The following is a 57,671-nucleotide window of genomic DNA, read 5'->3' as shown; positions in this document are numbered from 1 at the left end:
GATTAGCATCCCGTAGTTTTCTGCCAACAGTTGCATTTCTCCTCAAAATGTAACTAACAATATTTGTATCTAATAAATAAGTCACTTAATCTATTTTCGTTTTACTGCTTCATCGTACATTTTGATTTGCTCTGGGGTCAAATCATTGAACGTACCAGAAACAGCCTCTAACACAAGAATCTTATCAATTCTGCGTGTCAATTCATGCTCGGTAATAACTCTTATTTCTTTTTGTGACAACTGCCCAAAGAGTTCTACCAACATTTCTATCATTTCCTGTTGGTTTAACTTAACTTGATATAAGCTATTACCTTTAATGAGCTTTTCAACGATTGGTGATATGCGGTTACTCAGTTCTTGATGATAATTAGCAACTTCTGCCATAATTCCCTCCATTAATCAAATAATTCCCGTATCCCGTAATTATAAACAATCTCCCTCAACGCTCCTCTATGTAAAAAAAGGCGGGCCTTTCAGCCCACCTCACACTATTTTGAGAATATTCTGTTGCTATTAACCCAACAATTGTTTAGCCTTAGCTAATACATTATCAACGCTAAAACCAAACTTCTCTAAACAAACACCACCTGGAGCCGAAGCACCAAAGCGATCGATACTAACAGTATCGCCTTCAGTACCCACGTATTTGTGCCAACCGAAACTAGCGGCAGCTTCTACAGACAAACGCTTGGTAACAGCTTTTGGCAGAATGGACTCTTTATAAGCCGCATCTTGTGCTTCAAACAGTTCCCATGAAGGTAGCGAAACAACACGAACTTTCTTGCCTTCAGCCTTAAGTTTTTCGGCTGCGCCAACGGCGAGGCTCAATTCTGAACCAGTACCAATCAGGATGATATCGGGTGTACCTTCGCTATCCACCACGGTGTATCCACCCTTTGCTACGCCCTCAACCGATGTACCAGCCAAGTTGGGAACGTTTTGACGGGTGAACGCCAATAGAGATGGAGCGTTTTGCTTCGCTTTTTCAATCGCTATTTTATAAGCGCCAGAGGTTTCGTTACCGTCTGCGGGACGAAACACTAATAAATTAGGAATGGCACGCAAGGAAGCGAGAGTTTCAATGGGTTGGTGTGTCGGGCCATCTTCACCTTGTCCAATGGAATCGTGAGTCATCACCCAAATCGAGCCAGCTTGGGAAAGGGCGGATAAGCGGATAGCAGCACGCATATAATCTGTGAAGATCAAGAAGGTAGCACCGTAGGGAATTAATCCTGAACTGTGCAGCGCTATACCATTACAGATTGCGCCCATAGCATGTTCCCGCACACCAAAGTGGATGTTGGGGTTTTGGTATTCTCCTTTTTGGAAGTCGCCCTTGCCCTTGATTTCGGTCAAGTTGGAGTGGGTTAAGTCAGCCGAACCACCAATCAATTCAGGTAATACCGCCGCCAGTTTGTTGAGGCAGGTTTCTGAGTGTTTACGGGTGGGTAGTCCTTTGTCTTCGGGGGTGTAGGTGGGTAGTACCTTATCCCAACCGTCGGGTAGCTTGCCGCTTAGGTAACGTTCAAATTCAGCCGCTTCTTGGGCATACTTAGCTTTGTAGTCCGCAAAGGTTTTGTTCCATTCGGTTTCGTAGCTTGCGCCGCGCTCAACTGCTTTGCGTGTGTGGTTGAGGGCTTCTTCGGGTATTACGAAAGGCTCGTATTCCCAACCCAAATTTTTCCGAGTCAATGCTATTTCATCTCCACCAAGGGCAGCGCCGTGAACGCCAGCAGTGTTTGCTTTATTGGGGGAACCGTAACCAATAATGGTTGTTACTTTGATGAAAGAAGGCTTATCGGTGACAGCTTTGGCTGCTTCAATTGCTTTGGCGATCGCTTCTAAATCGGTATTGCCATCTTCGACGTGTTGGACGTGCCAACCGTAAGCTTCAAACCGCTTGGAAACATCTTCGGTGAAGGCCACATCTGTGGAACCGTCGATGGAAATGTGGTTGTCGTCGTACAGAGCGATGAGTTTGCCTAATCCCAAGTGTCCTGCAAAAGAACAAGCTTCACCAGAAATTCCTTCCATGTTGCAACCGTCACCTACAATTACGTAGGTGTAATGGTCAACAATCTTGGTATCGGGTTTGTTAAATTTTGCGGCAAGGTGCGCTTCAGCGATCGCTAAACCGACTCCATTGGCAATTCCTTGACCCAAGGGGCCAGTTGTGACTTCCACACCTGGGGTCATGAAGTTTTCGGGGTGTCCAGGGGTTTTGGATTCCCATTGACGGAATTGTTTGATATCTTCAATGGTGACGCTATCGTAGCCTGTGAGGTACAGTAGGGCGTACTGCAACATCGAGCCATGACCGGCAGATAAGACAAAGCGATCGCGGTTAAACCATTTGGGATTCTTGGGGTTAAACTTCAAAAAGCGATCCCAGAGGACAAAAGCCATCGGAGCCGCGCCCATTGGCAGTCCTGGGTGTCCCGATTTTGCTTTTTCTACGGCATCAACAGCCAAGAAGCGGATCGAGTTAATAGCCAGTTCTTCGACGGACAATTCTTTGGCGGATTGGGTTGCAACAGTCATAATCTCTTGTTTTTAACGACGGGTTAGCACTCTTCGTAGCTTCTCTTGTTGGGGTTATTTTAGATTCCCCACAGTATCCTCATCATCCCACTCCCGCTTGTCGATGGACAAGCGGGATCTCCTGAGTTTATGGTGATAAATCAAGCTGATAATTGGGTCATGCTGAACGCTTAAGTTATATCGGAATGATATTTCTGATACTTTGGGCATTGGGCATTGGGCATGGGGCATTGGGCATTGGGCAAACGAGCAGAGTTGGATTAAACTACTGAATTCTGATTCCTGACTCCTGCCTTCTGCCTCCTGCCTTCTTTTAAACGTATTTCTTAAAGGCCAGTGTGACATTATGACCGCCAAACCCAAAGGAATTGGATATTGCCACCTCGACTTTTTGAGCGCGGCTATAGTTAGGCACGTAATCTAAATCACACTCTGGATCGGGATTTTCCAGATTGATTGTCGGTGGAATTTGGTCATTAGCGATCGCTAGTACTGTTGCGACTGCTTCAATACCTCCAGAACCGCCCAATAAATGACCTGTCATCGATTTGGTGGAGCTAATTGCCACCTTATAAGCATGTTCTCCTAAGGCTTTTTTGATTGCTGAGGTTTCAGTTGAATCATTAGCTGGGGTACTAGTGCCGTGGGCATTAATATAGCTAATTTGTTCGGGAGTTATGCCAGCATCTTTAAGAGCCAGTTCGATCGCTCTAGCCGCTCCAAGTCCACCGGGTACGGGGGAGGTGATGTGGTAGGCATCACAGGTCATGCCATAACCGATCATTTCGGCATAAATGTGAGCGCCCCGACTTAGGGCGTGTTGCAGTTCTTCGAGAATTAAAATTCCTGCACCTTCACCCAAGACAAATCCGTTGCGATCGCGGTCAAAGGGACGGCAAGCGTGAGCCGGGTCATCATTGTTAAAAGAGAGTGCTTTGCAGGCGGCGAACCCAGCTATCGACAATGGTGTGACAGCTGCCTCCGTTCCCCCGCAAATCATTGCCTGGGCATATCCCCCTTGAATTAAGCGAAAAGCATCTCCAATGGCGTTGGAACCAGCGGCACAGGCAGTTACAGGACAAGAGTTTGGCCCTTTCGCACCCGTGTGAATTGCCGTTAATCCTGCGGCCATATTGGCGATCATCATCGGAATCATGAATGGACTACAGCGATCGGGGCCACGGTTGAGGTAGATAGTTTGCTGGTCTTCTAATACCTTAATCCCACCAACGCCAGAACCGATCATCACACCTACCTGTTCTGCATTCAGGTCATTGATCGCTAACTCCGAGTTAGCTAGAGCCTGTTTTGCTGCCGCAACCCCAAATTGGGAAAATCGATCCATGCGCTTGGCCTCTTTACGCTCCAAGTAATCATGCGGATCGAAGTTTTTCACCTCACCAGCAATCCGGCAATCATGGCGAGACGCATCAAATAATGTGATGTAGTCAATGCCATTGCGTCCACTCAATAATCCATTCCAATATTCTGTTGCTGTGTTACCTATAGGTGTAATCGCGCCAACACCAGTTACAACAACGCGTTTACGTGTATGATCTGTCATGATTCAGTTAAAAATGGCGAAAAAGCAGCAGGCAAAAAATTTGAGGTTAGCGACTAGGTACTGGTGAGCCAGCGCGGTCTTAAAGGTTTCCTTTACGAGCGACTGGCATCGGATTTGCTGACTTCAAGTGACTGTCGTTAACGTCAGCATTAGTGACATTAGCAGCGTCAAGCGAAGAGTGGCTAGATATTAGAGAAAAATCTCCCCAATCCCAATCCCCAATTCCAATCCTCAGTTAAGCTGAGGCGGTAACTTTGTTATTGATGTAATCTACTGCGTCTTGAACGGATGTAATCTGCTCGGCAGCTTCGTCGGGAATTTCGATATCAAATTCTTCTTCCAAAGCCATCACCAACTCAACGGTATCGAGAGAATCTGCTCCCAGGTCTTCCATAAACTTGGCTTGTGGTGTGACTTTATCTGGGGGATCAACACTCAGTTGTTCGATAACGATTTTCTTGACCTTTTCAAAAAGTTCCGCTTGGCTCATAAATAAAAGTCCTTAACCACTTGCTACGATCTGCTCTTTAGAGGAGACATTGTTTTGAGCATATACATCTTATCGTCAAGCGCGATCGCCCGCATACTTCCAAGGGTTTTTCTGCTAGAAAACCTCTGCCATTTTTAAAATAAATGGGGTAACTTTTCTAGAAACACTTGAGCAGTAGAGCGTGCTACGCCATCGCCAATGCCGTGTAAATGCTTTGGTTTTCCAATTATTGCTAAAATTTTTTACAATGTCTCGATCGGTATTTACAGCCTTGCTAGCAGTTAAGAATATGTAGATGCCGCGACCCTTTAACCTAGACGCTTAAAGGGTAGCTAAACGTCAAACATCAGAACTTTAGTGCTAACAAGGGAATGATAAAACAGTTATTGTTTAGAGCGATCGCTCTAACCCAAACATACTTCTATGCTACCTCAGACACTGAAATACGCTTACTTCCCCGGTTGTGTTGCTCAAGGGGCCTGTCGAGAACTTTACCAGTCAACTCAAGCGCTTACCCAAGCATTGGGCATTGAACTAGTTGAACTTAAAAAAGCTGCTTGCTGCGGTTCTGGCACATTTAAAGAAGATTCGCAACTGCTAGAAGATACAGTCAACGCCAGAAATATTGCCCTAGCAGAAGAATTAAATCTGCCCTTACTTACCCATTGCAGCACTTGTCAAGGTGTTATCGGTCATGTAAACGAACACCTGAAGGAATGCCAAACAACTAACCCTGTTTACATGGAACAGGTTAATGGCTTGCTAAATAAAGAAGGTTGTTCGCCTTATCGCGGTAGTACTGACGTTAAACATCTTCTTTACGCCTTGGTGACAGATTACGGTTTAGAGGAAATTACCAAACGTGTCACCCGAAAGTTAACTGGATTAAAATGTGCGGCTTTTTATGGCTGTTATCTCCTCCGCGCCCAAAAATCTATGCCTTATGACGACCCTTTCCAACCGGAAGCGATGGAAAATATGTTTCGGGCGGTGGGTGCAACACCAATTTATTACCGAGGTAGGACACAATGTTGTGGTTGGCCGCTTTCTAGTTATGCCACTACCCAATCTTTTAAGATGGCGGGGATGCATATTCAGGACGCTTTAGCATCTGGTGCTGACTGTATAGTTACACCTTGTCCTCTGTGCCACTTAAATTTAGATTCGCGTCAGCCAGAGGTAGAAAAGGTGATTGAACAAAAGCTAGGTTTACCAGTATTACATTTACCCCAATTGATTGCTTTGGCACTTGGTGTTAGTCCAAAAGAACTGGGTTTAGACCGTCACATTGTTTCTACAAAGCCAGTGTTGGAAAAATTAGGATTTTAGTTTTAGGACTAGCCCTTTTAATCTGACTGGTAAAATCTCTTTTTTTCTCTCTGCGCCCTCCGCGTCTCTGCGGTTCAAAAGTCTTTTATTTAACCACAGAGGCGCAGAGAACACAGAGTTAAGAGGTTAAAGAGAGTTTATTGAGCAAAATTTTACCCACCTTGAAAGGCTAGTTCTAATACCAATTTGAAAAAAGAATGCGACAAATAGACCATTTGTAGAGACGCGATTGATTCATCGCGTCTTTACCCAAGAATGTGTTGCAATCATTAATTGAATTGGTATAAGTTTATGGAGTACAAGGGGCTTAGAGGTTGTTTGAAAAGTGTTTGCTATGATTTTAATTACCTCCCTTAATCCCCTAGCTGAGGATGTCAGTTTGAGTGTGCTCACTCCTGGAATTATATTTACTATCTAAGGCTTTTAATAGAGACTTTCAAAAATTGCCGAAGAATTCAGGAGCAAAGCAACAATAGCTGCGCCAAGGCGTTAGTCGTACAGAATAACCTTTTTTTATTCTGACAACTGACGCCTTTATTCTGTTTTGATAAAAAATTTCCAAAATTAACCAACTTACAATATATAAGATTGGTAATTTTGGATAACTTTAATTAAACTCTAATTTTGAGAATCGCTTTGGTATTAGCTTTGTAAAGTCAATGCTTCTTTTTCGATGTTTTCATCCATCCAAGAAAACATATCGCCAATTGATTTAACCATATCTTCAACTCCTTCACGGAAGAGTTCAACATCTTTCTCAGACTTGGTATAAATTTGAGCCACTTGAATCAATTCGTCTGTATGTTCTGGATCTAAGTGGCAGTGGAGATGAAAATATTCGATGGTATGGTCATCAATACCTTTAAATATCTTACGAAGTCCTTCGATATATTTGATGAAAATTCCAGGTAATACTTGCTCAATTGCTGCAAATCTTCCTAGAGAGCGTACTATAGGTTCATCATCACAAAATTCAAATTTCTTAAAGCGTAATGCCGGAATTAAAAACGCTCCATCATCGGCATTAATATCAATTTTAGGACAATCAATACCTTTCATAAAACGCATAAATAATGCTACATGAGCAAGGTCTGAGTTGAGTTCTCCATGCTCTGTAAATGCATTTTCTAGCATAATCGTTCTAGCATGGTAACTATCCATTTTGGACGCAACTTTCAGAAAAGCCATATTAAATCTGTTTGAGCCAGGTAGCATTTTCATTGCAAACTGGCGGATTGCATCTTGTGAAAATTCTCCTTTGGCAAAGCGTTGAACAAAGGGATGTAGAGACAAATCCTGTGCTGTTGTGAGTTCTAACAAAACTTGCTGTAATTGGTTAGATATCTTAGTATCTAAAGAAATAATTGCAGTCATTATTTTAGGGGATAAGTGGATTTTTATCGATCTTAATTGTCTAACTTGACGTGAATATCTAGACAATTATTCACACAGCTTGCATAGCAAAGAATGCATACTCTTTGCAACTATGTTTCAGAGTATGTTTGCAAATGCTTATTAAAAAAAGTGAACTCACTTCAGTTAATTGATTGACTGATTGGATGCGAATAATGGACAATTACTGAGGCAGTTTACATAGTAAAATGGGCAGACCCTTTGTAACCATACTTCACAAGTTATTTGCAAATCCTTATTTCGGTTAGGATAAGCTTGAAAATTGACATTATCTTCAACAATTGAGGCTAAACTTTAACTAGAATGCGTTCCAAAAATTTTTGTTTTTGGTTAACTGAACTGTATGCATAGTTGTTACGAATAATTTGTTACCCTCTTTTGCAAAATAATTCAGTACAAGCTCGTAATTTGTCCTAATAAAAATTCTAGTGTTTTATTTTTTTGTAAGCAAATAAAAAAACATCATTAACTAAATCTTTATTTTTTTCTACAAATTTCTAAAGTTGGTATAAAATTATTCAGCAACTTTTCTTTGTCATCTGTCAATAGGAATAAAAACAAAATCTTCTTAAACAAGAATACAGAATGGGACGTGCAAGATTCACGCCCCACAAGAGTTATTTTGAATTTGGTTATGTAGTTTAGATAACTTTCAGCTTATTCATTGCTATTTTTGAATTTACGTTGCAATTGTTTTAGCGATTGATACATATCTGGCAGGCGGCCATAAACAGCAGATACCTTGAGATATAGTTTGTAAGGAAGGGCTGGGGTTCCGCAGACAATTTCTCCTGGTGCAACATCGTTGTGAATTCCAGTTTGAGCAGATGTCATCGACCCATCTCCCATCTTCACTTGATTGACTATTCCTGTTTGTCCAGCTAAAATGACGCGATTTCCCAGTTTAACACCTCCGGCCATACCAACCTGACCTGCGATCGCACAACCAGAACCGATTTGGCAACCGTGACCTATTTGCACTAAGCTATCAATTACTGTATTGCGACCTACCCGTGTTTCTCCGACTGCTGGGCGGTCAATGCCAGTGTTGCAGCCAACTTCCACGCCATCTTCTAAGACTGTATAGCCTGATTGTTCCATTTTGAACCAACCAGTACGGATAGGAACAAAACCAAAGCCTTCTGCACCAATGACAGCACCACTGTGAATGACGCAATCTGCACCGATACGTGTGCGTTCGTGGATGGTACAGTTGGCGTGTAAGGTGGTGCGATCGCCTATTTTGGCATCTGGATAAATCACTACATTGGGATGAATGATTGCACCATCACCAATTTCTACTCCTTGTTGAATCACAGCATGGGGGCCAATATAAACATCATTACCAACTTTTGCGGTGGAGTGAATCACAGCGGTGGGATGAATTTCTGGCGTAGGGCGGTATGGTTGATAAAAAAGGGCGATCGCTTTGGCAAACAATAATCGCGGATCTGGGGTTGCTAGCCAGACAATACCCCTCTCTTGTGCAAGCGCCTGCAATTTTTCGTCCTGGGGCAAAATTAAAGCACTAGCATTGGTATTGCCGACAAAAGATTTAAATTTTGCACTTTCTACGTAACCGATCGTACCGTTGGTAGCTTCATCAATGGCTGCTACCCCTGTAATTTCTGGGTCTTGGTCTGGGTTAATAGTCAGGCTATGATTGGTGGCCGCGTCACCAAATTGACGGAGGATTTCGCTGAATTTCATTGTTGGGTGTGTTCAAAATTGATCTACAATTGCAAGATAATTTTCCCTCTTTATGCTCCAATAGAATAATTTTGTAGATGCGTAGTGATAAAACAATCAGACTGTTCCTAGCTTCGCTTCCGGTTGGATTACTTTACTGACATTCTTCTGTTGATGGCTCTCGTGAGCTTACTTTCACTGAATCTTGTCTCAGTAGCGTCTTGAGGCGTTGATTATCTTCGGCAGCGATCGTTTCACCATAGTGATGAAGTTGAAAAAGCTGGCAATAACGGTTTTGTTTGGCGCAAATCAAGCAGCCATAGGCATGATTGCCATTTGTACCACATAGCCGATGTCCCATCACCGGGCCGAGAGAAATATTTTGCTCGCTAGCTACAGTGCTGAGGATTGAGTGCAGTTTTGACTCAAACTCTAATGACAAGTATTGCTTACGTCCTGGTTGTGTACGATCCCATTCTGGAACGATTAATTCTTGTTTTAATAGACTCGCTTCAATCTCTTCAGACATCACAAGCCCGGACAGAATAACGTGACGAGAAACATGAGGCAATAATGTACGTGCTAATTGCCACATTAAGACTTCATCAAACCATTCTTCAACCAGTGGACGCAGATACCAACAACAGGGAATGCCAAGGTTTACTAAATCTTGCAGTAACTGTACCCGGCTCTGAATTGAGGCTTGCTCATAGCCTGGTTTCAAGGGTGGTAGACTAACAAAGACGGTGACTCGAAGGGAATGAGGTCGCTCTAGAGTTGTTTTGAGGCGTTCTAGAAAAGATTGACCAGGATGGACTTTGGTGGTGATGTAAACTAGGTTGGTAGCTTTGCGGTCAATCAGTGCATCCAGAATTGATAGTACGCGTTCTCGGTGGGCTGGAATAAAAGGGTCAGAGTAATCGCATAGTGAAATTGGAAAGCCCTTTTGTCCCTCCTGGGTAGCAAAGATGTAGTCTAGCAGAAGATCGAGCAGGTCAACTGGAGATGAGACATCCTGAAAGTTTTGTGGATAATGATGCCAGTCACGGTCTTGATGGCAGACACAATAGGCACATTCAATCGGGCAACGGTTCTGGACATTTGGTAGAAATGGATTCAGGCTGAAGTATTTTACAGCCCGCTCCTCATCAGGAATACCAAGCACTGGAAAGCCATGTAGCATATACTGGCTTTCCTGCAACGTAATTGCAGACGCAGCATTTTTATCAGTACTCATATATTTTTAATGAAAAAATAATACACCCGAAAAAATTTGTCTTCTCTAGGGTGGCTGGTGTGAATATAGAGTGGCAAGGTGGGAAATGCTGGAGGATTAGTAAGAATTTTGATAAGTAAATATAGTTAAGTAGCGATCGCTTCTTCCTAAAGAACTGGTAAATGGGTTCGGGTTAACACGGAGAAAAAATCTCCGCGTCTTTGTGTCACTCCAAATCCATCAATTTTGGATCGGCAGACTATTCATGGCTAGTCGCCATTGCCACGCCTGCTAAATACCCGGTTGTCCAAGCACTCTGGAAGTTAAACCCACCGGTAACGCCATCAATATCTAAGATTTCTCCAGCAAAATAAAGACCAGGAACTAACCTACTTTCCATTGTCTTGAAGTTGACTTCTTTGAGCTTGACACCGCCACAGGTAACAAATTCTTCTTTGAAGGCTCCTTTGCCGTTGATTAAGTATTGTCCTTGAGTAAGTTCTTGCACCAGTTGATTTAAGGTTTTACTAGATATTTCTGCCCAACGGTCTTCTGTAGTAATACCTGCACGGGCAATGATATATTGCCAGAGACGATGGGGTAGATCGACGCCGCGATGCAATGCGATCGCTTTCTTTCCCCATTCATCTTTAACTGCTAAAACTTTTTCTCGCACTTGTTCTTGGTGCAAATCAGGCAGCCAATTAATCAATAATGTGGCTTGATAGCGGCTTTCGTGCAGAACTCTCGCACCCCAAGCAGAAAGCTTCAAAACAGCCGGGCCACTCAAACCCCAGTGGGTAATTAGTAATGGCCCAGTTTGTTGTAATTGGGATTTTCCGCCCGCAGATAACCGCAATTGAGCAGGGTTAACGCTAACTCCAGCCAATTCCCGCAACTTTTGATCGAGAATGTTGAAGGTAAATAACGAGGGTACTGGCGGTTCAATTTGATGACCTAACTCTCGGACAATTTTATAACCCGCAAGGCTGCTACCGGTCGCCAGAAGTAGGCGATCGCATTTAATTGTCTCTCCCGACTTCAGAAGAATATCAAACCCCCCATTTGCTGCGGTTCGTTTCACCGAAGTTACATGCGTACCGATGCGGAGTTTTACCCCAGATTTCGCCACCGCTTTAATTAGACATTCCACAATGGTTTCTGAAGTGTTGGTGACAGGAAACATCCGGCCATCAGTTTCTGTTTTGAGATAGACTCCACCAGCAGCAAACCAAGCTACTGTATCTTGAGGCCCAAACCGAGTCAAAGCACCCCGCAAAGCTTTTGCACCTCTGGGGTAATTTTGCACTAACTCCTCCGGCTCAAAGCAAGCGTGAGTCACGTTGCAGCGTCCGCCACCAGAAATTAGCACTTTCGCTAGGGGTTGACGACTAGCTTCGAGTAAAGTAACTTGGGCATCAGGATTGGCTTTAGCACAAGCGATCGCGCCAAAAAATCCTGCTGCCCCACCCCCAATAACTACAATTTGTAACGGTAACAATTTCAAAAATGTCTCTTTTACAGCACCTACTTTCTAGGCTAGCTGTTATTTTCACTCTTCATCAGGTTCAAAGTCGGCTTTTGTCGCACCGCAAGTTGGACATGACCAATCTTCTGGTATATCTTCAAAGGCTGTTCCCGGTGCTATGTCGCTATCTGGATCGCCTTCTGCTGGGTCATATATATAGCCACAAACAGTACATTTATACTTTGCCATGTTCCTTTCCCCTCGTAAATTGTTGGCATTGCTTCCCTATTAAATACTTTTGGCAGTGGCCAAAATAGGCAAGCTACAATTCTTAAACGAGACTACGGTATGAAAATCAAACCGTTTCGCAAAGTCATTAGTCATTAAAAACGCCACCATGTCCTTTGGGCATAACTAATAATTCCGATCGCGATCGCTCCAAGTAGCAGTAGCCAAATAATTCCACCTGGGATAAAAGTGAGAATACCAATACCTCTCAGTACCCAGACGGCAACGCTAATGCCGAGAAGTGTACCAAAAATCTGGATTAATCTACGATTTAAAGAAGATTGATTCACCTAATTTTCCTCTGAACTCAACAGACATTAAACTTGATCTTGATAATTAAAATATGAAGTTACGATGAAGTTATAGTTTCATCAGAAATAACACGTAAAAACCGAGAGATACTATGCAAACGTTAGGTTAAGGTACTTGATGTTAAATCGTGTTTGTGCCATTCTAGCTGTTAACAACGTAGTTTTTCATCTACAAGTAGTACTTTAACAAAACTCACTGAAGTATTAATTATGTTAATTGTGATAAGAAACACAGTTTTTACAGTAAAGTAACTGAAATGATGAGCAAAAAATTATCCTTTCCGGAAAAGATAAGTATTAAACTGGAATTAATTTAATAATGGGTTGGATCTAAATCAAGTTTTATGGCTTGTAGTTTCAACTCTATTTAGGTGGATGAGTTGAGGAGTAACTTAATCATTATGTCTGCGTCTTATATATCAGATTCAATTATTGCAGGTTCAGATATGGCTTGGAGTCAAGACAAGCAAAAGTTGCTGGTACAGGGTGAAATTCTGCTAGAAACGCGATCGCACAAGCTATCGGGTGGCGCGGTGACAGCCTGGATGTATTTGCCGATGGTGCGATCGCACGTTTGGCAGCAATTAACTGATTATCCCCGCTGGGTGCAATATTTTCCCGATATCACCAAGAGTGAGGTGGTACATAAAGGTGAAGTCAAACGTCTGTATCAAGCAGCACAAAAAGCCTTCTTCTTTTTTACGGCTCAAGTGGAAATTTACCTCAATGTTGTAGAAGTGCTGGGGCAGCAAATTCAATTTCGCATGGTAAATGGGACTTTTGAGGACTTTAATGCCAATTTAGAACTACAAGATTGTGGTAATGGCACAATACTTGCTTATACTGTGCAAGCGACACCTCTAATTCCGATTCCATCTATTTTTATTCAACAAGCGATGAATTTAGAGTTGCCTGCAAATATGCGTAAAATGCGACAAGTTATGTGTAAGACTCAATAAAAAATTCAGGCATTGCTGATAGGATTTTCACTTTACCTATAATATGTAGATAATTCAAAAACCCGCTCTCTGTCAGAAAACGGGTTTTTGTCTGTGATTTATCAGGTGTAATTATCCGGTAAAAACTTCAACTGGTAAACGGCTAAACGACAACCTTTCATTTTGCACATCTACAAAGATGGTGTTGCCGTCGTTGAATTCGCCGCGCAAGATGGATTTAGCAATTTGAGTTTCTAACTCTCGCTGAATCGCCCGCTTCAGTGGACGCGCCCCATATACTGGGTCATACCCTACTTCTGCTAAAAAATCAAGGGCAGAATCCGATAGTTTGAGAGATATTTTGCGATCGCTCAATCTTTGCCGCAATCTTTCTACTTGCAATAGAACGATTTGCCGCAATTCCTTCTTATCCAAACCGTGGAAGATGATGATTTCGTCAATCCGGTTCAGGAACTCTGGACGGAAGCTATTTCGCATTGCTTCCATGACTCGACGCTGCATTTCGTCGTAGTGGGCGTTATCCCCAGCGATATCAAGAATGTACTGCGAACCAATGTTGCTGGTCATGATGATAATAGCGTTCTTGAAGTCCACCTTATGACCTTGGGCATCAGTGACACGACCATCATCAAGAATTTGCAAGAAGATATTGAAGACATCCGGGTGGGCTTTCTCGATTTCGTCGAAGAGAATTACTGAGTAAGGACGGCGACGAATCGCTTCTGTAAGTTGTCCGCCTTCTTCATAACCCACGTATCCTGGAGGCGCACCGATTAAGCGAGAGACGGCGTGTTTCTCCATATACTCAGACATATCGATTCGCACCAGCGCATCTTCGCTATCGAACATATACGCCGCCAGCGCTTTCGCCAACTCGGTTTTACCCACACCCGTAGGCCCAAGGAAAATAAAGCTAGCGATGGGACGATTAGGATCGGCCAATCCAGCGCGCGATCGCTGAATTGCATCGGCTACAGCTGTGACTGCTTCTTCTTGTCCAACTACCCGACGGTGCAGTTCATCTTCTAAATGCAGCAGTTTTTCTTTCTCCGATTCCACCAACTTGCTGATGGGAATTCCTGTCCATTTAGAAATAATTTCAGCAATATCACCTTCTGTGACTTCTTCCCGTAATAGTGATTTACCACTTCTTTGAGTGCTTGCTAGCTCACTTTCTGCTGCTTCCAATTTACGATGCAAATCGGTTAATGTACCATATTTTAACTTTGCAGCCTTTTCAAGTTCGTAGTCGCGTTCTGCTTGCTGAATCTCCGAGTTAACGCGTTCAATCTCTTTTTTAACCGACGAAATTTTGTCAATAATATCTTTTTCAGACTGCCATTGAGTGTTTAGCGTTCTTTGTTCTTCTTGAAAATCCGCAATTTCTTTTTCTAGTCTATCTAGACGTTCACGAGAAGCGGCATCGCTTTCTTTTTGCAGAGACAACTGCTCCATTTGCAATTGCAGAATCTTGCGGTCGATTTCGTCGAGTTCTTCTGGTTTGGAGGTAATCTCCATTTTTAGTTTAGCAGCCGCTTCGTCTACTAAGTCAATAGCTTTGTCAGGTAAAAAGCGATCGCTAATATAACGACTCGACAAGATTGCTGCTGCAACTAAAGCACTATCAGAAATCTTTACCCCGTGGTGGTTTTCATAACGTTCTCTCAACCCGCGCAAAATTGAAATACTATCTTCTACACTGGGCTGATCCACATAGACTTGCTGGAAGCGTCTTTCCAAAGCCGCATCTTTTTCGATATATTTGCGGTATTCATCTAGGGTTGTCGCCCCAATACAGCGCAATTCGCCTCGCGCCAACATCGGTTTTAATAAGTTACCTGCATCCATCGCGCCTTGAGTTGCACCAGCGCCGACAACGGTGTGAATTTCATCAATAAATAAAACAATATCACCGCGAGATTCAGTAACTTCTTTTAATACTGCTTTCAGGCGTTCTTCAAATTCACCCCGAAATTTTGCCCCCGCAATCAAAGCACCCATATCTAAAGCGATTAGCTTGCGGTTTTCGAGGGACTTGGGTACATCACCAGCAACGATTCGTCGTGCTAACCCTTCAGCGATCGCAGTTTTACCAACACCAGGTTCACCAATTAACACGGGGTTATTCTTGGTGCGGCGTGACAAAATTTGGATGGTACGACGAATCTCATCATCTCGCCCAATCACTGGATCAAGTTGATCTTTACGGGCGGCTTCTGTAAGGTCACGCCCGTATTTTTCCAGTGCTTCGTATTTGCCTTCTGGATTTTGGTCGGTCACTTTTTGGCTCCCACGAACTTGTTTAATAATATCTTTGAGTTTGCCTTCGTCTAAACCAAATTCTTGGAATAAAGCTTTGCCAAAGCGGTCATCTTTAGCGTAAGCCAGCAATAAGTGTTCAATTGAAATATATTCGTCTTCAAACTCTTTGCGATATCCGTCTGCTCGATCTAGAAGTGTATCTAAGCTGCGTCCTAAGTATACTGAGGTACTATTACCAGATACTTTCGGTTGACGTTGAAAAAATTGCTCAGTGCGATCGCGCAGTTTTTGGAGGTTAACACCCGCTTTAGTGAGAATCCCAATTGCTAGACCATCTTGTTCTAGCAGCGCTTTCATCAGGTGTTCGCTTTCAATTTGCTGTTGTTGATATTGTTTAACAATATCCGGGGTATGGGCGATCGCTTCCCAGGCTTTTTCTGTAAATTGGTTAGGATTAGTAGGTTGCATAGGCTTTTTCAGGAACGTAAAGGTGTAATGGTGAAGCAGCGCGGTCTTGGGGGTTTCCCCCATGAGCGACTGCTGTTAGCGCAGCGTTAGCGACGTAGGAGCGTCACCCGGAGGGCTTTTCGCAGGCTACCACCAGAACACCAAGTAAAGAAAATTTCTGCTCTCAATTAGATATATAGATATTGTATGAACAGGATAGCGATCGCCTAGATCGGTGTTCACGTCTTGTAAAAGTCGTATTTTCCCGTAGTTGCGATTTCCTATGAGCGATTCTTGCTCATTGCACTTAACACAATACCTGAAGTTGTATTAAATCAAGCTGTATGACTATGGAAACAAACCCAAGCTAATCCATAATTGTCGGGCTGCCACTTGAGAAGTACTGTTCATCTCCAAATACTCGATAGTGACTTTTCCAGAGGAAGTAATGCCTATAATCTTGCCCGATTGAGTATCAACCTGAAAATGCTCACTCCACTTATCCTGTCTGGGATGAAAGAAAGTAACTTCAGTGTTGGAATCAGGCACAATGCCACTGATTCGAGTTCCTTTACGGAGATTACACGAGCGACACGCAAGAGCTAAATTTGCTTCGTCATTTTCACCTTGCCGAGAGAGCGGGATGATATGCTCAACTTCAAATGGAAAATTAAAGATTAATTCAGGAGCTTGGCAGTACTCACAGCGATGATTGGCACGCCCAGCGATCGCAGTGTAATACCGATTCACAAACTCTCTTGCTGTATCAATGCAGCTGTTCGGGCTGCTGCTGCTTTTAATTCAGCCTCAACCAAAGTATCCAACTCTGCTTGTTGCTCTGGTGGCAATGCTAGCCCATGATCTCGTCCTAACCGCCATAAACTCATCAATTCCGATAACCGTTTTTGTTGTTTAGCGCTAAAAAACGGGTCAGGGCTAAAATTTTGAATGACAAGCAGTGCGCTGAACTCCGTTTCACCCAACTGAGTAGTTAACGCATCTAGGGCTTGCCCCGCAGTTTTGCCAACAGAGTGTTTATCCCCTGCAATGGCGCGATAAGTTTTTTCACCATCAGCATCAAATATTGGCAAGATTGCTACTGTAGTCATGCTTCCAGCTTGGAATCCTTTGCCTCAAATTATAGCTCTACGCGAACAACACCTGAGCGAGTGATTGAAAATCGTAAAAAGCGATTGAGTAAATACGATACAGATACACAGAATTAGTCATGGATCAACTTAAAAAGGAACATCTAGAAGCAAGAGGTTGGAAGGTTGGCACAGTTTCAGAATTTTTGAAACTAACGCCAGAAGAAAATGCTCTGGTTGGAATCAAACTAGCACTCAGCCGGAATTTAAAAGCACGGCGACAAAAAGCAATGACACAAGTTGAATTAGCCGAGAAAATTCACTCAAGTCAACCGCGTGTTGCTAAGGCAGAGAATGGTGATGCTTCAGTTTCAATTGAGCTGCTGATACGTGCAATGCTGGCAACAGGTGCAACCCTTCAAGAAATTGGAAAGGTTATTGCCGAAGCTGGCTGAACCTCAGCATAAATTTAAATGCGTGAGTAAGTATAACGTATTAAAGTTCTTCTACCTTGCCTCCACCATTATCCTCCTGCCCCCACACAGAGTTACCATGATCCCAGGTCGCCTAGTGGATGCTGAAAATGATTGACCCCTACGACTTTGAAGATGATAACTTTGACTTTGAGGATGAAGAGCTATTTAAAATAAAACCCATCAGCCAAATGAGCGAAGGGGAAAAGCTACAGCGATTTAAGCGGTTTTTCGACAGCAGTAGCCGTGCTATGTTGCAAGACTGTCTATTTCGCATCGTCGATTACGAAGATGGTACAGGCACGTTAGAAATTCTTTGCCCTAATGAAGTTGTAAGACAACGCCTTTCCAAGAAAAAGCGCAAAATTACCAACAACATCAATACATGCTGGAGTCATATTAGATGGTTTTCGCTATGCGTCCAGCAAGATAGTGAGTTGCATTGCCAAAAGTTTACCCGTAACGGCGATTTGGTGACATCCTAGCTGGGGATTGGGGACAAGGAGAAGAACCCATACCCAATAACAAATGACAAATGACGAATGACGAATAACAAATGACTAAAAAACAAAAATTTCCTTACCTAGTTGGTTCTAAATGGACAGCACAGCGAAAAGTTGATGGCTGGCGGCACTTCCAAGTTGTCAATCGTAAAAATCAGGCTAAGTGGGTTTACGCCGAAATGGTTGCTTCTTGCGATCCTAAAGTCCGTTTTTGGATAAATGCCAAATTATTACAAGATAACTCCCAGTGGCAAGCTGGCTGGCAAACATTACAGGAAATCCAGGAAATTGAAACTGAGGTGTCCTAATTACCTTCAATACATAGACTGAAATAAATTAGGGCTTACGCACACTCTACGTTTCTTCTCTTACTCTTAGCCCACGCAGGTGGGCTAAATTTGTGTAGCCACGAATCCTATTCGCTGGGCTGAGACTTAGAAAATATTTGCAAAATTAATAATATTTTACAAAATCACACTCACTCACTCTCAAGCAGCAATTACATGGTTGTGAATACCGACTGAAAACTGGCAATTTATCTGCGATACCTTCGGTGAACTAAGCTAACGCAAATTCCATTAGTATTTCCAGCATCAGGCTGCATATAACTCTCTTTACCCTTGACCCTGCGCCCCAATGCCTTGAAAACACGTTGGAAAAACATCAGCTAATTCTATGAAAAGCATTCAAAAAAGCAGATTTCAGATTTTTGTATTTTGTAACTCTTTTTATAAAAATAAGTAATAAAAACTTTTTATAGATATATTTTTTAGCTAAATACGGCTTTTAAGGTCATTAGAATCCAAATAAACATAATTAAGCTTTAATTCATCGGATAAGACCGTTTTAAAGATTAGGAGCCACTTTCTTTTCTAGGTAATTTGCCCAATAATGACATCAACAGACCTCACGCATCGCCATCTCAGGAAAGGTGAAGGCAAATGTTTGAGCCACAAGTTTGACAAGAAGCTATAAGAGGGAAACAACAGTGAAACTAGCAGTCTACGGAAAAGGTGGTATCGGTAAATCCACAACTAGCTGTAATATATCCGTCGCCCTAGCTAAACGTGGCAAGAAAGTGCTGCAAATTGGTTGCGACCCAAAACATGACAGCACCTTCACCCTGACTGGGTTTTTGATTCCGACAATTATCGACACCCTCCAAGAAAAGGACTATCACTACGAAGATGTCTGGCCGGAAGATGTAATTTATAAAGGCTACGGCGGTGTTGATTGCGTAGAAGCTGGTGGCCCACCTGCGGGTGCTGGATGTGGCGGCTACGTAGTCGGTGAAACCGTAAAATTACTTAAAGAACTCAACGCCTTTGATGAATACGATGTAATTCTTTTTGACGTTCTCGGTGACGTAGTTTGTGGTGGTTTTGCAGCACCACTCAACTATGCAGATTACTGCCTGATCGTTACAGACAACGGCTTTGATGCTTTATTTGCTGCCAATCGGATTGCTGCTTCAGTCCGCGAAAAAGCCCGAACTCACCCACTGCGTTTAGCCGGGTTAATTGGCAATCGCACCTCCAAGCGCGACTTGATTGAAAAATATATAGAAGCAGTGCCCATGCCAGTTCTAGAAGTTTTACCTTTAATTGAAGATATCCGTGTTTCCCGTGTGAAAGGTAAGACTTTGTTTGAAATGGCAGAGCAAGATCCTTCCCTAGACTACGTTTGCGACTACTATCTCAACATCGCCGACCAAATTCTGGCGCGTCCCGAAGGTGTTGTACCTAACGACACACCAGATCGGGAGTTGTTCTCTTTGTTATCCGATTTTTATCTAAATCCGGGTAAACCCCAGGTTCCTAATTCAGAAGAGGAACTAGACTTGATGATTGTATAAATCACCAAGTTCTCAGGATGGGGGACAATAACATGGCATTCTTTCACAGCTTTACAGATTCAATAAAGCAAAAGTGGTTGCAATTTTTCCAGAATAATCGAGACTGGATTACCCTCCACATGGAAGTGGAATCGGTGTACACCCCTGATGGCGGGAAGCGACCACCTTCTTACCTCATCCTGGGAGTTCTTAACGCCCTAGAGCCAAAGCTAGCGCAGTTAATGCTGCCCTTTGCCAAACTTAATCCTGATGCCGATACCCTAATTGAGGTGCTGGATTTGCATTTTGACCCAGATTTAGCTCTCGGTAATCGCTTCGTCGTCAGCCCAGATGTAGAGAAATACGTAGAAGAAGCAGCAGATGTCATTGATGAAAAGCCTGAAGATGAAACATTGACACACGCTCATACAAATGGCTTTGCGGCGGTGGCGGTAGTTGAAGAGTTCGCAATGGTGGATTCTGAGGATGAAAGCCTGGGAATCAGCGAGTTGGAAGAAACGGAAAATGGCTTTGGCGATATTTCCTTAACCAACGGACACAACTCAAAAGATGAGTCTCTCCAAAACTCTATAGAAGCAGATGAGTTTGGGGAAATTGCCTTCGATACAACAGCTGCAACGGAAGTAAAGCTGGATGAAGACGAAGACGAGGCGCTTGGAGATACTCCACTAGATGAGAATGCGTTTAAAGACGTGTTATCAGATGTCTGGGGTGATGAAACAGCTTTACAAAAGGCTGAAGAAAATAACGATTTTTTGGGGGAAGAACTGCCAGCAGGCGTTTTTGATGAATCAGAAATTGCCCGCCTCTTCCCCAACGCTTAATTATTGCCGTTCTTCGCAATTTTAAGTTTTAGATTTGGGACTTCGGCTTACTTCGGCTCCGCTCGGCACAAGTCGCTCAGTCGAACGGTTTTGGATAAGGAATTAGGGAAATTGTCGTTAGACAGAGGATACTTTTGTTGTCTCAGCCTTCAATCCAAAATTATCAATCTAAAATCTGAAATTGGTTGAACTGCCATTAAATATAAAGGGGAGAAAAAACCAAAATGACTGTCGCTCAACAACCAGAAGCTTTAAGCTTTGAATGTGAAACTGGGAATTACCATACCTTTTGCCCAATTAGCTGCGTGGCTTGGTTATACCAAAAAATTGAAGATAGCTTCTTTTTGGTGATTGGGACAAAAACTTGTGGCTACTTCCTGCAAAACGCGATGGGGGTGATGATTTTTGCTGAACCCCGCTATGCAATGGCAGAGTTGGAAGAAGGCGATATTTCCGCACAATTGAGTGATTATGAAGAGTTAAAGCGGTTGTGCTTGCAGATTAAACGCGATCGCAATCCTAGTGTAATTGTCTGGATTGGCACTTGCACCACCGAAATTATCAAAACAGATTTGGAAGGTTTAGCACCGAAGCTAGAATCTGAAATTGGGATTCCCATCGTTGTAGCGCGGGCAAACGGTCTAGATTACGCCTTCACCCAAGGGGAAGACACCGTATTAGCTGCTATGGCTAACCGTTGTCCTGATAAGTCTCCGGTGGCGGAAACAGAGAAGAGTGAACGCAATGCGATCGCTAAATTGCTCAACTTTGGTAAAAAGAAAGAAGATGTCGCCCAAGATGAGTCTGAGTATGTAGATCATCCACCACTGGTTCTTTTTGGCTCTCTTCCCGACCCCGTAGTGACTCAGTTAACCTTGGAACTGAAAAAACAAGGCATCAAAGTTTCCGGCTGGCTACCCGCGAAGCGCTTCACAGAATTGCCAGTACTGGAAGAAGGGTATTATGTCGCTGGTGTCAACCCCTTCCTCAGCCGCACAGCTACCACCTTAATGCGCCGCCGCAAGTGTAAACTCATTGGCGCACCCTTCCCCATTGGCCCCGATGGCACCCGCGCTTGGATTGAGAAAATCTGCTCGGTGTTTGGTATTACTCCCAAGGGTTTGGATGAACGGGAAGCACAAATTTGGGCAGGTTTGGAAGATTACGTGAAACTGATTCGCGGTAAGTCTGTATTCTTCATGGGTGATAACTTGCTGGAAATTTCTCAAGCTAGATTCTTAATCCGTTGTGGGATGACAGTTCACGAAATCGGCATTCCCTACATGGATAAGCGCTATCAAGCTGCTGAGTTGGCATTGCTGGAGAAAACTTGCCAGGAAATGAATTCACCCCTGCCAAGGATTGTAGAGAAGCCGGATAATTACAATCAACTTCAGCGAATTTATGAGTTGAAACCAGATTTGGTAATTACTGGTATGGCGCACGCTAACCCATTGGAAGCACGCGGTATTAATACAAAGTGGTCTGTAGAGTTCACTTTTGCTCAAATTCACGGCTTTACGAATGCGCGTGACATGTTAGAGTTGGTGACTCGTCCGTTGCGTCGGAATAATAATTTGAAAGATTTGGGTTGGGATAAGTTGGTGAGAGAAGAAGCGAAGATTTAGATTTAGGTTTGGATTGAGCAACAGCATATAATTAAGGCGAACCCAAAAAGTTCGCCTTTTTTGTCTCACAAAGGCGCAAAGGAAGAGCGCCTAAAAATAGTTACAATCAAGTAGATATAGCTAAATCATAACTTAGAGAAAATTTAACCATTAGAGTTAATTATGCTTAAGCTCAATCCACAAAAGCTACCATTTCTAGAGTCTATTGGTTGGCAGCTAAAAAATGTATATCAAATGAGTGAGAAAGAAATTATTCAATTGTATCAACGCAATTGGCATCATCAAACTACCTTCAAAAATTTAAAACAAGAAGAAAAGGATTTTGTTCATTATTTAGCAAAAAAATATAACTCCTGGATATTACCGGATTTTGAAATGTTTCATCTCGATCATCATAATAATATACTTAAAATCCTTAATGCTTTCAATCCAGAAGTTTTCAAAAAAGCTTCTGCATACTTTGGCGGTGGTACACTCTTGGCGTTAGAATATGATGAATATAGGCTTAGTAAAGATATTGATTTCCTCTTCCCTTATGGAACTGAAAATTACAGATATTTAAGAAATTTGATTTGCGATGAGGGAATTGTAGCATTATTTCAAAGTACAACAGATATCGAATTAGGTGAAAGTACAATAAATCAATATGGTATTCGTTTCCTTGTTGTAGTCAATCAAACAACTATTAAAGTAGAAATTGTAGCCAATGGGATTTTTACTTTAGACTCTCCTGTTTATCCAGAATGGACAAAAATACCTTGTCTGAGTATAAGCGATAGATTTACATCAAAACTAATGGCTAATGCTGACCGATGGAACGATTCAAGTACACAATCTAGAGATTTGATTGACTTAGCAATATTGCGTGTAAATAACGAAATCCCCGCAGGTGCGATCGCTAAAGCTGAAGAAAGCTACGAAGTAAAAAAGCCATTAGTTAAAGCCATTACTAATTTTACTGAAAAAGAAATATATAGAGATAAATGTTTTCATGAGTTAAACATACCTGAAGAAAAATTTCCAATAATAATGGATGGGATAAATTGGCTTCTTGCTGACTTTGAATCTATGAATTAAAGGAATTTAAAATGTAATCATCATTAGTAAACGAGCGAGATTTATTATTATTGATATGGGTGATGGAATTCTTTTAAAGCCTAAGAAACCTTTTCCAGAAACTAAATTAGATGATGTAGCAGGCTGTTTAAAATATCAAGTAAAACCTAAAACTCTTGAGGATATGGATAATGTAATTCGCCAAGGTATAGAGGAATCGTGATTTAAAAGTAGAAAACTGGCTCAAACCTGATTAAAAAGCTAACAAGTTTCTATCCCCTAACTCCAGAACTCACCATGACTCAAAAAACCTATCAACTCCCCCTAACCTTCGAGCAAATTCTTAATCTTGTCTTACAACTTCCCGCACAAGAACAAGAACAACTTATTCAAGAAATAAAGAAAACCTCTTCAAATAATAAAGATGAAGATTTACTTAGTGTTTTTGACAGAATCGGCAGAAATGCTCAAGCTAAAGGATTAACCGAAGAAACTCTAGAAGAATTACTCGCCGATGAGTCATAAACTAATTGTCATTGACACAAATGTTTTACTTAGTGCTGCTCTAAGTCCTAATGGAACAGCCCGTAAAGCCTTAGATAAAGTCTATAAAGAATTCAAAATTGCTCAAAGCGATGAAACTTATCAAGAATTAAACACACGAATTTACAAACGTAAGTTCGATAAATATATCTCAGATGAAGACCGACAAGATTTTTTGGACATAATTAAAAAGTACAGTTAATTTATAGAAATAAAATCTCAAATAAACACCTGTAGAGATCCAGATGACAACAAATTTTTAGAACTTGCTAAAGATGCCAATGCAGAATTTTTAATTACGGGAGATCAAGACCTTTTATCACTCAAGACACTAGCCGAATATCAAAACAAGATTATTACTCTCAGAGACTTTGTTGACCTTGATTAATTCATATTTAATCCTGTAATTAGTTCAGATGGAAGGCTGTAACTCTAAAGGTTCGGATGGAATTATATACATTAATTCTGCACCTTCTGGTTTAATTTCTGTAGACGGAGTTAATTTAAGCCAGTCATGAAAGCTGATTCCTAATTGGGATATGGCTTGCAATTCTGTTTGGTAAGATTCAAAGCGGCGATTAGTTTCAATCATAGATTCCATTACTTCAAATACTTGGGGAAGACGTTTATAAGCTTCTTGCTTCAAATCATCCTGACTCGGCCCAAACCAACCGGCTTGAACCTCAACGCGAGTTAAAATTGCCGCTGGTAGCGAATCTAACCATTTGTTAGGGTCTTGCGCCATTTTAAACAAATTCTCCCGTTGCAGATCAAACACAGCATTCTCATCTAAAGTTGGGTCAATCCATTGGTAAATTCGTGTTAGTCTTCGCAAATCAATCTGATCTTTGAACTGAGGTTGTAAATATGCTCCTGGGTTAGAAGTTAGCAAAAGATCAACATATTTTTGAATACGAGAACGGATAACTCTAGCCCCTTCTTGGAAGCGGCGAAGTGCTGTATCATGTTCCTCTAATTCTAAATAGCAACGTGCTTCAGCTAGGTAAGCTAAAGATAAAGTTAACAAATACTCATCGGCAATTTGGCTTTTTTGCTCAATTTCGATATCTGTATATTCAGTATAAATATGCTCTGCTTCTAAGAAACGATTAATAGCTTGCAAGGCGCTGCTTCTACGATTTTCAGGTTTAACCATCGTAAAGGCATTAATTGCTAACTCAATTGCAGCACGAAAATTAGCATAGAAACTAAGGTCTATTTTGCGGTTGACTTTGCTCAATAGTTCTTCCGCTTGTTTTAGGCGTTTTTCTAGCTCATTAAGGCGCTGTGCTATTACAGCAAACCCCATTACCGAAACACCTAGATTAAGTACGCTAGCAGCAGTAGTTACTTGCAAAAAACCTTGAGTGAATTGTAGATTCTCCCCAATTTCCCCTAACTGATTTTCAATCCCAGCTAAACGTCCATTGACATCGGCGAAGCCTTTCCCAGAAATAGCCGCATTAGCAACTGTTCCAATCAGATTTACCCCTGAAACAGCTATATTATCTAAACTTGTTTGTTCAACTCCACCCAAGCGTCCACTGACATCAGCTAATCCTTGTCTTGTAGCAGCAGCATTTGCCCCAGAAGCAACAAGATTTGCACCAGAGAAAGCAAGGTTGAGTAAATTGTTAGGGGAAGAACTTAGTGCTGAAATTGGAGAATTATTGGATTCTCTTAACCAAGTAACAATATGTTTGCTTGTTGCGTTTATAATTACACCTCCAACCCTTACTAAAGTTCCATCTTGCAGCCCTTTGGCAATCCAATTAGCAAGTGTAAAAGTTACTGTCAATGGTATAGTCATAATCTTCTCTTGATTGCTAAAATATCTACACTTTACTCAGTATTCCCCCATTGATATGTTGTCTAACAATTCAGCTAATACTAATGCGAGTTCAATTCTGTCTAATCGCGATCGCTCTTTTTAACGAACCATCCACGCCAACAAAGAAAAGCGATCACCAAAATATCATCTGATTCATCTACAGTTACAATAAAGTAGTAAAGATAGGAGTAAATATGTATGTTTACTGGAATTAAACAAAAGGCTATTGTAGGCAAAGATGGCAAGATTGAACTTTCAGCAACCGAACTAGCAGAAGGAACAATCGTAGAAGTTATTGTGCTAGTTGAACCATCAACTGAAGAGGATGAAACTACTTATCTTTTAAAATCAGAGGTTAATAAAAAACATCTGCTCAAAGCTTTGGAGAATGTAGAAAAAGGAAACCTAATTTATGTAGATTTAGATGAATATGAAAAAAATTACCTTTGAACCAGAAGCTTTTGAACAATTAGGTCAGTGGGCAACAGAAGACAAGAAAATTTTCAAAAAAATATTGGAACTGATTAGAGATATACAAAGAGATCCTTTTGCAGGGATAGGAAAGCCAGAACCATTAAAATATGAACTACAAGGTTACTGGTCAAGGCGGATCACAGATGAACATAGATTAGTTTACAAAGTGCAAGAAGATTTATTGATTATTTTGACTTGCAAATATCATTATGAGCAATAAAGATTATTAAGGCTGGGATCTTATTTTAGTTAAAGCGATCGCTCTTTTTAACCAGAAGATGCAGAGCGATCGCAGATACAATCATAAGTAAAAGGCAAGCTGGTAGAAAATGGCTGAAATTATCACCTTTTAACTAACTAACAGCAAAATCTGTATATTTACGCACAGATGGCAACTGAAAACCTAAAACAATATCCTCTTTTGGGACACCTAATTCGACCAATTCATTCGCAATCCCTACCTCTGTCCCATCTTGCTGAATCCAGATTTTTTCGTCAATAATATCTAGATGCAGAACAGGCCCATATATACGGTCTTGCTCGTGCCAACCTACATAAACTAATTGATAATGATCGTGTTCTGTATCATAAATTATCTGTGCTTGAATGCGATTATCCCAAACAATACTAGCGTGTTGTTGAAGTAAATTCTTAATATATTGTCGATATTCGTCTAGCTTTGCCATTGGTCTATTACCTCCTGTTCAATATTATAAATTACTAAACAGAGTTGATTAATTTGAATAACAGATTGGATAAATGGAAGTAGAAAAAACTCATTGTAAACAGTACTAGGAACGGCTAAATATAAAGTGCGATTGGCTTCTTTTTTTTGTAAAGCAATTCGATAAATAATAAATTGTCCTAATGCAGCATAAAGTTCTGTAATTTTTGAAGGACTCAAAAAACTTTTAATTTCAACAGCTATTTTTTGTCCTTGTTTTTCGGCTGCAATAATTTTTTCTGCTCCTAAATCAATATATAGCTCAAGGGTTCCCGCCTGGAGAGTATAAGGATCATGAGTGATTAACCACCCTTCTTTCTCAAGTGCTGTTTTGACAACTGTATGAAAAGCATCTTTAGCAGACACGGGTTTAATTCCAATTTATAGTGGTGCTTGATTTAAGAATTTCCATTTTGTTGATACACTGACAACCTAGCGAAACTTTTTTTAACTAAATTTAATATAGTTCTGTCTCTTCTCGCCTGTCTACTTACTCCAGATGCAGAGGAGAAGAGGATTGAATGAACCGCAGATGAAAGAGCGATCGCCCCATCCCCCACCAACTTAGATAAAATCACTATGGTGCTAGTTAACCCTCCCTAAATCTAATGAAAAGCGATCGCTCCCTTTCCCAACTCTCTCTTCAACGTCCTGAACTACTCGCGCCAGCAGGTAATTGGGAATGTGCTAAAGCTGCTGTGGAAAATGGGGCAGATGCGATTTACTTCGGTTTGGATCGGTTTAACGCCAGAATGCGGGCACAAAACTTTACTGAGGCGGACTTACCCCAATTGATGACATTCCTGCACCGTCGGGGCGTAAAGGGTTATGTCACAGTCAACACACTCATATTTCCCAAAGAACTAGCAGAAGCACAGCAATATCTCCGCACAATTATTGCATCTGGTGTGGATGCAGCGATCGTTCAAGATATCGGTATATGCCGTCTCATCCGTCAACTTTCGCCCGATTTTCCCATCCATGCTTCCACGCAAATGACGATTACCAGTGCGGCTGGGGTGGAATTTGCCAAATCTCTTGGTTGTCAATTGGTGGTGCTGGCGCGTGAATGTTCTCTCAAAGAAATCAATAAAATACAGCAGCAGATTGCCCAACAGGAAACGTCGCTGCCCTTAGAAGTTTTTGTTCACGGTGCTTTGTGCGTAGCGTATTCTGGCCAGTGTTTGACTAGTGAGGCTTTAGGTGGACGTTCTGCTAACCGAGGTGAATGTGCCCAAGCTTGCCGGATGCCCTACGATTTAATCGCCGATGGGGAAGTTGTAAATTTAAAAGAGCGCAAATATTTACTCAGTCCTCAAGACCTAGCAGGGTTAGATGTTTTGCCGGATTTGGTGAAATCAGGAGTAACTTGTCTCAAGATTGAAGGTCGTCTGAAAGCTCCAGAGTATGTTGCTAATGTCACCCGTGTTTATCGGCAAGCTTTGGATGGAGTGATGAAGGAGATCCCCCCTAGCCCCCCTTCAAAAGGGGGGGACATAGCCCTTGTTAAGGGGGGTTGGGGGGATCTTCCGCTTAATCAACAACGGGCAACAGATCAAGAACATTACAACCTAGAAATGGCATTTTCTCGCGGACTCTACACAGGCTGGTTTGGTGGGATTAATAATCAGGAACTAGTTCACGCCCGCTTTGGTAAAAAACGTGGGGTTTATTTAGGTGAAGTCAGCCGCATTCACAACGAAGAGGTAACAGTCAAATTGGAAGCGCCTGTAAAACCAGGGGATGGAATTGTATTTGACTGCGGTCATCCAGAGGCGAAGGAAGAAGGTGGCCGAGTTTATGGGGTGGTTTCCAAAGGTAAGGAAAGTGTGCTGACCTTTGGTCGAAATGACTTGAACCTGCGCCGAGTGCATATAGGCGATCGCATTTGGAAAACCAGCGATCCAGAACTTGATAAGCAAGTGCGGCAGAGTTTTGCAGGCGAGAACCCCCAATTTCAGCGTCCGATTGACTTGGAGATTTATGGAGAAATTGGTCAGGCGTTGATTGCGATCGCCCGCGATCAACTCGGTAATATTGTACAGGTAGAATCTGCAATTTCTCTGGTGGAAGCGCACACCAAACCCTTAGATACAGACCGTTTACAAGAACAATTCGGTCGTCTCGGTAATACACCTTTCTGTTTAGGAACACTAACTAACCACCTCAATGGTGCTATTATGCTACCCGTAAGTGAGTTGAACCGGATGCGGCGGGAAATCGTAGCACAGTTGGAAGAATTGCGAAGTCAACCTAAACGCTGGCAATTACATTCTGATGTCTCTTTCCAAAATTTACTCCCCTCATCTCCCACCCTGCGGGAAGCTAAAGCTACATCCTCTTCACTCATAGTCTTGGTACGAAATCTCAAGCAACTGCAAGCCGCTCTCAAAGCTGGTATTGAAACACTGTATTGTGAATTTGAAGACCCACGTGCCTACCAAGAAGCGGTGCAAATGGTGCGCCAACAACAGCAACAAAACAAAGTAGAAAATTCTTCACTTTTAACTCATAACTCAGCACTCCTAACTCCTAACTCCCAACTCCCCACAATTTGGGTTGCACCACCCCGAATTACTAAACCGGGGGAAAATTGGATTTTGCAGCAAGTACGTGCCTCGGAAGCAGATGGCTATCTGATACGGAACTATGACCAATTGCAATTCTTTGCAGCAGACCGTTGTATTGGAGATTTTTCGCTCAACGTTGCTAATCCCTTAACAGCAGACTACTTTCAGCAACACTTTGGTTTAGAACGGCTGACGGCATCTTATGACCTGAATATTACCCAACTTCAAGATTTACTCACCAGTTGTCCACCCCAGTGGTTTGAGGTGACAATCCATCAGCATATACCGATGTTTCACATGGAGCATTGTGTATTTTGTGCCTTTCTATCGACAGGTACAGACTACACTAACTGTGGACGACCTTGTGAAAAGCAGGAAGTCAAATTGCGCGATCGCGTTGGTAGCGAACACGTCCTCAAAGCCGATGTAGGTTGCCGCAACACTGTATTTAACGGCACTGCTCAAACCGGAGCAGAGTATGTACAGCGCCTCATAGAACTGGGATTACGTCAGTTTCGCATCGAGTTTGTGAATGAAACACCAGAACAAGTGAGTAAAACCATACATTGCTACAGTCAACTACTGCAAGGCGAGATTACAGGTTCCCAACTCTGGCGCGAGTTGAAACTGCAAAATCAGCTAGGTGTAACTCGTGGCCCTATGGGAGTGCCTGCATTGCGTTCATAATTGATTTTGCGATCGCCCAGCTTGAAAAATCTGTTTGGCAGTCAAGTTTAATTCTGGGAATGTAGGGGATATGATACGGTCATTTCCCCAAAACAGGTTAACTTGATACTCACCATCCACCAAATAATAAACCGAAATAGTCGGTTGTTTGGGATTACCTATATACCTTCTACCGCCTAAAGCTAAATAGTCAACAATCCAGTATTCAGGAACGCCAAAAGTTTCGTAGTCAACCAGCTTATGTGCATAATCATCTTTCCAATTAGTGCTGACGACTTCAATAACTAGGGGAACCGATGCAGCTTGAGTAACAGTTGAGGACTTTTTCCACATCGGTTCTGCTGAAAGATTATTTTGATTTATCACTATCACATCAGGCGAATAACCTGATTCTTTGTCAGGAACCTTGACTAATGCTTGCTTGGGTATGAGGTATGGGAGTTTTAATCGTTTGAACTCTAAAGTTACTTCGCCCGCTAAAAAACCATTAATCTCTTCATGATCTCCTACTGGCTGCATTTCAACAATTACCCCATCATGTAGTTCATAGCGTCCGCCGTCTGGCTTCCAATTGAGGAATTCTTCAAAAGCGATCGTTTTTGGTAAGGCTTGAAACATCACACTTACTCCTGATGATGATTTAGAGTTTAGCAAATTACTTGGTATTGCTCACTTGACCCTTAGATCCCCGACTTCTTTAAGAATTCGGGGATCTAAATCGACATAAAACCTCGCTAGATAAAGCTAAAACGAGTAATCAGGAAGATTTTACAAAATTTTGTATCTATTTTGGTAACAACGTCAATTCAGGTGAATGAAACAGATTTTAAAGATGGTAACTATAATGATGATTGGGCTTTCATCGTACTAGATAAACCCATTGGTGAAGATTACGGTTATTTAGGATGGAAATCACTTTCCCCTGAGACTCTCATTAAGGACAAGGAAAAATACGTTTTCGTTGGTTACTCTGGTGATTTCCCCAATTCTCCGCAATATAGCGCATTGAAAGCAGGCCCAGGTATGACGGCTGGAGTCCACCCTGGATGTAGTATTACTGGAGAAGAAGATGGATTATTGAAGCATGATTGTGACACTACGGGCGGTTCTTCTGGTGGGCCAATCATTGCTTGGATTAATCAAAAGCCTTATATTGTAGCTCTCAATAATATGGAAGTTAAAACTCGTGCCAATGGAACACCTTTGTTTAATTTGGCAGTAAAAATTTCTCGTATTGAGCAAGTATTAAATGGACAATAGCACCTGCTAATTTGCAAAACTCCAATTACCGACTTATCTAAAAGGTCGGTAATCTTACTTTTCAGGAATAATATATAGCTGCAATATATAATTTTTTTTCTATAATCATTAGGCTATCGTCAATCTAAAGCACATCTTAATGATAAGCAAGTCAACAATCTATAATTTTACAGTTTATGAATAATATTTCGACAAGCAATAATTGGGATACTTCCCTTTACGAAGATAAACACGCCTTTGTCTGGCAATATGGCGAAGAATTACTGAAATTACTCAACCCTCAGCCAGGAGAATCCATTTTGGATCTTGGCTGTGGTACGGGACAACTAACAGAAAAAATTGCCCAAGCTGGTGCTGAAGTAAGGGGAGTTGATTATGCACCTGAGATGATTGAAAAGGCAAGACAAAACTATCCCCATATCCGTTTTGATGTAGCTGATGCTAGAAACTTTCAAGTAGATAAGCCATTGGATGCTGTATTTTCCAACGCTGTACTACATTGGGTGAAAGAAGCAGATAACGCGATCGCTTCCATCCATAAATCCCTAAAACCCGGAGGTCGTTTTGTGGCAGAATTTGGTGGTAAAGGGAATATAAAGGCGATCGCCACAGCTTTATATAGTGCTTTAGAGTCCATTGGTATCCTTCAAGCACAAGTAGAAAATCCTTGGTATTACCCCAGCATTGGTGAATACGCCAGCCTCTTAGAGCATCAAGGCTTTGATGTCATTTATGCTATCCTGTTTCGTCGCCCAACTCCCCTAGCAGAAGGAGAAGCTGGCATAGCAAACTGGATTAAAATGTTCGCCAGTCCATTCTTAGCCGGACTTTCACCTGAGCAACAAATACAAATAATTCCCGTCGTCGAGGAATATCTGAAGCCAACACTATATCAACAAGGAACTTGGACAGCAGATTATCGAAGAATTCGTATAGTTGCCATTAAACTTTAGATTGTGCCCTAATTACGAATTATGAATTACGAATTACGAATTAGTATCAGTTATGCATATACCTAAATTGTGCGATGCCTGCGGCGGGCTGCGCCAACGCCAGATATCGTTTTCATTACTAGTAAGCATTACCCTCACCGCTTTACTAGTACTGCCCACACTAGCGCAAACTCGTTCAATACCATCACCTTCTAGTGCGCCTTTAGAACTAGACTTATTGACCAAGCCAAAAGACTATATAATCACAGCTACCACCATTCATCCAGAACGATTAACCGTTCCCAGCTTATGGTGGGCACAACAAAACTCCGAGAAAAAGCTATTAGATAATTGGATAGCATATCCAACTTCTGGCAAAGAACCTGCACGAGTAGACTTGATCGTGAATCAGCAAATTTGGAGTTTACTAGAGTATGTAGAGCGCTACGACTTCGTAAATCGCTTGGGTAGCGCTGCACGGAACTTTGGTTACAACGTCCGGGTATTTAATTATCAAAAAGAACCCTTGGCAACCTACACTTGCAACTTTAGTACAAGTCCAGCTTTATGCAGTATCCAAACCACTATTAATAACAAGATAGGGTTACAGCGTTCTTTTTAGGGACTGGAGATGCAGGGGAGCAGAGGAAAAGAAGTTGCATTTTCCCCTCTGCCCCTCCGCACCTCTGCCTCTTCTGCCCAATTCCCAATTAACCCTTAATTTTGGCGAATAAAGACTCGTATTGTTTTATTGCTGATGGAGGTAAGGGAAGTAAAAATTCACTTTTATCGAAAACTTTGCGATCGCTCTCTAACAAACTCCATAATGGTTCTTGGATATCGGAAGCGGAAATATTTGTAGAAATTGGCGAATTAGTTTTAGTCAGCACCGAAATTTGTTTAGCTGTGCTTGCTTGCCAACAAAAATCAATCCATTGATCTGATAAACTATCCTTAGTAATCCCTGCGGGACGTACCCATAAGTCCGCCCAGATTGCTGTTCCTGACTGGGGGATAACTGCGGCAAGCTGCGGATAACGTCCCAGAACAGGCAATACATCGCTTGACCAACCAACTGCTAGCCAAGTGTCTTCCATAATTAGAGGTTCCAAATAGTTATTGGAACTGTAAAATTTCACCTGTTGGTTTAATATCTGTAATTCCTTTTCCAAGTCTGGTACTTGGTCAAGATTGCCTGTATTATAAGATTTGCCTAGCTTTTTTAAGACCAAACCAATAACTTCTCGTGGTTGATTGAGTAGGGAAATACGCTGCTGCATTCCATCTCGCCACAAATCACTCCAATCTTTGGGTGTCCATCCCAATTTTCGCAACTTGTCACGGTTATAAACAATTACCGTGCTACCCCATCGGTAAGGCGCACCCCACACCTTCCCTTGAGTATCCAAAATACCCTGGTCGTTGCGCGTTACCAGTTGTTTCCACCTTTCGTCTAAAGTAGACCACTGTTTTAATTGGTTTCCCTGTACTTCTTGGAGTGGTTGAATCAACTTCTGTTCAATAGCTGCTTGTAGCCAGTAATCTCCCAATGTCACTAGGTCTGTGTCAGCGGCTTTTTGACCTTGCCTAAAGGGTATAAAACGACTCCATCCCTGCTCATCGCTAGTCTTTGGTTTCTGCTGCCAATTTTGTAATTGGTGAAATAAATCCTGTATATGCTCAACTGGAGCAAACTTTAACTGTACCTGTTGCTGCAAACCTTTGTGGAATTGATTCACCACCTGACCAGGTATAGAACCCTTTAATAACTGTACTTTTAGTTGCGTTTGCTTGTTTCCACCACAGCCAAAAAGCAGTTGTGAAAGCGCCAGTGTGCTTGTACCTAGCAAAAAAGACCGTCGATCCATTGATTTTGGATTTTGAGATTTTTGATTATACCTAATATTAAGCAGAGATTCACCAGTGACTGACTAGCTGAAAAAGTGGATCTGGAGAATTATCGGTATTTTTTCTTGATAATCCGGGTAATTTTGAATATTTGGCTCAAATTAGCGATTTTTTGTCAAATCCCTACCTAAAGATTAATTTTTATCCATAAATTTACTTGGTGGTACTTATAGTGAAACCTTACTTGTATTGAGAAGTAATGATTTAAATGTCACATTTCCAGCAAAAATTATCAATACTTAAATAATCCATAAGTATCGTTAAGGTTGAGAGTAAATTGAATAACATAGAGAAAATGTACGAATAAAGGTATTAAATGGAGCTATTACAGCAGCAGATCCTGACTTTAAGCCAAAAGCTGGATGACCTGTGCCAAGTAATTGAGCAGCTTGATAGTAAAGTCACTCAAACTTTCTCAGAGTGTTCTTTAGCGAATACACAAGCAAAGGATAATAGCCAACAAAATGGCGCAGCTGGAGGCTACCAGTTTAAAGGACGTAACAATTTAAATCCAGAAATGGAACACAAGGATGTGTTGACAGATGGCATTTATCTAGACATGCATCGTCAAGCTGGAGATAATATAACACCAGAAATTCAAATACAACGACTGACAGCGCAGTTAACAGCAGCGTACAATCGCATTGCTGCCTTAGAAGAACAATTACTTAGAGAGAGAATTCATTAATTTAGCCTGAGTTCAACGAATAAAAAAATAGATTGAGGTAGGTAAGACAAACCTTTAGGTTCAATATCGAGTGATGGTTTTATGAGCATATACTTAAATGCAAGTAAGTAATCCAGCCATCAAATTGATAAAAAAGTTAAACACACTATTACATATCTTTACGTAATAGTGTGATCTATCTACCCATAGGTTTTTAGTCTATACCTCACTATGAAACAAAAAAAACAACCCTAAGACTGGTGTAGTTAGGGTATTGTCTGGTTTAAAAACTAAGATTTTCTTATTAATCTGTATTTTTCTCATTAGTGTTTTTGGCATCTTGTTATCAAATTGGTTGATGACAAGCCAGACAACTTTCGCAAAAATTGACTTTTTGCAACCTGCTCCTACTCAACCGCTATTGTAAATAAGGGATTCAATCCCAATTGATGAAACGGCAGAAATTTACGGAGATTTCAAGTCGGAAATTCTTAAAAGATTTGCAGCCAAAAAAAGAGTAAACGCAAAACAAAAAAGATTGTCATAAAGCTGTTGAAATACATAAATCTCAAAATGAAATAATTAAATTACAGAGGGTACAAATTTTATTCAAAAGCTTATGTGAGACATAGCTTGTTTCAGAACTCATATTTTTCTGAGTCTACCAATCCGACGCTTTTATCTAGTACTATCTTTATGTTTTAGTTCCAGAAAATCTTTAGTTACTCTAACTATAGAATCTCCATTTATATAATTGGAAGTATAATTGGGCGTTAATGGTAGATAATCACCCGATTCTAGTACTAGAATAACCCGAAAAAAGTATTCACCTATACTAGTATCAATCCGTTCAAGCTTAACATCAGTAATTTCGCTCAAAGAATATTGAAAAACTGTTTTTCCTAACGTTCCAAACCACCTGTAACGACTAAGCTTTACAGTATTTGTTTCTTTATCAAAATTACAAGTGATAAATAAACCTAGTGACGCTACTAGCAACGCTAATATTCCACAGAATACAGTAATCATGACAGAAATGTAACCAGTAAAAGTCTCATCAAGCATAACCTCTAAATTCTTCTCTATAGGGGTTTTCAAAAAATCATTAATTCTTAATACTATTGATTGCAATTCTTCAAGGTTCAATTTCGGGTATCCTGCGCGTGAAAAAGGAAAACTATCTCTATCATTTAATAGTAAAATGTTATATTTATAATACTTAGCCTGACCATCAGTATCAATCTGAGTTTCCAATTTAGCCTCTAGTAACTCAGAAACTAGCGTTTGACTCTGTTCTCGACCTAACCAATTATTTTTTGTTAACTTACACATTACTGTTAAAGTATTTTGTCCTGCACTCAAATCAATATTTGAAGTAGATATATTGTTTGGATAACGATTGCAGACAAGCCGTGTAATAGGTGTAAATACAATAGTCGCAAATAAAAATAGAACAAATAATTGACTAAAAAATATTCCTACACCTAAAAATACTTTTGGTCGAATAATAAAAATAAGTTTAGTTGATGTTTGCTCTGAGACTTTTAGAGGATTAGCTAGAGTCAAATAACATCCAGCACCTAAGTTAATTGCTAACAGGATGGCAACTAATAAAACAGTCATTTTATTTGTAGCTCCAGAACCGCTTTAGCAGATAGAAATATTACGCGTTTACCAATTAGATAATAAACCAAGAAAGAATAACCTCAACTACTCTTCTGTGCATAGCGCCATCGAATATGCCAGCATTAATGAGATGCTGCACTTAGTCGTTCAAGTTGGGCTTCAATGGCTGCCAAAAGTTGGTGTTGCTGCCAATCTTGGCTAAGATGGGCGGCTATGCAAGCGGCTCCAGCGCCCATACCTTCTTTGACAAAACCCTGCTCATAAGCTCTCAGTTGGGGATAACGAGAATCAGCAAAGCTCAGATGAGTTGCTAATAAGGGAGGGGTTCTCCCACTCGGAGTTAAGCTGTTTTTTCCTAAGTTGAGTGCTAAGTCAACTGTAGCGCCAGTAGGATCTTCAGCCACCCAGCGGGTTGTGCCTACAACTACTGCTTCTGGTTGCCATGATAAGCTGTAAGCTTGAGCGATCGCACTCATCAACGCATAAACCGCCAGCATTTGCGTCCCTCCAGCCAGCATTACACCACAACTACGGCTAGCAGCGATCGCCATCCCAGCTACCACCACTTGCATCGGATCGCCCACGGCGGCTACGAGTTGTAGCGGATCTACAGAATTTTGGATTTTAGATACTTCTCTACGAGAGGCTGCGCCAACGACTTCGCTCAGTACAAGTTTTGGATTTTGGATTTGAGATTGGAAGTTTATCTCCCCCTGCTCCCCCTGCCTCCCCTGCTCCCTGCTCCCCTTCATCTTCTCCAGTCCAGCTTGCACTAGTGCCCACTTTTGCGCGTGGTTACAAACAGGATGGCTACTGTTAACTTTTCCGGCAGCATCTATACCCAAACCAGTTAAGATTGCTAGGGCAGTTGTAGTACCTCCGACGACGCACTCACCGAGAATCAAATACCCTTGTTGAATATTGGCGGCTAGGCGTTCTCCCCAAAGTAGCCCTTGTTCAAACAAGTGATGTACCGTTGTGATTTCCATCGCAGCACCTCCACTTAAACACTGAGCAGGAGCGCCACCCAAATCAATTACTGGTACAGCAGGAGCTTGGGGTAAACCAGCATTAAATAAATGAATTGGTATCTTTAGTGACTCAAATACAGCGCGAGAAATCAGCACAGGTGAAGCTCCAGCCGCCAATGGAGGTAGGGGATATTGGGCTTTATGTTCTGGCCCGTAATACAAAAACTCAGCATCGGCACAAGCTGTATATTTCCGATCCTCTGGAGTGCGACCAGCTGCTGAAATCCCTGGAATTAAACCAGTTTCAGTAAATCCTAAAATACAAGCAAATACGGGTAGACAACCACGATACCTTCGCAGCCATTGTTCACCCTGTTCTTTTTGAGTATAAATACTAATTTGGGAATTGGGCATGGGGCATTGGTTATTAGTTAGGACTGATCGTTTAACCAATGACAAATGACAAATGACAAATAACTATCCTTCATAATCCATGAGAACTTGTACCCAGTGTGGTGGGCGGGGGATCGGGTTGCCCAGACGGTCAAAAAGCAACCATGCTGCCAGGTGTACCACAAAAAGGTAGATAAAGTTGTTGAGTAAAATTAAAGCGATCGCTCCCACTTGAATCAAAAATACACTGGGACTCGCCAACAAACTCAAGTTAAAAAATACCCACTCAATGAACTCAGTCACCTGGGTAATCACATAAATCCATAGGTCTTCACCCGACAAAACAGACAGCAACCACAGCCTAAAAAAGACTCCTAAAGTACCCAATAGCGTACCCAAGGTAATAGAAACAATCCAGGGAAGACGACGACGACACCACGTAGCGCCCAAAAGAACGCCCATGAACCCGTAGGGCATGACAAACAGCAAACTACGGGCTGGCCCCATCAGTACCGTCAGCAGCAACCCAGAGGTGAGTGCCGCCATCCATGCCGCACGTTTGCCCCAACGCAGATAGACTAGAGCGATCGGCACTGGAAAAAATATCCGCAAAACTGGGCCTAAAGGAAAGTAAAAATTAATAAACCAAATTAAGCTAGCTGTACTGGCTAAAAATGCCGTTTCCACCATCCTCAAGGGCGCATCAGCTTTGATTTGAGGAGGCATTAACTGCTGTTCTTTATCTAACCAATGATTCTGAGGAGTTGGAGATTCAGAGGATGGATCTTCCTCCGGTTCATCTGGGAGAGAATCTAAAATACTCATATCTGACAAGTTTTTAAACGATCATTCTTTCTAAGGCTGACAAATCGGGAATACAAATAGTGTCTTGATCCCGTTTAATCAAGCCTTTTTTTTCTAGCCTTGTCAATACTCGTGTCACCGTTTCCCGCGCCAGTCCGCTCAAACTACTCAATTCCCGATGAGGTAAATTGGGGATTTCGGTTCCAGTTTGCCCTTTTTTTCCTTGTCCTTCTGCCAAAAATAACAACGTATCTGCTACCCTTGACTGGCTATCAGATTCCCGCAACCGCAATCGGCGATTGACTTGCCGCAAACGTCGTGCCATGAGTTGCGCCAATCGAACTCCCGCCAAGGGTTCTATCTGAAGTAATTTGACAAAATCCTGAGCAGGCATACTACCAATTACCGTTGGGGCCAAGGTAATTACATCTGTGGATCGAGGTGCTTCATCTAGCGCCGCCATTTCACCAAACAATTCACCTTTGCCAATAATATTCAGCGTTACCTCTTTTCCTTCCAGATTGTAGGTGCGAATTTTTACCCATCCGTCCATAATAAAATACACAGAACCACCCCAGTCATTTTCCAGTAGAATCACCTGATTGGCTGGGTGAGTGCGCGTAACAAGATGGGTGAGGGCTGATTCCACAGCAGTTTCTGGCAACCCTTGAAAAAAGGGAGCGGAGGCGATCATCCAGGAATTAGCCTGTGCTTGCAAGCTATATCGATCTTCCATTACGACATCTTTAATTCAAGCTGCTATGTACACACAAAAAACAGGAGTGCCATTTGTAGCCTAAGCTATCATTGCACAGCTCCCTTTCAAAGAAAAAACTAAACTATGCTACACAAGAAAGCGACAAGAAGTTTTTCTAAATAATCTTTACCTATAAGTTTAAACGGGGTAAAAGTTTTGCAAAAAGTAGTTTATAGCCTGCGGTTGTATTGCTTAGGGGCTAGCTGTACTGCAAACTTGATTAGTTATGAATATAGGCAAACAACATTAATGATACTAAAGGGAGTAAATTATTGCTCAGGTATTTTAGCTATTTTAAAAAATAGGCGACCAATGATATGCAAAATTAAGCTTTTCGAGCAAAGGCTGTCTGAAGAGGACAAGGAGAGGGGGAGACAAGGAGACAAGGGGATGGGGAGGCAAAGAGAAACTTTTTTCCTTGTTTTCTTCGATGATTGAAGATTGCCACGACTCCCAGTAATCCATAACATAATGACAGTCACAAGTCCAAGCAGCGGCTCTTGCCACTCAAAACTTCTTCTATGGTGACACTGCGCGTAGCAATATCCCTACAGGGGTACGGTGATTGTAAAGTAATTGTTCACATGATTTGACATAGATTTATATATAAGGTAGAAAAGTGACTTTTAGTACAGATGAAATTCAAAAGCTGATCGCAGACATTGACAACTTACTTGCCAGCGGTGGCAAGCGCCTGTCTAGATTTCTGTCTGGTCAGGCACAAGAGCCTAAAGAAGTTTTAGAGCGAATTCGCGACTTCTTGGTGAGGTTACAAGAAAAAGAAGCATTAGAGAGGGGCATCCCAAATCAGTCTTCTGAAGAACGGCAAGCGCCTTTGTTAACAAAATTTATCGATCGCGATCGTAACCAGTATCCGCTACCGCAGCTCGAACCCAGTCAGGAACAGAGTACTGTTGGCGTAGGACAATTAAATAATGAATTTTCGAGATTGATTCAGCCGTTGCGATCGGAATTAGAATTGCTTTTGCAAGAGCGAGCCACTCTTATACAAGAAATTCGGCAACTAGAGCAAAAGCGTTTGCAAAACTACTCCTTAGCGCAGCAGTTGACAAACCAGGAACAAATGATTACCGAGTTTTTACAGGTACTCATGAGTCGCCTTGTGCCGACTTTAACACCACTGATTGGACAGACGAGGGAAAATTCCGCCAGTTCTTTAGGAGGAATTAATTACGCAACCTCTGCAACTCAATCTTTATTAGAATCCTCTGACGATGTGGAGCGCTTAACCCAGCTAGCTAGGGAGTTAGATCAACGCCTATTATCACTAGATGGGACGGTGAATGTAGTCTTTGAAGCACTACAACGCAATATTAATACTTATTACGAATCCCTGTCGCAAGCACTGGCAAGAATGCATAGCAAGGGGATGCAAGGCGAACAGCTGATGGCCAGCTTTGTCAACAATTTGACCCAGCATTTGCAACAAGAATCCCCTAGTTTGCAGTCATCTTTGCTGGGAGGAGAATCTGAGACACTACCATCATTGGCTGAACCAGCCGAGATTGCAGCTGGAGTTGCGCCCCAATCCTTGGAGCTTATACAGCCAGAAACTTCATCTCCACTCACAATTGAGCAACAGGAAACTACCCTCACAGAGGATCTGGATGCAGTGCTGTTGCAGCTTGGCGTAGACTCATCTGAATATTCTCAAACCCCGACCGAATTACCGGAAGATATTTCTGCGGCAATTGGTGATGAAGTAGACCAACTTTACGCCAGTTTGTTTGATGCTGGTGATGTTAATAATCTCAGCCTCGATGTTCCCATCAATGACTTATCCGCTTCTACAGCCTCTGCATCTCCGTTGAACATTGCACAGGCTCCACCTGTCTCTCCAATTGTGGATTCTGCGGTTGTAACACCAGATACGGGTTTTTCAATCCAAGAGACTTTAGGAGAAACTACAAATTCATCAGAGCCACAGGAAGAACTATTTTTTGAAGAAGATAATGACCTAGATTCACCTCTTAGCTTCTCTACTCCACAAATAGACAGTTTGCCACAAATCGGCACTCAGCCAGCCAGCGTTGATACAATTAATACCCTAACTGACTTACTACCTGATGCCGATAGTGAACTGCAATTGCTGGAAGTCTCATCTTCTGTGGATAATGCCACAACTACAGCAACTGACCTATTACCTGATACAGATAGCGAACTGCAATTACTGGAAGTATCATCTTTTGTGGATGATGCCACAACCACACCACCAGTGACTCCAGAAGTAGCAGAAATTGCGTTGGTAGAGCCTACTGTTCCCGAAGCGTCTGTCTACGACACGCTGCACGAACGCAGCGAAGATATCGCCACATCGGAAGTATTGATTAACAACGATCGCTCCGAACTGTTTTCAGATAACTACATTGCTGCTTCACCCCAAGAAAACTTACTTTCTATTGAGTCAAACCAGTCTCCAGCCGTACCAGATATTTCTTTAGATGAAGAACAGTTGCAGCAATTAGATCGGGATTTGGCTAATTTCGATCGGCAGCTAAATTCTGAGTCGCAGCCAGATCGCAACTTGGATGTTTTCTCGGAACTACTTGATAACATTCAAGACACAATCCCCACAACTTCCCCTGAAAATCCCCAAATAGTAGAGAATACATCAATTGCTGCTTTCTCCAGTTTGGCAGTTCCCCAGATAGAAACTGAAAAAAAAAAGGAAGTCACAACTCCTGTTCCAGAAAGTTCTTTACCTCCAATTGCCAACTCTATAAATAATCCAGAAGTTTCGTCCAATATTTTAGAATCAGTCTGGTATTTAGGAATTGATTTAGGTACAACAGGAATTTCCGCCGCATTATTAAATCGCTCGACTTTTGTTGTACATCCTATCTACTGGTCAGCAGAAAATCCGCCGGGAACAACTTCCTTTCAGCAATCATTTCGTTTACCAACAGAGGTTTATCTGCCTACAGCTTCTGTACCTCACGGTGAAAACGAAACTATCGAAGCACATGAGCAGACAGCACCTGCGGCTGTTGCCCAAGATAAAGCACCCGATCGCTCGGCTACTACTCCTGCAACACCAAGATCGACAGCAGATCCGACGAAAAATAATCTCTACTCGGCGCAGTTGAAGCCCTATCTACAAGTAGCCATTCCCTACAAGAGCGAACGACAGAAATGGGAACCTGTTTTGCAATTAAATGAATTTTCGGCAGGGCCTTTGATTTGGGTTGTGCGATCGCTCTCTAAGTTACTATTAACCCTCAAATCCGAAAAAACAAGTACCACCCCTAGTTTAATGGCTGCCGCTGTTGGGATCGGCAAACAAGATTTTCCCCAGATTATTAATAATATTGCTGGTGTAATTTGTACCTGTCCATCTAGCTGGTCGGAACAATACCGCTTTAACGTGCGGGAAGCTTTACTCACTAGCAAACTTATTCAACATCCGCAGCAAGTCTTTTTTGTTGAAGAAGCGATCGCTAGTTTACTCCCGGAACTCGATGCTGTTAATGGTGAGCAAGTAAAACTAAGCGATGCTCAAGGTTCTCATCCGCTAAAAACCAGCGAACATCCCATTGTTGGCAACACCCTGGTGATTAACATTGGGACAACTGCCACAGAAATGTTGCTGGTGAATCTACCAGAAACCTTGCAGCAATTGACATACAGTGATTTCATGCTCCACAGTTTTGCTTATGCTGGCAAGGGTATTGAACAAGATATAATTTGCCAACTGCTATTGCCACCGAAATCTCGGCAATCACGCCTAGAAACACCAAGCAATAGCAAAACTACCACGAGTAATCCTTGGCAATGGCAACCGTCAATTCCCGGTTTAGACCAAATGCGTTGGCAGACTTTAGGGTTGGAAGAATTAGAACTACCTAGAGTCGGAGAACCAGATATCACCGCTCGCATTCGTCTCCAGCAGCGTCTAGAAAGTTCTCTACTGGGACAGGCGGTATTAGATGCGGCATTAGCCCTAAAGCTGATTTTGCAACACCAAGACTCTTTTACCCTGGAATTAGCCGATCAGCGCTGGGTTTTGCAACGACGAGATTTAGAAAGCCAGGTATTTATCCCCTTTGTGCGCCGTCTGAACCGAGAACTTAACAAGTTATTGGTAGCTCGTGGCATCCCCACAGAAGCTATTAATCAAGCTATCCTGACTGGGGGAGTGGCTTGTATTGGAACGGTGAACCGCTGGTTACGGCAAAAACTTCCCAGCACTAAAATTATTCAAGATTTATATCTCGGCGAAAACGGCGCTCCCAATTGCAGTCGGGTTGCTTACGGTTTGGCGATGCTGCCTCTGCATCCCCAGATTTTAGACATACCCAGGCAACAATACACTGATTATTTCTTGTTTACAGAATTGTTGCGATTGCTACCAGACCGTCCTTTATCTTTCGGTGAAGTTATCCAGTTATTTGAGAATCGTGGGATCAATACTCGTATTTGTCAGCAACGGCTGCTGGCTTTTTTGGAAGGTGAACTGCCTTCCGGTTTAATACCTTCAGTGACAGAATCAACCTGGCTTACCCAGAGTTCGCAAGAAAATCCTGACTATCAGGCGATCGCCACAGCACCACTTTTTGAAAAACAAGGAAGTCTCACTTATCGTCCCAATTCTCAACAATTGTTGTCTTTGCGTCGCTATCTAGATGCAATTAAGGCTAGTAATCAGCAATCACTAGAGGAACCATATACGGTGAATTTTGCCTTAGAGGTCGAGCGTTGAGACTAGTACCGCAAGGCGGAATTAAAAATTAAAAATTAAAAATTAAAAATGAATCCAGCATAAGGGTTTTGTTGATTTAGAATGATTGGTTTATTTCCGCCGTGTTGTACTAGTAGATTGCGCTAGAAATAAGAATACTACTCAAAATTCCAAATGCTCATAACATAAGCATTTGGAATTTTGCGAATTACTACTAGTACTTCAGCACAGTAATTTTTGGGATATGTACGATAGTAGTATCTTTTTATTAGTTTTTATTAGATGGATAAAATACCGTAATTTTACAATCTATCACTTGAATTGAAAGATTCTGTAAATTTTTGGTTTTTGGTTTTTACATCGGCTAAAATTTGTGTATATTAACACTCGGTAGTAACGACAACAGTAGTAAAAATCGCCCAACAATCATGTCTATGTCTACACTACTAATGTAAAACTTCCTGTTATAAAACTAAGTTAGCCCTTGTGAATAATCTTTATCTTTATTCAGTTAATTGTTTGCAACAGCCTTCACACCCGTCAACATTAAGCGTGAGAAAACGATTAATTGACATTGTTGGAGCAATTGTGGGGCTGATTGTTACATTTATGATAGCAATTCCCGTAGCAATTGCTACCTTTATTCATGAGCCAAGTCCAATATTTTATTCCCAAATTCGCTGTGGTTTAAACGGAAAAACTTTCCGCATCTGGAAATTCCGCTCCATGATCGTCGATGCTGATAAACTCAAGCATTTGGTTGAGAACCAAGCCAAAGGTCACATTTTTAAATCTGTGGACGATCCTCGCATTACTCCTGTTGGTAAATTTTTGCGGCGTACTAGCTTGGATGAATTCCCTCAATTTTGGAATGTTCTGATCGGGGACATGAGTTTAGTTGGTACTCGTCCACCTACTCCTGATGAAGTCAGTAATTACGATCCACACCACTGGGATAGATTGCGAGTCAAACCAGGCATTACCGGAGAATGGCAAGCTAATGGGCGTTCCAGTATTACAGACTTTGAAACCATTGTGAAAATGGATATGGATTATCAACGCAAATGGTCTGTAACTTATGACCTGAGTCTGATTATTAAAACTATCTGGGTGGTATTTAAAAAGACTGGTGCTTATTAGACCTCTTGCACGAATGCAAAACTAGCCCCCAGCCCCTTCTCCCAATTTTGGGAGAAGGGGAGACAATTTCTAAATCCCTCTCCCAAGTTTGGGAGAGGGATTTAGGGTGAAGGCTTTTGATTCATGCAAGAAGTCTATTGAATTGAACCTCAACCCTTGACGCCGCTACCTGTTTCTGTAGGTACAATGTAACGTTGTAAAAACAGGAATAGTAATAATACTGGAGCGATCGCAATTACTGAGCCAGCAGCTACCAAGCGCCAGTCAAGGGAAAATGTACCTGCTAGCTTTGCAACTCCCAAAGGAAGAGTGTATAAATTTTCGTCTTGGATGACAATTAAAGGCCACAAAAAGTCACTCCAAGCACCAATAAATACAAAAATAGCTAAAGTTACCAGTGCTGGGCGAACTGCTGGTAACATAATATGCCACCATAATCCTAACTCCGAGCTGCCATCCATCCGGGCGGCTTCTTCTATTTCTTTCGGGACACTCATGAAAGCTTGGCGTAACAGAAAAATACCAAAAGCAGAAGCTAAACTCGGAAAAATCATCCCTAAATAAGTATTTCTCAAACCCATCTGGACTGTCAAAATATAGAGGGGAATCATCACGATTTGGAAGGGAATCATAATCGTAGAGACGATCGCTACAAAAATCCAGTCTCGCCCGACAAACGACAATCTGGCTAACGGATAGGCAGCCAAGGCGCAAAACAGCAGATTTAAGCCCACAGTCAGTACTGATACCAAGGTACTGTTATACAAGTATTGTCCAAAAGGTAGAGAGTTCCACACACTAGAGAAATTATTTAGTGTCGGTTGACTCGGTAGCAACTGTGGCGGCGACTGAAAAATATTTTCCGTAGGCGATTTCAAGGCTGTACTAATTAGCCATAGTAAAGGAAAGAGCATCAACAGTGCGATCGCTCCCAATAGCGCATACATTAGCAGAATCTGCGATCGTGATTTTTTCCAGTTCAGCATTTGATTAATAACTTTCCCAGTTCTCTAAATATTTATTACAACTTTCTTTATAACGCTACAACTTGCTTTCAATATTTTGCACTTGCTCAAATGTTTGGTGGATGCTCACACATTTCCACCCACATTTTCCGCACACGAGTTAATTGCAGGCGATTCATTTTTAAAGTAGAAATTGTTGCTCTACCAATGGTTGTAAGTCCTACAATTTCTGTAGCATCTTCACTCCAAGTAAAATGGTCTGCCCACAGTTGCTGTTGTGGATTAAATAATTTAACTTCATTCTGAGTATTAGGGTCAATTGCTGTTTGGCGAGTTGCTTTATAACGATTACAAGATGGACAAGCCAAGCATAGATTTTCAAATACAGTTTTCCCTTCAACAGACAAGGGGATGATATGCTCAAATTCAAAGGTAGTGACTGTTAAAGCTTCAGCAGTGCGACAGTAAGCACAACAATCAGCAAAATAATTACGAATTTCCTTTTTTAATTCAACAGGAATGTAAACACTCACGCTAGTTGCTGTTTATTTTGAAAAATATTTAAGGTATATCTAGCTCTAGTTTTAAGAATATTTAATTGGTCAACCTGTGCCAATAATCTGTCTAAGGTTTCAGTTTCGTCATCTGACAGATCATTGTCAGAATTTTTAACTAATAATTCCTGCAACTGTATCTGAGCTTTGGGAGATAAATAACTTTCTGCCAAAGCTTGCAATTCATCTATATTTAAACCAATCAATAATTCCGAATCTACAGATAAGTTAGTTAGCTGTTGATAAGTTTCTAAATCTAACAGTACTCCAACTTTTTTTCCCTCTGCGTTAGTGACATACTGAACTGAGTCAGACATGGCTTTACTTGAAAATTTGCTTAATTTTATTCTAACCTATCATCAAAAATCTGGTTAAAGCAATTAACCTAATTATTTTATTGAATTTATTTACATATTAATATCATTAAGTCTCTTCACTTTTTGAATTCCCTAATACTTCTAAAAAATCACATCACTCGTTGTTTATTTTTGCGTCACGTTCTTTTACATCACTCCATGTTTGACTATTGTGAATGATATCTTGTGCTTCAAGAAGAGAAAGACCAAAAGCCTTTTTTAAAATTCCAATTGATTCGGCTTTTGAATAATTACTCAATATTAAAAACTTAATAACAGATTCTTTTTCTGTGAATTCAGTCAACATTTTGTTAAACTTTTCAGTTAGTTCATTATCTTTATTCATAGTTTGTCCCAAATTTATAAAAGGCATTATGTTGCACAAATTAAATATTTATCAGATTCTTGAGGCATTAGTCTCATAAAAACCATCTACAGCAGTTATACAATTATTTATTCATTAAACCAAGATTACTGACTTATTTTAAAAGCCGGTAATCTTGGTATTTCACTTTTTACTAATTAGATTTAATTGGTAGAAAATCCGATACTGTACACACAGGTTTCAAAAGTTTCTCTTACAGTCTAAAGCCAATTCACAGTAGTTAATCTTCAACCGCTACATAAGGTTGTGGTTCCCGCGAACGTTGGGCAATTTGTTCTCGCCGATACTTTGCAAGTTCGCTGTAAAGCCTCTTACGAGAGAGATTTACGCTTCCAACAGGCTCATGGTCTAGCAGTGTATGCCAAGGGGAAAACAATATACCCTCATCTAAACGTTTGCGTTCTTCAAAGTCAAATTTCTGACTAGGAATGCGAACAGTTGCAACTTTAATAAACGGTGAATCTGCTTCTTGCCATTCCTGAACGTGGTCTTCAATCGGTGTTTTGTCATCGTCTACATAAAACTGAATTAGGAAGTCAAAAAAAGCTTCTCTACCTTCTTCCGTTAAATATTTGACCAGCGTTTCTCGGAGGTAATTTTCTGATTCTGGAAGTGTTTCTGGTGGTTGTTCGGGTTGTTGAGATTTTACAGATAATTTTACAATGCGACTACCAAACTTAAACGGAGCCATACTCCAATATTGAATCAAAAGTGGATTTATTACCTTGTGGCTGCCAATTTTTTGCAAGATAGCAAAGGCGTAACCAAGTTCTTCAAGCCTTTCTGGGGTAAGTTGTCCACTACCTGCTCTGGAAAGATCGGCGTAATCACGAACGTCTTTAGTCAAGAAAATAGGATAATTGTTAAGTATAAAATCTTGGGTTTTTTCTTCATCATCCAGGGCTTTTTGCCCTTCCACATTCATCACTTTGATGGCGATACCGCGAACATCAGGTTGGCTATCGGAGTTGAATTTACCACGTTTTTCAGGCGCACCACCACTAGATAAACGAATCCACGCAGGATAGGTTTGGGGCGTTTTGAACAAGCCTACTCTCAGGTCTTCAGAAAGATTAGGTTCAATAATAAACTCTCCCCAAAGGAGTCCATGACTTTTGCTATGAATTTGGCGGAGGTCTGGGCCTGTTTTTTGTTGAGCTTGGAGGCTACCTGCGATAATATCGTCGATTATTGCTTCCTGCTCAGTGGTAGATGATGTTGGGTTAGTCATAAAACATTTGATAATGTGTCCTCATTATCCTGAATCCTGGAACCTTTATGAGTCAATCCGGTTTCCGTACAAATAACTTGTAGTGGTTTATCCCAAGGTTCAATAGGTATATGAGACAAATACGCAAAATCAAAGACAATTCCAATAGTCGGCTTTGTCTGCCACTCCGGTAAACTGAGCAAGCGATCGTAATATCCGCCGCCATAACCCAAACGATATCCTTGATAGTCGCAAGCTACACTGGGTACAAGAATCAAATCTACTTCCGCAGCATCTAAGATTGGAGCGTCGGGGTGTGGTTCAGTAATGCCATAAGCGCCGCTTTGGACAGAATCATTCGGTGTCCAAATATGCCAAGACAGGGATTTATTAACGCAGCGAGAAAATCCCCAACGGCATTTGGTGTTTGTAAATAGTGGACTGAGGTCAGGTTCTTGGCGAAAGCTGAAATAAGCAAGTATTGTTTTTGCTTGGGTGAATAAAGTAGAGTTTTGTAAATGAGAGCATAAGCGATCGCTTTTTTCTCTCCATTCTCCAACGGACATTGATTGACGTGTTTTGAGTAGAGTACGGCGCAGTTCTACTTTATTTAGTTGATGATTAACTTTGTCCATAAAAATAGTCAAAAAAATAAGCTGGGCATCACCCAGCTTGTATCACTCTACATTTACCAGAACATTGTTATGCAGCGTGTTGACGATACCACTCAATGGTATTCTTTAGCCCTTCTTCAAAGCCTACCTGAGCTGTGAAATTAAAGGCTTGCTTTGCCCGTTCAGTATCTAAACAGCGGCGGGGTTGACCATTAGGCTTATCAGTTTGCCACACAATTTCCCCCTTAAACTCCATCAATTCGCAGATTAGAGTTACTAAATCAAGAATGGAGATTTCATAACCAGTTCCCAAGTTAACTGGTTCCGATTCGTTATAGAATTGAGTCCCCATCACAATCCCCCGTGCTGCATCTTCTGAATACAGAAACTCACGCGTAGGACTGCCATCACCCCAAACTGCAAGTTGCTTTTCTGCATTAATTTGGGCTTCGTGAACTTTGCGAACTAATGCTGGAATGACGTGAGAACTTCCAGGGTCGAAGTTATCTTCTGGGCCATATAAATTTACTGGCAGTAGGTAAATTCCATTAAAACCGTACTGCTGACGATAAGATTGTAATTGAACTAAAAGTGCTTTTTTGGCAATTCCGTAAGGGGCATTAGTTTCCTCTGGGTAGCCATTCCAAAGATCGTCTTCTTTGAATGGCACTGGAGTGAATTTGGGATAGGCGCAGATTGTGCCAACACAAACAAATTTTTCTACTCCCGCTTGATAGGCAGCATGAATGAGCTGGGTTCCCATAATCAAGTTATCGTAGAACAACTCTGCGGGTTTTTCGCGGTTCAAACCTATGCCACCGACATGAGCTGCTAGATGTATGATTATGTCTTGCTGGTCAACTGCAAATTGGCTATTTTCCCAGACGCGCAAATCGCGATCGCGCGATCGCGGTATTGTAATTTTATCGCGATCGGCTCCTGCTTTACACAGTTGATCTATCACCTGACGGCCTAGAAACCCCGACCCACCAGTGACTAGAATCCGTTTATTTTTTAGTTCTAAGGCGGTCATATTTTATCCTCTGTGATGCGAATCAGAAGTGCAAAGCGCCCAGTGTTTGACGAATAGTTGCAATATCATCTGGAAATTGCGAACCTTTTCCATTGGGTGAAGTATGACCCAATGCTTGTAAGTCTGCTTCTACCATTAGGGAAACTAGTTCTTCAAAGGTTACTGATGGTGTCCAGCCCAAGTTCTGCCGTGCTTTGGTAGAATCGCCAATCAACAACTCTACCTCAGATGGACGCAGGTAACGCTCATCAAACTCTACATAATCTTGCCAATTAAGATTCACATAACTAAATGCTAGTTCTAAAAACTCGCGCACCGAGTGGGTTTCACCAGTAGAAATTACGTAATCGTCTGGCTGGTCTTTCTGCAACATCAACCACATTGCTTTGACGTAATCCTTTGCATAGCCCCAATCTCGCTTGGCATCTAGATTACCCATGTAAATCTTTTTCTGCTTACCAGCAACAATACCAGCCACGGCTCTAGTAATTTTACGGGTTACAAAGGTTTCACCCCGCCGTGGTGACTCGTGGTTAAAAAGTATACCGTTACAAGCAAATAAATTATAAGATTCACGATAATTTACAGTTTGCCAGTGAGCGTAAACTTTCGCACAGGCATAGGGACTGCGGGGATAAAAGGGCGTTGTCTCAGTTTGAGGTATTGCTTGTACTAAACCGTACATTTCTGAAGAACCCGCCTGGTAAAATCGCACCTGAATTCCGGTACGATGCTGGTAGTCTCGAATTGCTTCCAACAGACGCAATGTCCCCATTCCTACTGCATCTACTGTGTATTCTGGTGAATCAAAGCTGACTCTGACGTGGGATTGAGCGCCGAGGTTGTAAATTTCTACTGGCTTTACTTCTTCTAAAATACGCCGTAACGTTGTACCATCCGTCAAGTCGCCGTAGTGAAGAAACAACCGTACTCCCTCTTTGTGGGGGTCTTCGTAAATATGGTCGATACGGTCTGTGTTGAAGGTAGAAGTCCGGCGAATGATGCCATGAACTTCATAACCTTGTTCCAACAAAAACTCACTTAGATATGAACCATCTTGTCCAGTAATACCAGTAATCAACGCTCGCTTCTGTTGCGTCATACTCAATTATCCCTTATTGTCTTTGATTAAAAATTTACAGCCAATCTGATACAACCTAGCAACTAATTGCTGAATTGCCTAATGGGAAACCTACGAGTTCTTGTGATTATGAGACTTTTTCCGTAAATAAATATACTTAACAAAAAGTAATTCAGCACGTAAGTTCAACATTTAGATAGCTCAAGATTATTTAATTATGTATATTTTCTTTTACCAGATAGATCGAGATTATTTTTATATATGTTGTTTTTTGTCAAAACTTCATATATCTCTAGTTTTATGAAGACTTAATAAAATAGCCATTTTAAATTAGACTTCTGGCAAAAGTGCCAAAGATCCACACTTACAGAAGTCTGAATATAAGTAGAAAAGCACAAATTATAGAAAGAAAAATGAGCAATCCTTTAGCTTGAGGGGAGAATTGTACTTAGGGGCATTAACTGCCCCACAGAATCCACCCTAAGTAGTTACTCAGTATGCGCCGTTATTTTTGGGTAAAATTACGACATCAACAGTTTTCAGTATGATCCATAAATCAAGCCAGAAATTCCTAAATTTGACATAATGCAGGTCTATTTGGACTCTCCGAGGATAGGGAATGTCATTACGCCCAGATACCTGCCACAATCCAGTAATTCCTGGACGGATTGTTAAAATCTCGTCAATGTGACAACCGTATTTTGGCAGTTCTTCTGCTACCAAGGGTCGGGGGCCGACTACACTCATGTCCCCTTTTAAAACGTTCCAGAACTGGGGAAATTCGTCTAAGCTAGTAATTCGCAAAAATCGACCAATTTTGGTAATCCGGGGGTCTTGTTTCAGCTTAAAACTGCTCTCAAATTCTTGCCGCAATTCGGGTGATGTTTCCATCATTTGCATGAGGATTTCGTCCGCATTGCTTACCATTGTTCGGAATTTAATACAACTAAACGCTTTGTAATTTTTCCCTACCCGTTCCTGGACATAAAAAATTGGTCCTTCTGAGCTAAAGGCAATCAGCAAGGTCAAAATTAAGTAGACGGGGAAGAACAAAATTAATACCGACAGCGAAAACACTATATCGAACAGTCGTTTGGCTAACTCTCCGTTTAAACCCTGAAAAGATAAACCTTTGGGCTTAACTTTTGGCGTCTTTGTTTTTTGACCGCGTTTTAAGAAACGCGTAGACGCTCTAGTGTCTTGCCTTACGCCTCGCTTGCCGGAGAGGAGTGAGCTCTGGGCAGTCATCATACTCCTTAATAATCCACACCACACATAGTCCCAATATTAAAGCCAAAATGAGATGCTTCTGGGGGAAATTGCCAAAAGCCTAAAAAAATCAGACGTTAATCAAGACCATCATTGGAAAAATGGTCTTTTTTCGTTGCACTTGTTTACAAAATCTAGATAACGATCTGCAAAGATTTGCGGTGAAAACTGCGCGGCGTGCGATCGCATATACTCGGAATTGAACGAACCCTCATACATTTCAAACTTTTCTACTGCCTCCACTAAAGCGGCCTCTGTTTGCGTCCTGAAAAATATACCTGTCCCTGTATCCACACAAGAGTGGATATCTCGCACTGTTTCTAAAGCGCCTCCTGCACCGTAAGCAATCACTGGCGTGCCGCAGGCCTGTGCTTCCACTAGGGCAATCCCAAAATCTTCACAGGCTGCATACACAAACGCCTTAGCCTTAGACATATATTTTTTTACCACATTATCGGGTTGCCATCCCAGTATTTGGATGTTGGAGTTTGCCATCTCGCGAATCTTGTTCATTTCATCTCCTGTACCAATGACTACTAATGGTCGTTTTAGTTGATTAAAAGCCTTGACAATCAACGATATTTGCTTGTAACTTACCAACCGAGAAACTGTCAGGTAAAAGTCCTCTTTCTCAGACAAAAATGGGAATTCTGCAATATTCACTGGTGGGTAAATGACTGTTGCTTCTCGTCGATAGCAACGCCAAATCCGCCGAGCTGTATGCTGCGAGTTGGCAATGAAGTAATCAACGCGATTGGCACTCAATACATCCCACTGGCGCAAACGATGTAATAAATATCGTGTCACCCACCCAGGTAAACCATTACCCAGTTTGCTGTGGCGCAGATAATCAAAGGTCAAGTCCCAGGCGTAGCGCATAGGGCTGTGACAGTAGCAAATATGCATCTGTTCGGGAGTGGTAAGGATTCCTTTGGCAACAGCATGGGATGAAGACAGAATTACATCGTAATGCCGCAAATCAAGTTGTTCAATTGCCAAGGGCCACAAGGGCAAGTATTTTTGTATACCGTTGCGGGCATAGGGAAAGTTCTGGAGAAACGTCTTGCCAATTTGACGCTTGTATAAATAACTTTCTCTATTGCTGGATTCAAAATCTATGAGAGCATACAAATCAGCATCAATGTGATTCAAAATTTCTCGTACAACGAGTTCTGAACCACCGGTGGCTTTGGGTGTTAGCCACTCATGAACCAGAGCATATTTCAAGGGCACAGCTAACTTGAATAAGTGGAAAATACAAAGGCTAACTTGATGACGTTAACTGAAAAGTTTCCCCTTGTGATTAATTAATGGGAAGCGCCCCAGATTAGCACATAAGACGGAATCTTTCCCTCAGAGGTTCCAGATGGATGCGGCAACCTGATAATCTCATGAATGGGGAGTCGGGAATAGGGAGTCGGGAATGGGAAATAACCAATAGTTATTCTTCCCTTGCTTTCCCCGCTTCTCCTGCTTTTCCACTCCTCTACTCCCTACTCCCTTGATAACAACTGATATAGAAAGGGTGAATTTATGCGAATTCTGATTATGGGTGGTACTCGGTTCATTGGTGTCTATTTGACTCAACTACTAGTGGAAAAAGGACACGAGGTAGTGCTGTTCAATCGTGGGAATCGGCCAGCACCTTCTTTAGAGGGAGTAGGACAAATTATAGGCGATCGCACAGATGCAACTCAATTAAAGGCAAAGTTATCACAAGAAAACTTTGATGTCATTTTTGACAATAACGGACGCGAACTTACTGATACTCAACCACTAGCAGAAATTTTTCAAGACCGAGTACAACATTTTGTATACATGAGTTCTGCGGGGGTGTATCTCAAATCTGACCAATTGCCCCACATAGAAGGCGATGCTGTAGATCCCAAAAGTCGCCATAAGGGTAAACATGAAACAGAAGCTTATCTGACTCAATTGGGATTGCCTTTTACCTCTATTCGTCCTACTTATATCTACGGGCCTCGTAATTATAATGAGTTGGAAGGCTGGTTTTTTGACAGAATTGTGCGCGATCGCCCCATTCCTATCCCCGGAAATGGCTTGCATATCACGCAGCTAGGTCATGTAAAGGACTTGGCGCTGGCAATGACTCAGGTTTTGGGCAATAAACAAGCCATAGGACAGATTTATAATATCTCTGGCGATCGCTTTGTCACTTTTGATGGTTTAGCCCGTGCTAGCGCTGTAGCGGCTGGCAAATCACCCGATGCTGTCAAAATTGTCCACTACGACCCGAAAAAGTTTGATTTCGGCAAGCGCAAAGCATTTCCGATGCGGGTGCAGCATTTCTTTGCTTCGGTGAATAAAGCGCAAACAGAATTAAACTGGCATCCTGAATATGATTTGATTTCTGGTTTACAAGACTCTCTGCAAAATGACTATTTGGCTAATGCAAAAGATAAAGCTGATGTTGATTTTTCTGTAGATGAGGAGATTTTACAAGCGTTGTGAGCAGTAGCCAAGGCGAATAGAATTCGCGGCTACACTGGCATTGTCCACCTCCGCGGACTAAGGTCAAATTAAGGGTTTGAAACCCACGGAGGTGGGTTTTGTTTGTCTAGCGAGGTTTCTAACTGCCCGTTTCGCTTAAGTTGACTGATGCGATCGCATTTTCATAACTCATCAGGGTTAACGCCTAACTCTCGCAGTTGTGCTGCTAATTTGTTAGCACGTTGACTTTCTCGTTCTAGTTTTTCTAGCGGCGTGGGAAGCCAATTCCCGGATGCATCATACCAACGTAGCCACAATCGCTCAATTCCTTGGTAAGAACCTTGCCAAAGTCCTAAGCCTAGTTCCAAACCCGGCATCCACAGCCGTGGGGTACTCAAGTCCAATTCGTTGTAACGGTCTGCAACTAATTGGAATGCTTGGAGCTTGTCAGTGTAACGGTCAAAAACAATGTAGTAAGGAACTCGCAAAATCCGCTCATAAACTTCCCATTTGGTCGGTGGTTGGTTAATCTCCCGCAGAGTTTGTCCTAAGTCTTCTTTTTCAGTGCCAGGAGAAAGCAATTCTACCACTACAAAAGGAGCAACCCCTTCTTGCCAAATGACATAACTTAGACGCAAGTTTTGCTGTTCGTAGAGACGCGAAACTCCCACAGCAGCAAACCAATCTGGACGTTTGTACCACAGTGTATGCCGGAGATCATAATAAAGGTTTAAGTCAGTGCCAACAAATACTTCCTCTGCTGGATAGGTAGGTGGACAAAAGGTTTCGCGCAGAAGTTGGGGTTGAAAAAGGTGAAATTCGTCAGGCAAACCAGAGTCCTCCGGGTATTCACTGGGAAGATCATACATGGTGGGTAGGGTTTCTTTTGCAGGGCGAGGTGGGTCTGTTTGGTACATAAGGCGAATCCTGACCGACTAATTTTAAGTTAACGGATCACGGCAAAGGTTTGCTCAACGCAAAATCAAATATATTTTCTTCTACCTGGGGAAGACGCGATAAATTGCGTCTTTAGTCTTTACTGAAACAGGAATGAAAATTTTATTTATTAGTCAGGCAAACGTTTTTTAGAATTGCCTGAAGGCTACTGAAACTAGTTTCTGTAAATACTATTGTTGGTTGATAAAATGATCCAGGTTTTGCAATATCCACTCCACAATATTCTAGAGTCTCGTGCCCGCTTAGGTGAAGGCCCCGTCTGGGATTCTACCCAAAACCTACTGTACTGGATCGATATTTACAACCATCGTGTACATCAGTTCAATCCTGCGACGGGGAAAGACTTGTTTTTTGATGTGGGAGATGTAGTAGGTGCGATCGCAACAGCAGGAAAAGATAGATTAATTATGGCACTGCGTCATCATCTGGCATTTCTCAACACCAAAACAGGTAAAGTTACTCCCATTTTGGAGATTGAAGGAAATCTGCCAGATAACCGTCTCAATGATGGGAAATGTGACCCTCAAGGTCGCTTTTGGATTGGTTCAATGTGTTCTTTGGAAAAACCGCAGGCTAGCCTCTATCGCTATGATCTTGATGGTTCATTGCATCTGATGGAAACGGGATTGACTATCTCTAATGGTCTGGGGTGGAGTCCCGATCAAAAAACGTTTTACTTGAGTGATTCTCCTCAACAAAAAATATATGCTTACGACTTTGATTCAGTAACAGGTAACATTACTAATCGCCAGATTTTTGTTGATTTAACTCATGAATCTTTCTACCCAGATGGGTTGACGATAGATAGTCAAGGAAATATTTGGTCAGCTATGTGGGATGGCTGGTGTGTGATTCGTTTCAACCCCAAGGGTGAAGAGATATTGCGGATCAATTTACCTGTGCAATTACCAACCAGTTGCACTTTTGGCGGCGAAGATTTGCAAACACTCTACATTACCACTGCTTCAGTTGGACTCAGCCAAGCGGAGATAGGAAAAAGTTTCTACTCAGGTGATTTATTTGCTCTCAAAACTGATGTTACTGGATTACCTAGCTATGATTTTGATAAATAAAGTAGTATCTGTGTCAAGGTGAGGCGCTAAATTGCCTCTCATCTTTGTTCAACTCAACTCTTTATTTGTTTGTGAATTCTAAAAATTCCGAGTTTTGAACTTTTGATCTTGAAGTTCCGGGTTCAAAGGTGCAACTTCCGAGTTCAAAGGTGCAACTTTTGGGTTCAAAGGTGCAACTTCCGAGTTCAAAGGTACAACTTTTGGGTTCAAAGGTGCAACTTCCGAGTTCAAAGGTACAACTTCCGAGTTCAAAGGTACAACTTCCGAGTTCAAAGGTGCAACTTCCGAGTTCAAAGGTGCAACTTCCGAGTTCAAAGGTGCAACTTCCGAGTT

At 41.7% G+C, this 57,671-nt stretch carries 56 protein-coding genes and 2 pseudogenes (1 of these 58 running past the window's edge); 23 read left to right on the top strand and 35 right to left on the bottom strand.

Features of this window, described 5'->3' with window-relative positions; translation table 11 throughout:
• The 5 genes from ACM0OX_RS17450 to acpP all read right to left on the bottom strand — a co-directional run.
• A protein-coding gene (locus ACM0OX_RS17450) for a type II toxin-antitoxin system VapC family toxin (RefSeq protein ID WP_292729315.1) crosses the window boundary here: on the bottom strand, positions 1 to 85 show its 5' end (the start). Its footprint begins 332 nt before the window's first position; 85 of the gene's 417 nt are visible here — the first part of the coding sequence; it begins with the start codon at positions 83 to 85; its stop codon lies off the left edge, out of view.
• A gap of 5 nt (positions 86 to 90) precedes the next feature.
• Positions 91 to 384, bottom strand: coding sequence for a hypothetical protein (locus ACM0OX_RS17445; RefSeq protein WP_292729318.1), 294 nt, complete (start codon positions 382 to 384; stop codon positions 91 to 93).
• Between the two features lie 129 nt (positions 385 to 513).
• Positions 514 to 2,541 carry a transketolase gene (gene tkt / locus ACM0OX_RS17440; protein WP_334700649.1) on the bottom strand — a complete coding sequence of 676 codons (2,028 nt, stop codon included), beginning with the start codon at positions 2,539 to 2,541 and terminating at the stop codon, positions 514 to 516.
• A gap of 313 nt (positions 2,542 to 2,854) precedes the next feature.
• The gene (gene fabF, locus ACM0OX_RS17435; protein WP_414516349.1) at positions 2,855 to 4,105 is read right to left on the bottom strand and encodes a beta-ketoacyl-ACP synthase II; all 1,251 of its coding nucleotides are present in this window, start codon (positions 4,103 to 4,105) and stop codon (positions 2,855 to 2,857) included.
• 235 nt (positions 4,106 to 4,340) lie between these two features.
• Positions 4,341 to 4,595 carry an acyl carrier protein gene (acpP, locus tag ACM0OX_RS17430; protein ID WP_094349173.1) on the bottom strand — a complete coding sequence of 85 codons (255 nt, stop codon included), beginning with the start codon at positions 4,593 to 4,595 and terminating at the stop codon, positions 4,341 to 4,343.
• Positions 4,596 to 5,018: 423 nt separating this feature from the next.
• Here acpP and ACM0OX_RS17425 point away from each other — a divergent pair, with 423 nt between their 5' ends.
• A complete protein-coding gene (locus tag ACM0OX_RS17425) occupies positions 5,019 to 5,924 on the top strand; it encodes a CoB--CoM heterodisulfide reductase iron-sulfur subunit B family protein (RefSeq protein ID WP_414516348.1) in 906 nt (301 codons plus the stop codon).
• Between the two features lie 642 nt (positions 5,925 to 6,566).
• On the opposite strand, the gene ACM0OX_RS17420 is transcribed toward ACM0OX_RS17425, so the two are convergent.
• The 6 genes from ACM0OX_RS17420 to ACM0OX_RS17395 all read right to left on the bottom strand — a co-directional run bounded on the left by ACM0OX_RS17420 (position 6,567) and on the right by ACM0OX_RS17395 (position 12,288).
• A complete protein-coding gene (locus ACM0OX_RS17420) occupies positions 6,567 to 7,298 on the bottom strand; it encodes an iron-containing redox enzyme family protein (protein ID WP_414516347.1) in 732 nt (243 codons plus the stop codon).
• A gap of 696 nt (positions 7,299 to 7,994) precedes the next feature.
• A complete protein-coding gene (gene lpxD, locus ACM0OX_RS17415; RefSeq protein WP_414516346.1) occupies positions 7,995 to 9,047 on the bottom strand; it encodes a UDP-3-O-(3-hydroxymyristoyl)glucosamine N-acyltransferase in 1,053 nt (350 codons plus the stop codon).
• Between the two features lie 133 nt (positions 9,048 to 9,180).
• Positions 9,181 to 10,263 (bottom strand): hypothetical protein, encoded by a 1,083-nt coding sequence (locus ACM0OX_RS17410; protein WP_414516345.1) that lies wholly within the window; start codon positions 10,261 to 10,263, stop codon positions 9,181 to 9,183.
• A 238-nt stretch (positions 10,264 to 10,501) separates the two neighbouring features.
• A complete protein-coding gene (locus tag ACM0OX_RS17405) occupies positions 10,502 to 11,743 on the bottom strand; it encodes an NAD(P)/FAD-dependent oxidoreductase (RefSeq protein WP_414516353.1) in 1,242 nt (413 codons plus the stop codon).
• Between the two features lie 51 nt (positions 11,744 to 11,794).
• Positions 11,795 to 11,959 carry a rubredoxin gene (gene rd, locus ACM0OX_RS17400; RefSeq protein WP_094349178.1) on the bottom strand — a complete coding sequence of 55 codons (165 nt, stop codon included), beginning with the start codon at positions 11,957 to 11,959 and terminating at the stop codon, positions 11,795 to 11,797.
• A gap of 134 nt (positions 11,960 to 12,093) precedes the next feature.
• Positions 12,094 to 12,288 (bottom strand): hypothetical protein, encoded by a 195-nt coding sequence (locus ACM0OX_RS17395; protein WP_292729343.1) that lies wholly within the window; start codon positions 12,286 to 12,288, stop codon positions 12,094 to 12,096.
• Positions 12,289 to 12,710: 422 nt separating this feature from the next.
• Here ACM0OX_RS17395 and ACM0OX_RS17390 point away from each other — a divergent pair, with 422 nt between their 5' ends.
• Positions 12,711 to 13,268 carry an SRPBCC family protein gene (locus ACM0OX_RS17390; RefSeq protein ID WP_322667343.1) on the top strand — a complete coding sequence of 186 codons (558 nt, stop codon included), beginning with the start codon at positions 12,711 to 12,713 and terminating at the stop codon, positions 13,266 to 13,268.
• A 111-nt stretch (positions 13,269 to 13,379) separates the two neighbouring features.
• Here ACM0OX_RS17390 and clpB read toward each other — a convergent pair whose 3' ends face one another.
• From clpB to ACM0OX_RS17375, 3 genes are all read right to left on the bottom strand, one after another.
• Positions 13,380 to 15,998 carry an ATP-dependent chaperone ClpB gene (gene clpB, locus ACM0OX_RS17385; RefSeq protein ID WP_414516344.1) on the bottom strand — a complete coding sequence of 873 codons (2,619 nt, stop codon included), beginning with the start codon at positions 15,996 to 15,998 and terminating at the stop codon, positions 13,380 to 13,382.
• Between the two features lie 327 nt (positions 15,999 to 16,325).
• Positions 16,326 to 16,727, bottom strand: coding sequence for an HNH endonuclease (locus ACM0OX_RS17380; protein WP_414516343.1), 402 nt, complete (start codon positions 16,725 to 16,727; stop codon positions 16,326 to 16,328).
• Complete coding sequence (locus tag ACM0OX_RS17375; protein ID WP_414516342.1) at positions 16,724 to 17,086, bottom strand: hypothetical protein; 363 nt, start codon at positions 17,084 to 17,086, stop codon at positions 16,724 to 16,726. Before ACM0OX_RS17375 ends, ACM0OX_RS17380 begins: the two co-directional genes overlap by 4 nt.
• A gap of 119 nt (positions 17,087 to 17,205) precedes the next feature.
• Here ACM0OX_RS17375 and ACM0OX_RS17370 point away from each other — a divergent pair, with 119 nt between their 5' ends.
• The 10 genes and pseudogenes from ACM0OX_RS17370 (at position 17,206) to ACM0OX_RS17325 (ending at position 24,335) form a co-directional block, all read left to right on the top strand.
• Positions 17,206 to 17,520, top strand: a complete 315-nt coding sequence (locus tag ACM0OX_RS17370) for a helix-turn-helix domain-containing protein (protein WP_414516341.1) — start codon at positions 17,206 to 17,208, stop codon at positions 17,518 to 17,520.
• Positions 17,521 to 17,648: 128 nt separating this feature from the next.
• Positions 17,649 to 18,023, top strand: a complete 375-nt coding sequence (locus ACM0OX_RS17365; RefSeq protein ID WP_414516340.1) for a hypothetical protein — start codon at positions 17,649 to 17,651, stop codon at positions 18,021 to 18,023.
• A 71-nt stretch (positions 18,024 to 18,094) separates the two neighbouring features.
• On the top strand, positions 18,095 to 18,349 hold the full coding sequence (locus ACM0OX_RS17360) for a TIGR02450 family Trp-rich protein (RefSeq protein ID WP_012410754.1): 255 nt from the start codon (positions 18,095 to 18,097) through the stop codon (positions 18,347 to 18,349).
• A gap of 680 nt (positions 18,350 to 19,029) precedes the next feature.
• Positions 19,030 to 19,896, top strand: coding sequence for a ferredoxin:protochlorophyllide reductase (ATP-dependent) iron-sulfur ATP-binding protein (bchL, locus tag ACM0OX_RS17355; protein ID WP_012410753.1), 867 nt, complete (start codon positions 19,030 to 19,032; stop codon positions 19,894 to 19,896).
• A 32-nt stretch (positions 19,897 to 19,928) separates the two neighbouring features.
• Positions 19,929 to 20,720 carry a DUF5331 domain-containing protein gene (locus ACM0OX_RS17350; RefSeq protein ID WP_414516339.1) on the top strand — a complete coding sequence of 264 codons (792 nt, stop codon included), beginning with the start codon at positions 19,929 to 19,931 and terminating at the stop codon, positions 20,718 to 20,720.
• A 224-nt stretch (positions 20,721 to 20,944) separates the two neighbouring features.
• On the top strand, positions 20,945 to 22,348 hold the full coding sequence (locus ACM0OX_RS17345; protein ID WP_334835425.1) for a ferredoxin:protochlorophyllide reductase (ATP-dependent) subunit N: 1,404 nt from the start codon (positions 20,945 to 20,947) through the stop codon (positions 22,346 to 22,348).
• 162 nt (positions 22,349 to 22,510) lie between these two features.
• A complete protein-coding gene (locus tag ACM0OX_RS17340) occupies positions 22,511 to 23,425 on the top strand; it encodes a nucleotidyl transferase AbiEii/AbiGii toxin family protein (RefSeq protein WP_414516338.1) in 915 nt (304 codons plus the stop codon).
• Between the two features lie 43 nt (positions 23,426 to 23,468).
• Positions 23,469 to 23,627, top strand: a pseudogene (locus ACM0OX_RS17335) (AbrB family transcriptional regulator); the annotation flags it as partial.
• A 74-nt stretch (positions 23,628 to 23,701) separates the two neighbouring features.
• Positions 23,702 to 23,929, top strand: a complete 228-nt coding sequence (locus ACM0OX_RS17330; protein ID WP_094328416.1) for a hypothetical protein — start codon at positions 23,702 to 23,704, stop codon at positions 23,927 to 23,929.
• Positions 23,919 to 24,335: pseudogene (locus ACM0OX_RS17325) on the top strand (putative toxin-antitoxin system toxin component, PIN family). Before ACM0OX_RS17330 ends, ACM0OX_RS17325 begins: the two are co-directional and overlap by 11 nt.
• 24 nt (positions 24,336 to 24,359) lie before the next feature.
• Here the strand turns inward: ACM0OX_RS17325 and ACM0OX_RS17320 are convergent.
• Positions 24,360 to 25,757, bottom strand: a complete 1,398-nt coding sequence (locus ACM0OX_RS17320; RefSeq protein ID WP_414516337.1) for a hypothetical protein — start codon at positions 25,755 to 25,757, stop codon at positions 24,360 to 24,362.
• Positions 25,758 to 25,976: 219 nt separating this feature from the next.
• Here ACM0OX_RS17320 and ACM0OX_RS17315 point away from each other — a divergent pair, with 219 nt between their 5' ends.
• Entirely contained in the window at positions 25,977 to 26,228 is a 252-nt protein-coding gene (locus ACM0OX_RS17315; protein ID WP_334900981.1) for a hypothetical protein, read from the top strand.
• Positions 26,209 to 26,472: a Txe/YoeB family addiction module toxin gene (locus ACM0OX_RS17310; protein ID WP_334700662.1), complete on the top strand. Its 264-nt coding sequence runs from the start codon at positions 26,209 to 26,211 to the stop codon at positions 26,470 to 26,472. Before ACM0OX_RS17315 ends, ACM0OX_RS17310 begins: the two co-directional genes overlap by 20 nt.
• 133 nt (positions 26,473 to 26,605) lie before the next feature.
• Here the strand turns inward: ACM0OX_RS17310 and ACM0OX_RS17305 are convergent, their stop codons facing one another.
• Together ACM0OX_RS17305 and ACM0OX_RS17300 are read right to left on the bottom strand one after the other, a co-directional pair.
• Positions 26,606 to 26,938 (bottom strand): XisI protein, encoded by a 333-nt coding sequence (locus tag ACM0OX_RS17305; protein WP_414516336.1) that lies wholly within the window; start codon positions 26,936 to 26,938, stop codon positions 26,606 to 26,608.
• Positions 26,926 to 27,342, bottom strand: a complete 417-nt coding sequence (locus tag ACM0OX_RS17300; RefSeq protein WP_414516335.1) for an element excision factor XisH family protein — start codon at positions 27,340 to 27,342, stop codon at positions 26,926 to 26,928. Before ACM0OX_RS17300 ends, ACM0OX_RS17305 begins: the two co-directional genes overlap by 13 nt.
• Positions 27,343 to 27,584: 242 nt before the next feature.
• Between ACM0OX_RS17300 and ACM0OX_RS17295 the strand changes: the two genes are divergently transcribed.
• On the top strand, positions 27,585 to 30,233 hold the full coding sequence (locus ACM0OX_RS17295; RefSeq protein ID WP_414516334.1) for a DUF3656 domain-containing U32 family peptidase: 2,649 nt from the start codon (positions 27,585 to 27,587) through the stop codon (positions 30,231 to 30,233).
• On the opposite strand, the gene ACM0OX_RS17290 is transcribed toward ACM0OX_RS17295, so the two are convergent.
• Entirely contained in the window at positions 30,228 to 30,851 is a 624-nt protein-coding gene (locus tag ACM0OX_RS17290) for a Uma2 family endonuclease (protein ID WP_414516333.1), read from the bottom strand. The genes ACM0OX_RS17295 and ACM0OX_RS17290 overlap by 6 nt on opposite strands.
• A gap of 171 nt (positions 30,852 to 31,022) precedes the next feature.
• On the opposite strand from ACM0OX_RS17290, the gene ACM0OX_RS17285 reads away from it, so the two are divergent.
• The 3 genes from ACM0OX_RS17285 to ACM0OX_RS17275 all read left to right on the top strand — a co-directional run bounded on the left by ACM0OX_RS17285 (position 31,023) and on the right by ACM0OX_RS17275 (position 33,047).
• A complete protein-coding gene (locus ACM0OX_RS17285) occupies positions 31,023 to 31,493 on the top strand; it encodes a trypsin-like serine peptidase (protein WP_414516332.1) in 471 nt (156 codons plus the stop codon).
• 176 nt (positions 31,494 to 31,669) lie between these two features.
• Positions 31,670 to 32,446 carry a class I SAM-dependent methyltransferase gene (locus ACM0OX_RS17280; protein WP_414516331.1) on the top strand — a complete coding sequence of 259 codons (777 nt, stop codon included), beginning with the start codon at positions 31,670 to 31,672 and terminating at the stop codon, positions 32,444 to 32,446.
• A gap of 52 nt (positions 32,447 to 32,498) precedes the next feature.
• Positions 32,499 to 33,047, top strand: a complete 549-nt coding sequence (locus ACM0OX_RS17275; protein WP_414516330.1) for a hypothetical protein — start codon at positions 32,499 to 32,501, stop codon at positions 33,045 to 33,047.
• An 88-nt stretch (positions 33,048 to 33,135) separates the two neighbouring features.
• On the opposite strand, the gene ACM0OX_RS17270 is transcribed toward ACM0OX_RS17275, so the two are convergent.
• Positions 33,136 to 34,293 (bottom strand): extracellular solute-binding protein, encoded by a 1,158-nt coding sequence (locus tag ACM0OX_RS17270; RefSeq protein ID WP_414516329.1) that lies wholly within the window; start codon positions 34,291 to 34,293, stop codon positions 33,136 to 33,138.
• 356 nt (positions 34,294 to 34,649) lie between these two features.
• On the opposite strand from ACM0OX_RS17270, the gene ACM0OX_RS17265 reads away from it, so the two are divergent.
• Positions 34,650 to 35,021, top strand: coding sequence for a hypothetical protein (locus ACM0OX_RS17265; protein WP_335201361.1), 372 nt, complete (start codon positions 34,650 to 34,652; stop codon positions 35,019 to 35,021).
• 657 nt (positions 35,022 to 35,678) lie between these two features.
• Here ACM0OX_RS17265 and ACM0OX_RS17260 read toward each other — a convergent pair.
• From ACM0OX_RS17260 to ACM0OX_RS17245, 4 genes are all read right to left on the bottom strand, one after another.
• The gene (locus ACM0OX_RS17260; protein ID WP_414516328.1) at positions 35,679 to 36,623 is read right to left on the bottom strand and encodes a hypothetical protein; all 945 of its coding nucleotides are present in this window, start codon (positions 36,621 to 36,623) and stop codon (positions 35,679 to 35,681) included.
• A 125-nt stretch (positions 36,624 to 36,748) separates the two neighbouring features.
• The gene (locus tag ACM0OX_RS17255; RefSeq protein WP_414516327.1) at positions 36,749 to 38,011 is read right to left on the bottom strand and encodes a nicotinate-nucleotide--dimethylbenzimidazole phosphoribosyltransferase; all 1,263 of its coding nucleotides are present in this window, start codon (positions 38,009 to 38,011) and stop codon (positions 36,749 to 36,751) included.
• A gap of 63 nt (positions 38,012 to 38,074) precedes the next feature.
• On the bottom strand, positions 38,075 to 38,815 hold the full coding sequence (locus ACM0OX_RS17250) for a DUF2232 domain-containing protein (RefSeq protein WP_414516326.1): 741 nt from the start codon (positions 38,813 to 38,815) through the stop codon (positions 38,075 to 38,077).
• A gap of 13 nt (positions 38,816 to 38,828) precedes the next feature.
• Positions 38,829 to 39,530 (bottom strand): Crp/Fnr family transcriptional regulator, encoded by a 702-nt coding sequence (locus ACM0OX_RS17245; RefSeq protein WP_094349203.1) that lies wholly within the window; start codon positions 39,528 to 39,530, stop codon positions 38,829 to 38,831.
• A gap of 640 nt (positions 39,531 to 40,170) precedes the next feature.
• Between ACM0OX_RS17245 and ACM0OX_RS17240 the strand changes: the two genes are divergently transcribed.
• The gene (locus ACM0OX_RS17240) at positions 40,171 to 44,271 is read left to right on the top strand and encodes a hypothetical protein (RefSeq protein WP_414516325.1); all 4,101 of its coding nucleotides are present in this window, start codon (positions 40,171 to 40,173) and stop codon (positions 44,269 to 44,271) included.
• Between the two features lie 465 nt (positions 44,272 to 44,736).
• The gene (locus ACM0OX_RS17235; protein ID WP_335201369.1) at positions 44,737 to 45,390 is read left to right on the top strand and encodes a sugar transferase; all 654 of its coding nucleotides are present in this window, start codon (positions 44,737 to 44,739) and stop codon (positions 45,388 to 45,390) included.
• 149 nt (positions 45,391 to 45,539) lie between these two features.
• On the opposite strand, the gene ACM0OX_RS17230 is transcribed toward ACM0OX_RS17235, so the two are convergent.
• The 10 genes from ACM0OX_RS17230 to ACM0OX_RS17185 all read right to left on the bottom strand — a co-directional run bounded on the left by ACM0OX_RS17230 (position 45,540) and on the right by ACM0OX_RS17185 (position 54,090).
• A complete protein-coding gene (locus ACM0OX_RS17230) occupies positions 45,540 to 46,376 on the bottom strand; it encodes a carbohydrate ABC transporter permease (RefSeq protein ID WP_334716902.1) in 837 nt (278 codons plus the stop codon).
• Positions 46,377 to 46,462: 86 nt separating this feature from the next.
• Positions 46,463 to 46,888 carry an HNH endonuclease gene (locus tag ACM0OX_RS17225; protein ID WP_414516324.1) on the bottom strand — a complete coding sequence of 142 codons (426 nt, stop codon included), beginning with the start codon at positions 46,886 to 46,888 and terminating at the stop codon, positions 46,463 to 46,465.
• Positions 46,885 to 47,226: a hypothetical protein gene (locus ACM0OX_RS17220; protein WP_414516323.1), complete on the bottom strand. Its 342-nt coding sequence runs from the start codon at positions 47,224 to 47,226 to the stop codon at positions 46,885 to 46,887. Before ACM0OX_RS17220 ends, ACM0OX_RS17225 begins: the two co-directional genes overlap by 4 nt.
• Positions 47,227 to 47,380: 154 nt before the next feature.
• Positions 47,381 to 47,611, bottom strand: a complete 231-nt coding sequence (locus ACM0OX_RS17215) for a hypothetical protein (RefSeq protein ID WP_414516322.1) — start codon at positions 47,609 to 47,611, stop codon at positions 47,381 to 47,383.
• A 259-nt stretch (positions 47,612 to 47,870) separates the two neighbouring features.
• Positions 47,871 to 48,881, bottom strand: a complete 1,011-nt coding sequence (locus ACM0OX_RS17210; protein WP_414516321.1) for a catalase family protein — start codon at positions 48,879 to 48,881, stop codon at positions 47,871 to 47,873.
• Positions 48,878 to 49,495, bottom strand: a complete 618-nt coding sequence (locus ACM0OX_RS17205; protein WP_414516320.1) for a 5-formyltetrahydrofolate cyclo-ligase — start codon at positions 49,493 to 49,495, stop codon at positions 48,878 to 48,880. The genes ACM0OX_RS17210 and ACM0OX_RS17205 overlap by 4 nt, the downstream gene beginning before the upstream one ends.
• A gap of 67 nt (positions 49,496 to 49,562) precedes the next feature.
• Positions 49,563 to 50,507, bottom strand: coding sequence for a GDP-L-fucose synthase (locus ACM0OX_RS17200; RefSeq protein ID WP_335191424.1), 945 nt, complete (start codon positions 50,505 to 50,507; stop codon positions 49,563 to 49,565).
• 22 nt (positions 50,508 to 50,529) lie between these two features.
• Positions 50,530 to 51,609, bottom strand: coding sequence for a GDP-mannose 4,6-dehydratase (gene gmd, locus ACM0OX_RS17195; RefSeq protein WP_099099379.1), 1,080 nt, complete (start codon positions 51,607 to 51,609; stop codon positions 50,530 to 50,532).
• A 471-nt stretch (positions 51,610 to 52,080) separates the two neighbouring features.
• Positions 52,081 to 52,836: a sugar transferase gene (locus tag ACM0OX_RS17190; protein WP_289799924.1), complete on the bottom strand. Its 756-nt coding sequence runs from the start codon at positions 52,834 to 52,836 to the stop codon at positions 52,081 to 52,083.
• A 111-nt stretch (positions 52,837 to 52,947) separates the two neighbouring features.
• A complete protein-coding gene (locus tag ACM0OX_RS17185) occupies positions 52,948 to 54,090 on the bottom strand; it encodes a glycosyltransferase (protein WP_414516319.1) in 1,143 nt (380 codons plus the stop codon).
• A gap of 300 nt (positions 54,091 to 54,390) precedes the next feature.
• Between ACM0OX_RS17185 and ACM0OX_RS17180 the strand changes: the two genes are divergently transcribed.
• Positions 54,391 to 55,329: an NAD-dependent epimerase/dehydratase family protein gene (locus ACM0OX_RS17180; protein ID WP_414516318.1), complete on the top strand. Its 939-nt coding sequence runs from the start codon at positions 54,391 to 54,393 to the stop codon at positions 55,327 to 55,329.
• A gap of 161 nt (positions 55,330 to 55,490) precedes the next feature.
• Here ACM0OX_RS17180 and ACM0OX_RS17175 read toward each other — a convergent pair whose 3' ends face one another.
• Positions 55,491 to 56,225, bottom strand: coding sequence for a Uma2 family endonuclease (locus tag ACM0OX_RS17175; protein ID WP_414516317.1), 735 nt, complete (start codon positions 56,223 to 56,225; stop codon positions 55,491 to 55,493).
• A 228-nt stretch (positions 56,226 to 56,453) separates the two neighbouring features.
• Here ACM0OX_RS17175 and ACM0OX_RS17170 point away from each other — a divergent pair, with 228 nt between their 5' ends.
• On the top strand, positions 56,454 to 57,338 hold the full coding sequence (locus ACM0OX_RS17170; protein WP_414516316.1) for an SMP-30/gluconolactonase/LRE family protein: 885 nt from the start codon (positions 56,454 to 56,456) through the stop codon (positions 57,336 to 57,338).
• Positions 57,339 to 57,416: 78 nt separating this feature from the next.
• Here ACM0OX_RS17170 and ACM0OX_RS17165 read toward each other — a convergent pair.
• Positions 57,417 to 57,671, bottom strand: a 255-nt coding sequence (locus tag ACM0OX_RS17165; RefSeq protein WP_414516315.1) for a hypothetical protein, incomplete at its 5' end; no start/stop codon positions are given.

The sequence above is a fragment of the Nostoc sp. PCC 9305 genome (assembly GCF_963920915.1).
GTDB lineage: Bacteria > Cyanobacteriota > Cyanobacteriia > Cyanobacteriales > Nostocaceae > Nostoc.
The sequence above is the reverse complement of the archived record's forward strand: the minus strand, read 5'-3'. Positions and strand labels throughout refer to the sequence as shown.

Excerpts from the sequence above, each read along its gene's own strand:
- ACM0OX_RS17445 (WP_292729318.1), bottom strand. The coding sequence starts at position 384 with ATGGCAGAAGTTGCTAATTATCATCAAGAACTGAGTAACCGCATATCA.
- tkt (WP_334700649.1), bottom strand. The coding sequence starts at position 2,541 with ATGACTGTTGCAACCCAATCCGCCAAAGAATTGTCCGTCGAAGAACTG.
- fabF (WP_414516349.1), bottom strand. The coding sequence starts at position 4,105 with ATGACAGATCATACACGTAAACGCGTTGTTGTAACTGGTGTTGGCGCG.
- acpP (WP_094349173.1), bottom strand. The coding sequence starts at position 4,595 with ATGAGCCAAGCGGAACTTTTTGAAAAGGTCAAGAAAATCGTTATCGAA.
- ACM0OX_RS17425 (WP_414516348.1), top strand. The coding sequence starts at position 5,019 with ATGCTACCTCAGACACTGAAATACGCTTACTTCCCCGGTTGTGTTGCT.
- ACM0OX_RS17420 (WP_414516347.1), bottom strand. The coding sequence starts at position 7,298 with ATGACTGCAATTATTTCTTTAGATACTAAGATATCTAACCAATTACAG.
- lpxD (WP_414516346.1), bottom strand. The coding sequence starts at position 9,047 with ATGAAATTCAGCGAAATCCTCCGTCAATTTGGTGACGCGGCCACCAAT.
- ACM0OX_RS17410 (WP_414516345.1), bottom strand. The coding sequence starts at position 10,263 with ATGAGTACTGATAAAAATGCTGCGTCTGCAATTACGTTGCAGGAAAGC.
- rd (WP_094349178.1), bottom strand. The coding sequence starts at position 11,959 with ATGGCAAAGTATAAATGTACTGTTTGTGGCTATATATATGACCCAGCA.
- ACM0OX_RS17390 (WP_322667343.1), top strand. The coding sequence starts at position 12,711 with ATGTCTGCGTCTTATATATCAGATTCAATTATTGCAGGTTCAGATATG.
- clpB (WP_414516344.1), bottom strand. The coding sequence starts at position 15,998 with ATGCAACCTACTAATCCTAACCAATTTACAGAAAAAGCCTGGGAAGCG.
- ACM0OX_RS17375 (WP_414516342.1), bottom strand. The coding sequence starts at position 17,086 with ATGACTACAGTAGCAATCTTGCCAATATTTGATGCTGATGGTGAAAAA.
- ACM0OX_RS17370 (WP_414516341.1), top strand. The coding sequence starts at position 17,206 with ATGGATCAACTTAAAAAGGAACATCTAGAAGCAAGAGGTTGGAAGGTT.
- ACM0OX_RS17365 (WP_414516340.1), top strand. The coding sequence starts at position 17,649 with ATGATTGACCCCTACGACTTTGAAGATGATAACTTTGACTTTGAGGAT.
- ACM0OX_RS17360 (WP_012410754.1), top strand. The coding sequence starts at position 18,095 with ATGACTAAAAAACAAAAATTTCCTTACCTAGTTGGTTCTAAATGGACA.
- ACM0OX_RS17350 (WP_414516339.1), top strand. The coding sequence starts at position 19,929 with ATGGCATTCTTTCACAGCTTTACAGATTCAATAAAGCAAAAGTGGTTG.
- ACM0OX_RS17345 (WP_334835425.1), top strand. The coding sequence starts at position 20,945 with ATGACTGTCGCTCAACAACCAGAAGCTTTAAGCTTTGAATGTGAAACT.
- ACM0OX_RS17340 (WP_414516338.1), top strand. The coding sequence starts at position 22,511 with ATGCTTAAGCTCAATCCACAAAAGCTACCATTTCTAGAGTCTATTGGT.
- ACM0OX_RS17330 (WP_094328416.1), top strand. The coding sequence starts at position 23,702 with ATGACTCAAAAAACCTATCAACTCCCCCTAACCTTCGAGCAAATTCTT.
- ACM0OX_RS17320 (WP_414516337.1), bottom strand. The coding sequence starts at position 25,757 with ATGACTATACCATTGACAGTAACTTTTACACTTGCTAATTGGATTGCC.
- ACM0OX_RS17315 (WP_334900981.1), top strand. The coding sequence starts at position 25,977 with ATGTTTACTGGAATTAAACAAAAGGCTATTGTAGGCAAAGATGGCAAG.
- ACM0OX_RS17310 (WP_334700662.1), top strand. The coding sequence starts at position 26,209 with ATGAAAAAAATTACCTTTGAACCAGAAGCTTTTGAACAATTAGGTCAG.
- ACM0OX_RS17305 (WP_414516336.1), bottom strand. The coding sequence starts at position 26,938 with ATGGCAAAGCTAGACGAATATCGACAATATATTAAGAATTTACTTCAA.
- ACM0OX_RS17295 (WP_414516334.1), top strand. The coding sequence starts at position 27,585 with ATGAAAAGCGATCGCTCCCTTTCCCAACTCTCTCTTCAACGTCCTGAA.
- ACM0OX_RS17290 (WP_414516333.1), bottom strand. The coding sequence starts at position 30,851 with ATGTTTCAAGCCTTACCAAAAACGATCGCTTTTGAAGAATTCCTCAAT.
- ACM0OX_RS17280 (WP_414516331.1), top strand. The coding sequence starts at position 31,670 with ATGAATAATATTTCGACAAGCAATAATTGGGATACTTCCCTTTACGAA.
- ACM0OX_RS17275 (WP_414516330.1), top strand. The coding sequence starts at position 32,499 with ATGCATATACCTAAATTGTGCGATGCCTGCGGCGGGCTGCGCCAACGC.
- ACM0OX_RS17270 (WP_414516329.1), bottom strand. The coding sequence starts at position 34,293 with ATGGATCGACGGTCTTTTTTGCTAGGTACAAGCACACTGGCGCTTTCA.
- ACM0OX_RS17265 (WP_335201361.1), top strand. The coding sequence starts at position 34,650 with ATGGAGCTATTACAGCAGCAGATCCTGACTTTAAGCCAAAAGCTGGAT.
- ACM0OX_RS17260 (WP_414516328.1), bottom strand. The coding sequence starts at position 36,623 with ATGACTGTTTTATTAGTTGCCATCCTGTTAGCAATTAACTTAGGTGCT.
- ACM0OX_RS17255 (WP_414516327.1), bottom strand. The coding sequence starts at position 38,011 with ATGCCCAATTCCCAAATTAGTATTTATACTCAAAAAGAACAGGGTGAA.
- ACM0OX_RS17250 (WP_414516326.1), bottom strand. The coding sequence starts at position 38,815 with ATGAGTATTTTAGATTCTCTCCCAGATGAACCGGAGGAAGATCCATCC.
- ACM0OX_RS17245 (WP_094349203.1), bottom strand. The coding sequence starts at position 39,530 with ATGGAAGATCGATATAGCTTGCAAGCACAGGCTAATTCCTGGATGATC.
- ACM0OX_RS17230 (WP_334716902.1), bottom strand. The coding sequence starts at position 46,376 with ATGCTGAACTGGAAAAAATCACGATCGCAGATTCTGCTAATGTATGCG.
- ACM0OX_RS17220 (WP_414516323.1), bottom strand. The coding sequence starts at position 47,226 with ATGTCTGACTCAGTTCAGTATGTCACTAACGCAGAGGGAAAAAAAGTT.
- ACM0OX_RS17215 (WP_414516322.1), bottom strand. The coding sequence starts at position 47,611 with ATGAATAAAGATAATGAACTAACTGAAAAGTTTAACAAAATGTTGACT.
- ACM0OX_RS17210 (WP_414516321.1), bottom strand. The coding sequence starts at position 48,881 with ATGACTAACCCAACATCATCTACCACTGAGCAGGAAGCAATAATCGAC.
- ACM0OX_RS17205 (WP_414516320.1), bottom strand. The coding sequence starts at position 49,495 with ATGGACAAAGTTAATCATCAACTAAATAAAGTAGAACTGCGCCGTACT.
- ACM0OX_RS17200 (WP_335191424.1), bottom strand. The coding sequence starts at position 50,507 with ATGACCGCCTTAGAACTAAAAAATAAACGGATTCTAGTCACTGGTGGG.
- gmd (WP_099099379.1), bottom strand. The coding sequence starts at position 51,609 with ATGACGCAACAGAAGCGAGCGTTGATTACTGGTATTACTGGACAAGAT.
- ACM0OX_RS17190 (WP_289799924.1), bottom strand. The coding sequence starts at position 52,836 with ATGACTGCCCAGAGCTCACTCCTCTCCGGCAAGCGAGGCGTAAGGCAA.
- ACM0OX_RS17180 (WP_414516318.1), top strand. The coding sequence starts at position 54,391 with ATGCGAATTCTGATTATGGGTGGTACTCGGTTCATTGGTGTCTATTTG.
- ACM0OX_RS17175 (WP_414516317.1), bottom strand. The coding sequence starts at position 56,225 with ATGTACCAAACAGACCCACCTCGCCCTGCAAAAGAAACCCTACCCACC.
- ACM0OX_RS17170 (WP_414516316.1), top strand. The coding sequence starts at position 56,454 with ATGATCCAGGTTTTGCAATATCCACTCCACAATATTCTAGAGTCTCGT.